The sequence below is a fragment of the Bacillus sp. z50 genome (assembly GCF_058313585.1).
On sequence record NZ_JBZFQL010000001.1, the window covers coordinates 115,344 to 173,014 of the forward strand.

Annotated in this window: 41 protein-coding genes (1 of these 41 only partly in view); 11 read left to right on the forward strand and 30 right to left on the reverse strand. The window is 36.6% G+C overall.

The window, feature by feature from the left end; genetic code table 11:
- The 5 genes from AC4G3N_RS00565 to AC4G3N_RS00585 form a co-directional block, all read right to left on the reverse strand.
- Positions 1-251, reverse strand: the start of a protein-coding gene (locus AC4G3N_RS00565) for a TerC family protein (protein ID WP_373925477.1). The gene continues 481 nt to the left of window position 1, outside the view; the window shows 251 of its 732 coding nt (coding positions 1-251); its start codon is at positions 249-251; the stop codon falls past the left edge of the window.
- Between the two features lie 128 nt (positions 252-379).
- The gene (locus AC4G3N_RS00570) at positions 380-958 is read right to left on the reverse strand and encodes a TerD family protein (RefSeq protein ID WP_066103766.1); all 579 of its coding nucleotides are present in this window, start codon (positions 956-958) and stop codon (positions 380-382) included.
- A 54-nt stretch (positions 959-1,012) separates the two neighbouring features.
- Positions 1,013-1,594 (reverse strand): TerD family protein, encoded by a 582-nt coding sequence (locus tag AC4G3N_RS00575; protein WP_066103765.1) that lies wholly within the window; start codon positions 1,592-1,594, stop codon positions 1,013-1,015.
- 33 nt (positions 1,595-1,627) lie between these two features.
- On the reverse strand, positions 1,628-2,212 hold the full coding sequence (locus AC4G3N_RS00580) for a TerD family protein (RefSeq protein WP_066103763.1): 585 nt from the start codon (positions 2,210-2,212) through the stop codon (positions 1,628-1,630).
- A gap of 598 nt (positions 2,213-2,810) precedes the next feature.
- On the reverse strand, positions 2,811-4,145 hold the full coding sequence (locus AC4G3N_RS00585; protein WP_139891922.1) for a multi antimicrobial extrusion protein MatE: 1,335 nt from the start codon (positions 4,143-4,145) through the stop codon (positions 2,811-2,813).
- Positions 4,146-4,395: 250 nt separating this feature from the next.
- Between AC4G3N_RS00585 and AC4G3N_RS00590 the strand changes: the two genes are divergently transcribed.
- Entirely contained in the window at positions 4,396-5,529 is a 1,134-nt protein-coding gene (locus AC4G3N_RS00590; protein ID WP_066103759.1) for a DUF2515 family protein, read from the forward strand.
- 106 nt (positions 5,530-5,635) lie between these two features.
- On the opposite strand, the gene AC4G3N_RS00595 is transcribed toward AC4G3N_RS00590, so the two are convergent.
- Positions 5,636-6,826, reverse strand: coding sequence for a mechanosensitive ion channel family protein (locus tag AC4G3N_RS00595; protein WP_254654698.1), 1,191 nt, complete (start codon positions 6,824-6,826; stop codon positions 5,636-5,638).
- Positions 6,827-7,036: 210 nt separating this feature from the next.
- Here AC4G3N_RS00595 and ilvD point away from each other — a divergent pair, with 210 nt between their 5' ends.
- The 3 genes from ilvD to AC4G3N_RS00610 all read left to right on the forward strand — a co-directional run bounded on the left by ilvD (position 7,037) and on the right by AC4G3N_RS00610 (position 11,248).
- Entirely contained in the window at positions 7,037-8,716 is a 1,680-nt protein-coding gene (gene ilvD, locus AC4G3N_RS00600; RefSeq protein WP_187393431.1) for a dihydroxy-acid dehydratase, read from the forward strand.
- A gap of 277 nt (positions 8,717-8,993) precedes the next feature.
- On the forward strand, positions 8,994-10,037 hold the full coding sequence (locus AC4G3N_RS00605) for an ArsR/SmtB family transcription factor (protein WP_491089538.1): 1,044 nt from the start codon (positions 8,994-8,996) through the stop codon (positions 10,035-10,037).
- Positions 10,034-11,248 carry an MFS transporter gene (locus tag AC4G3N_RS00610; RefSeq protein ID WP_491089539.1) on the forward strand — a complete coding sequence of 405 codons (1,215 nt, stop codon included), beginning with the start codon at positions 10,034-10,036 and terminating at the stop codon, positions 11,246-11,248. Before AC4G3N_RS00605 ends, AC4G3N_RS00610 begins: the two co-directional genes overlap by 4 nt.
- Positions 11,249-11,403: 155 nt before the next feature.
- On the opposite strand, the gene AC4G3N_RS00615 is transcribed toward AC4G3N_RS00610, so the two are convergent.
- Both AC4G3N_RS00615 and AC4G3N_RS00620 read right to left on the reverse strand, forming a co-directional pair.
- Complete coding sequence (locus AC4G3N_RS00615) at positions 11,404-12,192, reverse strand: class I SAM-dependent methyltransferase (protein ID WP_066103754.1); 789 nt, start codon at positions 12,190-12,192, stop codon at positions 11,404-11,406.
- Between the two features lie 172 nt (positions 12,193-12,364).
- Entirely contained in the window at positions 12,365-13,237 is an 873-nt protein-coding gene (locus tag AC4G3N_RS00620) for a glycoside hydrolase family 73 protein (RefSeq protein WP_491089540.1), read from the reverse strand.
- Between the two features lie 588 nt (positions 13,238-13,825).
- On the opposite strand from AC4G3N_RS00620, the gene AC4G3N_RS00625 reads away from it, so the two are divergent.
- Genes AC4G3N_RS00625 through AC4G3N_RS00640 form a run of 4 tightly spaced genes read left to right on the forward strand, consistent with a single transcriptional unit; the run spans position 13,826 to position 18,714 of the window.
- On the forward strand, positions 13,826-15,028 hold the full coding sequence (locus AC4G3N_RS00625) for an iron-containing alcohol dehydrogenase (protein ID WP_491089541.1): 1,203 nt from the start codon (positions 13,826-13,828) through the stop codon (positions 15,026-15,028).
- A gap of 11 nt (positions 15,029-15,039) precedes the next feature.
- Entirely contained in the window at positions 15,040-16,788 is a 1,749-nt protein-coding gene (locus AC4G3N_RS00630; protein ID WP_491089542.1) for a thiamine pyrophosphate-binding protein, read from the forward strand.
- Position 16,789: 1 nt separating this feature from the next.
- Positions 16,790-17,725 (forward strand): bile acid:sodium symporter family protein, encoded by a 936-nt coding sequence (locus tag AC4G3N_RS00635; RefSeq protein WP_491089543.1) that lies wholly within the window; start codon positions 16,790-16,792, stop codon positions 17,723-17,725.
- On the forward strand, positions 17,722-18,714 hold the full coding sequence (locus AC4G3N_RS00640) for an SDR family oxidoreductase (RefSeq protein ID WP_491089544.1): 993 nt from the start codon (positions 17,722-17,724) through the stop codon (positions 18,712-18,714). The genes AC4G3N_RS00635 and AC4G3N_RS00640 overlap by 4 nt, the downstream gene beginning before the upstream one ends.
- A 306-nt stretch (positions 18,715-19,020) precedes the next feature.
- Here AC4G3N_RS00640 and AC4G3N_RS00645 read toward each other — a convergent pair whose 3' ends face one another.
- The 3 genes from AC4G3N_RS00645 to AC4G3N_RS00655 all read right to left on the reverse strand — a co-directional run bounded on the left by AC4G3N_RS00645 (position 19,021) and on the right by AC4G3N_RS00655 (position 21,013).
- Positions 19,021-19,848, reverse strand: a complete 828-nt coding sequence (locus AC4G3N_RS00645) for a hypothetical protein (protein ID WP_490557970.1) — start codon at positions 19,846-19,848, stop codon at positions 19,021-19,023.
- Between the two features lie 184 nt (positions 19,849-20,032).
- Positions 20,033-20,317: a hypothetical protein gene (locus AC4G3N_RS00650; protein WP_139891914.1), complete on the reverse strand. Its 285-nt coding sequence runs from the start codon at positions 20,315-20,317 to the stop codon at positions 20,033-20,035.
- A 318-nt stretch (positions 20,318-20,635) separates the two neighbouring features.
- Positions 20,636-21,013 carry a PH domain-containing protein gene (locus tag AC4G3N_RS00655; protein WP_139891913.1) on the reverse strand — a complete coding sequence of 126 codons (378 nt, stop codon included), beginning with the start codon at positions 21,011-21,013 and terminating at the stop codon, positions 20,636-20,638.
- A 248-nt stretch (positions 21,014-21,261) separates the two neighbouring features.
- On the opposite strand from AC4G3N_RS00655, the gene AC4G3N_RS00660 reads away from it, so the two are divergent.
- Positions 21,262-21,561 (forward strand): TIGR04104 family putative zinc finger protein, encoded by a 300-nt coding sequence (locus AC4G3N_RS00660; protein WP_148629735.1) that lies wholly within the window; start codon positions 21,262-21,264, stop codon positions 21,559-21,561.
- A gap of 44 nt (positions 21,562-21,605) precedes the next feature.
- Here the strand turns inward: AC4G3N_RS00660 and AC4G3N_RS00665 are convergent, their stop codons facing one another.
- The 17 genes from AC4G3N_RS00665 to htpG all read right to left on the reverse strand — a co-directional run bounded on the left by AC4G3N_RS00665 (position 21,606) and on the right by htpG (position 55,502).
- Positions 21,606-26,069 carry a coiled-coil domain-containing protein gene (locus tag AC4G3N_RS00665; protein WP_140461479.1) on the reverse strand — a complete coding sequence of 1,488 codons (4,464 nt, stop codon included), beginning with the start codon at positions 26,067-26,069 and terminating at the stop codon, positions 21,606-21,608.
- Complete coding sequence (locus AC4G3N_RS00670; protein ID WP_139891910.1) at positions 26,047-26,793, reverse strand: DUF6063 family protein; 747 nt, start codon at positions 26,791-26,793, stop codon at positions 26,047-26,049. Before AC4G3N_RS00670 ends, AC4G3N_RS00665 begins: the two co-directional genes overlap by 23 nt.
- Positions 26,786-28,306, reverse strand: coding sequence for a hypothetical protein (locus tag AC4G3N_RS00675; RefSeq protein ID WP_262365964.1), 1,521 nt, complete (start codon positions 28,304-28,306; stop codon positions 26,786-26,788). Before AC4G3N_RS00675 ends, AC4G3N_RS00670 begins: the two co-directional genes overlap by 8 nt.
- Positions 28,297-29,370, reverse strand: a complete 1,074-nt coding sequence (locus AC4G3N_RS00680; RefSeq protein ID WP_140461481.1) for a Wadjet anti-phage system protein JetD domain-containing protein — start codon at positions 29,368-29,370, stop codon at positions 28,297-28,299. The genes AC4G3N_RS00675 and AC4G3N_RS00680 overlap by 10 nt, the downstream gene beginning before the upstream one ends.
- 710 nt (positions 29,371-30,080) lie before the next feature.
- Positions 30,081-32,360 (reverse strand): glycoside hydrolase family 3 N-terminal domain-containing protein, encoded by a 2,280-nt coding sequence (locus AC4G3N_RS00685; RefSeq protein WP_491089872.1) that lies wholly within the window; start codon positions 32,358-32,360, stop codon positions 30,081-30,083.
- 94 nt (positions 32,361-32,454) lie between these two features.
- The gene (locus tag AC4G3N_RS00690; protein WP_491089545.1) at positions 32,455-35,574 is read right to left on the reverse strand and encodes an alpha-mannosidase; all 3,120 of its coding nucleotides are present in this window, start codon (positions 35,572-35,574) and stop codon (positions 32,455-32,457) included.
- Between the two features lie 488 nt (positions 35,575-36,062).
- Positions 36,063-37,568, reverse strand: a complete 1,506-nt coding sequence (locus AC4G3N_RS00695; RefSeq protein WP_491089546.1) for a response regulator transcription factor — start codon at positions 37,566-37,568, stop codon at positions 36,063-36,065.
- Positions 37,561-39,351 carry a sensor histidine kinase gene (locus AC4G3N_RS00700; protein WP_140461483.1) on the reverse strand — a complete coding sequence of 597 codons (1,791 nt, stop codon included), beginning with the start codon at positions 39,349-39,351 and terminating at the stop codon, positions 37,561-37,563. The genes AC4G3N_RS00695 and AC4G3N_RS00700 overlap by 8 nt, the downstream gene beginning before the upstream one ends.
- Positions 39,352-39,485: 134 nt before the next feature.
- Positions 39,486-40,937, reverse strand: a complete 1,452-nt coding sequence (locus AC4G3N_RS00705; RefSeq protein ID WP_066103711.1) for an ABC transporter substrate-binding protein — start codon at positions 40,935-40,937, stop codon at positions 39,486-39,488.
- 20 nt (positions 40,938-40,957) lie between these two features.
- Positions 40,958-41,890 (reverse strand): carbohydrate ABC transporter permease, encoded by a 933-nt coding sequence (locus AC4G3N_RS00710; RefSeq protein ID WP_491089873.1) that lies wholly within the window; start codon positions 41,888-41,890, stop codon positions 40,958-40,960.
- 96 nt (positions 41,891-41,986) lie between these two features.
- Positions 41,987-42,916 (reverse strand): ABC transporter permease, encoded by a 930-nt coding sequence (locus AC4G3N_RS00715; protein ID WP_066103708.1) that lies wholly within the window; start codon positions 42,914-42,916, stop codon positions 41,987-41,989.
- A 452-nt stretch (positions 42,917-43,368) separates the two neighbouring features.
- The gene (locus AC4G3N_RS00720) at positions 43,369-46,476 is read right to left on the reverse strand and encodes an alpha-mannosidase (protein ID WP_491089547.1); all 3,108 of its coding nucleotides are present in this window, start codon (positions 46,474-46,476) and stop codon (positions 43,369-43,371) included.
- A gap of 17 nt (positions 46,477-46,493) precedes the next feature.
- Complete coding sequence (locus tag AC4G3N_RS00725; protein ID WP_491089548.1) at positions 46,494-48,374, reverse strand: beta-N-acetylhexosaminidase; 1,881 nt, start codon at positions 48,372-48,374, stop codon at positions 46,494-46,496.
- Positions 48,375-48,399: 25 nt separating this feature from the next.
- Positions 48,400-49,029 (reverse strand): YesL family protein, encoded by a 630-nt coding sequence (locus AC4G3N_RS00730; protein WP_491089549.1) that lies wholly within the window; start codon positions 49,027-49,029, stop codon positions 48,400-48,402.
- A 39-nt stretch (positions 49,030-49,068) separates the two neighbouring features.
- Positions 49,069-50,385, reverse strand: coding sequence for a glycoside hydrolase family 125 protein (locus AC4G3N_RS00735; protein WP_491089550.1), 1,317 nt, complete (start codon positions 50,383-50,385; stop codon positions 49,069-49,071).
- Positions 50,386-50,396: 11 nt separating this feature from the next.
- Complete coding sequence (locus AC4G3N_RS00740; RefSeq protein ID WP_491089551.1) at positions 50,397-53,096, reverse strand: alpha-mannosidase; 2,700 nt, start codon at positions 53,094-53,096, stop codon at positions 50,397-50,399.
- Positions 53,097-53,621: 525 nt separating this feature from the next.
- The gene (gene htpG / locus AC4G3N_RS00745; protein WP_491089552.1) at positions 53,622-55,502 is read right to left on the reverse strand and encodes a molecular chaperone HtpG; all 1,881 of its coding nucleotides are present in this window, start codon (positions 55,500-55,502) and stop codon (positions 53,622-53,624) included.
- Positions 55,503-55,757: 255 nt separating this feature from the next.
- On the opposite strand from htpG, the gene AC4G3N_RS00750 reads away from it, so the two are divergent.
- Positions 55,758-55,940, forward strand: coding sequence for a hypothetical protein (locus AC4G3N_RS00750; RefSeq protein WP_066103696.1), 183 nt, complete (start codon positions 55,758-55,760; stop codon positions 55,938-55,940).
- A 14-nt stretch (positions 55,941-55,954) separates the two neighbouring features.
- A complete protein-coding gene (locus tag AC4G3N_RS00755) occupies positions 55,955-56,203 on the forward strand; it encodes a spore coat protein (RefSeq protein WP_066103694.1) in 249 nt (82 codons plus the stop codon).
- 225 nt (positions 56,204-56,428) lie between these two features.
- Here AC4G3N_RS00755 and AC4G3N_RS00760 read toward each other — a convergent pair whose 3' ends face one another.
- Positions 56,429-56,527: an Arm DNA-binding domain-containing protein gene (locus tag AC4G3N_RS00760; protein ID WP_139891899.1), complete on the reverse strand. Its 99-nt coding sequence runs from the start codon at positions 56,525-56,527 to the stop codon at positions 56,429-56,431.
- A 415-nt stretch (positions 56,528-56,942) separates the two neighbouring features.
- On the reverse strand, positions 56,943-57,431 hold the full coding sequence (locus AC4G3N_RS00765) for a prolyl-tRNA synthetase associated domain-containing protein (RefSeq protein ID WP_491089553.1): 489 nt from the start codon (positions 57,429-57,431) through the stop codon (positions 56,943-56,945).
- Between the last annotated feature and the right edge of the window lie 240 nt (positions 57,432-57,671).

The window sequence follows — 57,671 nt, forward strand, 5'->3', positions numbered from 1 at the left end:
AAGTACGCAGCACCTAAAACTTTAATGAACCAAAATTTAACGAGGTATACGCCTATTCCAATAAATAAGAAACGGAAGAAGTAGGCACCGAACATCCCATACATAAGTGCTCTTTTTCGTTGTTTTTCAGGAAGATGCTTTACTAAAACAGCCAGAACAAGGGCATTATCAGCGGACAATAATCCTTCTATGATTACTAAGGACCCAATTAGTCCCCATGCTACAGGATCAGTTAATACTTCCGCCCACATGTCCAAGTCAAAAAATAAAGCATACGTACTTAAGATTTGTTCTAAAATTTCCAAAGTGTTAACCCTCCGTTGTATATCTTAAAAATAATAGGGGAAAGAAATAATTCCCCCTAACTAATCATTTATGCTTAAACGCTTAAGCCATATGCTTTAACCAATGAATGTAACCCGCCTTGATAACCGGAACCAACCGCATTGAATTTCCAATCAAGGTTATGTCTATAAACCTCACAAAATACGACAGCTGTTTCAATACTGAAATCTTCTCCAAGGTCATAACGTAAAACCTCAACGCCCGTATCTTCATTTACTAGACGTACAAAAGCGTTGGTAACTTGTCCAAAATTTTGACGGCGAACTTCCGCATCATGAATCGTTACTGTAATAGCAATTTTGTTCACATCATCGGGGATTTTAGAAAGATCGATTTTGATTTGTTCATCATCGCCTTCCCCTTCTCCCGTTCTGTTATCTCCGGTATGGGTAACGGAACCATCCGTACTTTGAAGATTATTATAAAAAATGAAATCGAAATCGTTACGGCATTTTCCGTGGGCATTTAAGATGAACGCAGAGGCATCCAAGTCAAAATCTTGACCTCCATCAAAGTTTTTTACATCCCATCCTAAACCGATAACAATTTTTTGCAATGTTGGATCGTTTTTAGTCAGGTCAATACGTTGACCTTTACTGAGTTGAATAGCCATGTGCAAAATCACACCTCTCAAATTCGTATATTACTATTTAATAAACGAATAGTATTATCCTATTTGTAATCCATAGTCATTGCAAAGAGCAGCTAAACCGCCTTGGTAACCGGAACCAATCGCACTAAATTTCCATTCTCCTTGATGGCGGTATAATTCGCCTACAACAACGGCAGTTTCAATGCTAAAATCTTCTCCCAAATCATATCTGATCAGTTCTTCATTCGTTTCTTCGTTCACAATTCGAATGAAAGCGTTTGAAACCATACCAAAGTTTTGACTTCTGGAATCAGCATCATGGATGGTTACAGCAAAAGCAACTTTTTGTATACTTTGTGGAATACTTTGGATTGAGATTTTAACCTGTTCATCATCGCCGTCACCTTCTCCAGTTAAGTTATCACCAGAGTGAGTTACGGAACCAGCACCACCTGTTGTATTATTATAGAAAACAAAATCTTCTCCGCCGGATACTTTTCCGCTTTCATTTAAAAGAAATACGGATGCATCAAGGTCAAAATCATGTCCGCCATCATATTTGTTTACGTCCCATCCTAAACCTACTATTACTTTTGTTAAACCAGGATTTGTTTTTGTAAGATCTACTTTTTGTCCTTTTGATAATGAAATTGCCATTTTATTTCCCTCCAGTATTTTAATTAATATTTATTATTGGTATTTGCTGCATATCTCCGATAGACTGCTATCTTTCGTTCCATCACCAATAGCAGCAAATTTCCATTCTGAATTGTGACGATAAATTTCACCTGTAATCAATGTTGTTAAGCCAGCATAATTATCCGACAAATTAAATCGAACTAATTCTTCGCCTGTATCGTGATTCACAACACGTATATAAGCATTCTCAATCATGCCAAAGTCTTGTTTTCTTTGAACACAGTTATAAATGTTTACGACAAAAACTAATTTGTTGTATGTATTTGGAACAGATTTCAAGTTGATTTTAATGGATTCATCATCACCATCGCCATCCCCAGTTAAGTTGTCTCCTGAATGAATAACAGAACTACAAGCACTTTTTTTATTCCCAAAATAAACAAGATCTTTATTACTCTGCAATTTATCTGCAGTCAGCATAATAACTGATGCATCACAGTCTACATCTGCACTTCTGCTAAAAAAGCCGCCTTTTTTCTTTACTGGATCCCAACCTAAACCAACCATAATCGTATTTAGATTTGCATTACCTTTTGTCAGGTCAATTCGTTGTCCTTTTTGTAAGCTTATAGCCATTAACGTTCTCTCCTTCTTTCGTTTTGGATTTTCTGTATAGTAGCCATGGGTGAAATAACGAATATTTACATAATTCAATAAATTTCGTTAGTTAATATTTACTAGTTTATGAAATTACTAACTAGTAAAGCGCTATATATTTACTATAATAACTAAAAATGCCTTACATTTACAACTTTTTATATTAATTCCCACGAGATACTTTATATTTGTCGAATTTTTAGACATTTCGCATTATTGTCTCTTCCAGTTATAACCTTTTATTCTTCTTTTCCCTGGATGCTTTTCATCACTTTAGACTCTTCATTTACAGGAAATAAAGATTACTAATTTAGTAAGTACTTAATATCGTCATACCGGTAGCAATATGTCGTCATTGAGGGGTCTAACTAGACAGGAATTACCCATTAACTGAAAAATACGCATTAGAGAAATTAGAACAGGAAGAAAAGTAATAAAAGTACTAATGATTTAGGGGAAATATGTATAACAGATAGGGTGGATACAAAGAATATTTACTCTCCTCACTCTTTCTCATGCTATGAGTCTTTTAGCTGCAAAAAAAAGAGATTATTCATCTGAATAACCTCCCTTTTACTTACATGGATTCCATTTGAGTAGCTTGCTTATCTATGTCCTTATTATATTTTTGCACCACCATAAAAACGAATACTAAGCCAACCAATTCCCCAAGAGAAGCAGCTATGGCACCCGCTCTTCCATTTAATGAAGGGAACAGGACAACAAATGTCACTAAAATAATTACAACCGTAATCAGATTATAAAGCTGTGGCTTTAACATCGCTCCTGTTTTCTTGTTTAGCATTAAAATGCCCCCTAAGTAATCCACCCAAGGAAAAACAAAGGTTTTTATAATAAAGAATTGCAGCACCTGCAATGTCTCTTTAGCCAATGTACCGGTTGTGCCAAAGATCGTATCCATAAACCAGAAGCCTGCAGGTGTATAGCATAATATAAGCAATAATGTTGTAGGAACTATACTAAAAATCACAATACACTGAAAGACCGCTTTTTTGTTTGTATCATAAAATTGAAGAACGACCTGATGGGTGTACATAAAAAAGCTGATGATCAAATTCGTTACACTGAAGGCAAGAGCAAAAGAAGCGATCCCGAGATTTACATTGTCAATGAAGCTTAAACAAGCATAAATGATAGGTGTTACAAGCGTTTGAAAAGATAAGTAAAAGACCAATGGCGTATAAAACTTTCCAATCTCTCTTTGGGTCAATGGCTGTTCATCATCTTCATCCAGGTTCTCTGTCTTTATTAAACGATGGCCTCTCCAGATACTGATTACACATTCGATTAACATACCGGTTAAGAAAATGATGGCTCCGGCTATACTTGACAGTAAATCCGCATAATGGATGAAATAAAATGCAATTGCAATCATACCAATCAAGCGAATAATCACACCATAGGTCACCCATTTTGTTTCAAGATGATTAATCATAATTCCCTGATATAACGTACGGATGCCTGATAGTAAAATCACAACAGCTAAAACCTTAAAGGTGTTCATTAAAGCTGACATATTCTCAGGTTCAGCATTAAATAAATAAGTGAATATCCATTCTCCAAGCGGTGAAAAAGCGACTAACATACAAATAAGCATTAAAGTAACGATGATTTTTATGAAAAAAGAGCAAATAGCCTGGAAGGTCGACTTCCCTTTTGCTAAGGCTGAGCTTGTTTGTCTGAATACTAAAGCCGGTCTTTCCATAATACTAAACAGTGAAAAAGCAATTGCATAGTTGGATATAATGACCTCCGCTGCTTCAGCCCGACTAAGTGTCCCGTTAATAATAACGTGAGATACCGAAGTCAAACTAGCTGACAGAGCCAATGGGATAAAGAATAGCAATATTTTTCCTAATGTATATTCCTCTGATGTCTTTGGTTGTTTCATGTCGTAACCTCACTTCTTTTCAATCAAACATTTTTTCACAAAACTACAGACTGAAATATCTAATATGTTCACTTTCATACGGAAACTGAACAAATTATTGACAAAGTAAAAGCTATTCATGCTGCTTATTAGATTACTCCTCCCAAGCGGCAATCGTCTATCTTAACGCTTTATGCATGTGTATAAACCGAATTTTCAAAGAATAAAATAGAGCACCTTTAATTATTTTTTATTAGAAGGAGATATATTTATGTCCTTTCCCTGGTTTAAAAAGAAAAAAACAGAACTATCCGGAACATTAACTGAAATGAAAAAGATGCTTGATCAAAAAAAGAAAGTAATATACAAAATGACGCATGAAGATGAAATGATTTTAAGAATGATACGTGAAAAAACAAGCTTAGCCAATCAGAATAATATTACCAGGACTAAAGCCTATCTTTCTTTTTATCAAAACCATCCAGAGATCCATTGGTCATTTCTTGCCCATATGGTTTCCAGAAATGCCGGATGGAATATGACTGACTTAAAGGGTACTTGTTTATCAAGATTGCTGGAGAAAAAGGAAGCTGAAACATTCTTTTTGTTTTTAGAACGGGGTAATTGGTTGATTTTTAATGATGCCTATCCTCAATTACTCATGTATGAAGAATCACTTAAATACGGTCGGAATCTCGCCTACTTATTGCCTCATTTATTTGTTTCAGCGTATATGCAAACTGTTTGGACTTACTTTTGGCAATATAAAGATTCAGCTCTTCTAACGGTGGCACTTATCATAAATGAACAAAACCATTTAGAAGAAACACTCATAAAAGAACCCAATATCCATAATCAGGTCCTTGTAAAACCTGAATTTTCTCTACAAGATCATTTATCAATGAATCAAATTTTATTTCCTTATTTGAAAAATAATACGAAGATCAGTTTTGCGGGTAAAACGATCCATCACTTTGAACAGCTCGATAGCCGGATTCAAATTGGAAAGGATTTGTATACGTGTTTATTTAATGATAGAAGTTTGAAGAAAATTGAACAATGGGCATTAAATACGCCGCATACAGGCTCAAGAAAGGATTATTGGCCGCATCTTTTTAATGATATAAATGAAGAATTTCCAGGAAAAAAGTATAAAGTTCGTTTAAGAGAATGCAGGCTGCTATCTGGATCTCCTCACTTTTATAGCCCTTCACTCTCATATGTATGGAAAGATGTATCGCACTCGCCACCTCAATATACAGAATGGTATAAGGATTCAACGATTGTAAAGGAAATGGTTCTGAGTATGAATCAAACTATTGAAAATGTAGAAGTTGATTATTGTAAAACACTGGAGAAATTAGAGATGGCTTGTGTGGCAAAGAATGTATTCCCTCTTTTTTAAATATGGTTAATATCTAAGGTTTTCTAGCACTGTTATAGCGAATACTCTTTATAAAAGAAATATACCACTATGAATCACTTAATTCACAGTGGTATATTAAAATGATTTAATTTGATCTTTCTTTTATTAATGAAAACTCAGGATCAACAGAAACTTTTTGCATAGGCACTGCCAAAGATATTCCCTCTTTTTCTAACAGCTGCATGATACTTAAATTGATTTGATGTTTAATTTGGACATGTTCTTCCCAGGCAGTAGTATTGGTAAAGAAATAAACTAGTATTTTTATATAATGATCTTTAAATTGATCGAAGGCTACGACAATGGTGTCCTGATGAACACCTTGATGTGAGCGCAGCAAATGTTTAATTTCCTCTATTAGATTATCAAGTTGATCTGTCTCCCTTTGGTAGGCGACGTCCAAATGAAAATCGATTTTTCGTTTTCCCATTCGACTCCAGTTCGTGATTGCATCGCTGGCCAGCGTAGCATTAGGTACAGTCACTAACGCCTGGCTGAATGTACGAACCTTTGTACTTCTAAAGTTTATATCCTCCACAGTTCCTTCAACATTAGATGTTAAAATCCAATCACCGATAGAAAAAGGTTTTTCTGTGACGATTACAATTCCGCCAATTAAATTACCAACAGCGTCTTTAGCTGCTAAGGCAAAAGCTAAACCACCCAAACCAAGACCGGCTACCAATCCATTTACGTCATAATCAAATTCTTGACCGATAATACTAATGCTGATGGCTACGATAATCACTCTCATGGCTCTGGATATAAAGGGAATGAGGATCAAATCGATTTTTTGATTCATTTTCTCATTAATATTTAATAAAATACCTTGTGAAGGTGAGGACAAATTAAATAATCCCCAGGTAATCAAAAAGATAATCATCGAACGCAATAATTTTAAGAAAAAAGGATTATGTTGATTGATGAATGGAAAGTACTTTACCCCTATGTACAGACCAATGATAATAAACAGCCAACTGATCGGTTTTTCAAAGCTTTTAAAAACTTGAATAAATAAATCATTTGGCTTATCCTCTCTCAATTTTAATATCAACTGAAAGACATACTTCGTAACTAGCTTCCTAAAAAGGATGAATAGCAAAACAATTCCTAATGCAATCCCAGTGTTAACCCATTTCTCATAGTCTCCTTCATATAAAGTGACCATTAACTTGTAATCTAACAAACGATCAAATCCTTTCTGTCTTGATTGAAGTTCTACTACCAAGTCAGAATTTTTATCCATATTATGAAACGTCATGTAAGTAATACGCATTATTTTACCCTGATTTTCAATAAAATGAAAATAATGTGTCTTCAAACGAAGAGAGTTTCAACAAGTATGAAAGTTACATCAGCAATTTACGATATTTATATAAAAAATATAATTCTTTTCCAATTATGATAGGATATTACTTCATTTAATGTTAAAATGTTGAATAATTCTAAATATACAGATAAATTTACCTAATTGGAGATGATTGTCATGACTGAAATGCGTAGTAATATGATAAAAAAAGGAATAGATCGCGCTCCACATAGAAGCTTACTGAGAGCGGCTGGTGTAAGTGAAGAGGATTTTGGAAAACCATTCATCGCGGTTTGCAATTCCTATATTGACATCGTTCCTGGTCATGTACATCTGCAGGAATTCGGAAAGATTGTAAAGGAAGCAATCCGTGAAGCGGGTGGGGTTCCGTTTGAATTCAATACTATTGGTGTCGATGATGGGATTGCTATGGGCCATATCGGCATGCGTTATTCTTTGCCGAGTCGTGAAATTATTGCGGATTCTATTGAAACAGTCGTATCAGCGCATTGGTTTGATGGAATGGTTTGTATTCCAAACTGTGACAAAATCACACCTGGTATGATGATGGCTGCTCTTCGTGTCAATATCCCAACTATTTTCGTCAGTGGCGGACCAATGAAAGCTGGTAAAGATAAAGATGGCAACTCCCTCTCCCTCACTTCCGTTTTTGAAGGTGTCGGTGCCTATCAATCCGGACAAATTGATGAAGAGCGACTGCAGGAGCTTGAACAGGTCGCCTGTCCAACATGCGGTTCATGTTCCGGAATGTTCACCGCGAACTCAATGAATTGCTTAGCGGAAGGCTTAGGTTTAGCTTTACCTGGTAACGGGACAATCCTTGCCGTTGCAGAGGAAAGAAAGGATTTTGTCAGACAATCAGCCAAACAGCTGATGCAGCTCATTAAAACAGACATTAAACCGCGTGATATCGTGACCATCGATACGATTGATAATGCATTTGCTCTTGACATGGCCATGGGTGGTTCAACGAATACAGTCCTTCATACTCTCGCATTGGCTCATGAAGCTGGATTCGAATACCCGATGGAGCGTATTAATGAGATTGCCAGCCGAGTCCCCCACTTGGCAAAAATAGCGCCGGCATCTGATTATCATATTGAGGATGTACATAATGCCGGTGGTGTCAGTGCTATTATTAATGAATTGCTGAAAAAGCCGGGTGCTTTAAACGGAGAATGTATAACTGTCTCTGGCCAAACATTGAGAGAAAACGTGCTGGGCTGTGAGATTTTAGATTATGATGTAATTCGTCCTTTAAGCAATCCACATTCTGAACGTGGCGGCTTGGCTGTACTGTTTGGCAATCTTGCACCAAATGGTTCAATTATTAAAGTTGGAGCGGTCGATCCCGAAGTTGGCGGCTATCACAGAGGCCCTGCTATTTGTTTCGATTCTCAGGAGAATGCTTTATCAGGTATTATTACCGGCAAAGTAAAAGAAGGAGATGTAGTCGTCATTCGTTATGAAGGCCCAAAAGGCGGTCCTGGTATGCCGGAAATGCTCGCTCCTACCTCGCAAATTGTCGGAAGAGGATTGGGCGCAAAAGTAGGCTTAATTACAGACGGACGTTTTTCTGGTGCCTCAAGAGGAATCAGCATTGGCCACATATCACCTGAAGCTGCTGAAGGCGGCCCTATTGCCTTTGTTGAAAATGGCGATATCATTGAACTCGATATGAATAAACGTACCATTCAACTGGAAATCTCAGACGAGGAATTTGAACTCCGCAGAGCGAATTGGAAAGGTTTTGAGCCAAAGGTCAAGACCGGCTATCTGGCACGCTATTCGAAACTCGTCACTTCCGCCAGTACAGGTGGAGTTATGAAAATCTAATGACTAAGGGATGTAAACAACTGTTTACATCCCTTTTTACATGTTGTTTATTCCGGTGAATGCTGAAACTGTATTGGTTCATGCAAGTTCACCAGTGGTAATCATATAACCGAATTGGTCATCAAGGTAGTCTATTTTCCTACTAGCGGCAACTCGAAATAACACATATTTAAATCGATTAATTAAGAGGAAAATAATTTTATTTTTCCAAATATATTGAATATATGATTCAACTAATTTAGAATCTGAATATAATCCAAAAAATGGAGGAGATTAAATGCAGGATCTTTATTCGTTTGAATCGATAGAATCGCTATCTATGCAAGTAGAATCTTCACCAGTTTGGGAAGTTATCCTTGGTATTGCTGGCTATACTCATGAAAAGATGCGGCATACTTTTGAGCAGGAAGCATTATGGTCCTCTTGGGAAAACAAGTTGCCAATATCTCTTTCTAAGGATTTAAAAGAAATCGAAGATACAAACCTTTGGTATGGACTGATAATGCTGCAAGCAAAATTTTCTTCATCTTCTATTCAGGAGTTTCTTGATGCTTTGGCTGATATTTCGCCAAATACTTTTTACGAAACCGTTCTTCCATATAAAAATCGAGTCTGTGAAGAAGCACGTAAAAATACAGCGATTAATTATAAGGAAAAGCATTTGTTTACTGAGTATAGTAAACATTTTTCAGAGCATGATTATTTGGGAGACTACGTTCTTAATCTTGGTAAATATCAATTCAAAGAAATATGTGTCCTCTATCAAACCATTATAGATGGATGGTATCAATGGGTAAGAAGCTTCGAGGAATGGAATAAATGGTTAAAAGCACTGGAATTTGAAGAAAAACAGCATCAATCATTGGAAGAAAAGAATCCCACCGAGATCATTGAGCAAATAAGCGGCCGAGCGAATTATATACCGGAACCTTCCGTATGGTCTGTAAAGATGGTCCCTCATGTTTCTTATCGGCCATGGATACTGGAAATTCGAACAGTAGATACCAAACTGATCTTCTATCCAGTTAAAGAAGACTATTTTAGGCAATCAGATGTACCTTCACAGGAATTAATTGCTGGCCATAAAGCGCTTGGGGATGAGCTCCGCTTAAAGCTGCTTCATCAATTGATTAAAGGTCCAAGGTCCCTGCAGGAATTAAGCGTCCAATTTTTAATTTCAAAGACAACTCTGCATCATCAGCTTTCCATTTTAAAATCGGCCAAATTTATTCGTGCGGATAAAGGAATCTATTCAATCAATGCCGCTCAGCTTAAAGATTTTTCAACTAAGCTATTTCATTATTTGGGTAATCCTTTATGAAAAATTATTCAAAATCGTTTAAAGCTCTTTGGATTGGAGAAATTGTTTCTGAATTAGGCGGAGCAGCTGGTGGAATTGTAAATGGATTACTACTGTATGAATTGACTGGTTCGAAAGAATGGATGGGTATACTTTGGCTGATTTATTTTATCCCTTCGTTAATTTTACAATGTATTAGCTCTCCATTTTTAAATTACATGGTTAAAGAAAGACTTTTGCGTAATATACAACTGATTCGCTCATTCGCTTATTTACTTCCTTTATTGGGTTTTATTCTGGTCTCAGAGAATGGCGCTATTATTGGTTTATTCATATTGCAATGCTTACTGGGTTTAATGCAGCCTATTTACGCAAGTCTCTCTTTCTCCCTTCTGCCGGAGCTTTGTGAAGAAAAGGAACTGGTAAATGCCAATGCATTATTGGACGGCACACTTCGTCTTATGAGCTTTCTCGCACCGGGAGCTGCCTCCTTATTTTTATTATTCATCCCCATTCACTTCATCTATGTCTTTTCTGCAATCATGTTCTTAATAAGCTTTCTATCTCTTAAACGGCTGCCAGAGAATCCCAAACAGGCCGTATCTCCATGGACAAAGCAATTTTGGTGGAAAGAGATGAAGGAAGGATACAAAATATTTTTTCAATATCCAGGTCTTTTCCGATTGACCCTCCTCTCTTCTACCGTTCAATTTGCCGTGGGAGCCACAATGGTTCTAAGTGTGCCTTTTATTAGAGGAAATTTGGACGGAGAATATTGGGAGTATGCGATCTTTTCTGCAGCCTTTCCTGTTGGTTATGTTATTGGCACATGGATATTAACGAGTCTTCCTAAGTCACCATTGTTTATGTACATCGGTTTAATGGGGGGAGGCTTATCTTTCATATTATTATTTTTCACACATTCTATTCCTTATGCATGGCTGTGTGAATTAAGTGGAGGTATATTATTCCCTCTGTTTAATGCACAAAGTGCCGCCATGTTCCAAAAAGGTGTAGCAAAAGAACGTTTAGCACAATTGAGCTCCGTTCGATTATTTTTCCTACGGCTCACTATGCCATTAGGAATTCTGTTTGCCTCCTCTCCATTTTGGGATTTAGGGGTAAGGCCGGTATTTCTAATAATCGGAACGATCATTTTTGTTCCCGGTTTGTTTTACTTTTTAATAACGCTCAAGAACACTGGGAGCACATCCTTTATACAAGTAAAGTAAAGGATTTAATGATAAATAAACCGAGGATTTTAGATTTAATTCTCGGTTTATTCATTGAATGATTGAGACATAAAACCATAAACACCAACCCTTTTTATGAACTCTATTGCCTCCTCCTTTATGGCTGGACATCAAAGAAATAACTTCCTTATTTATCAATTCTTTAAGCCTAACTTTACAGACAATGATACTGTTTCTTTATATTCTCCGGACTGACAAACATCTAGCAAGGCTTCTCTAAGCTCCTGTTCAAATTTTTCCACATTATTTTCAAGAAATCGTTTTGAACCGAAAGAGGTGGAATATAGGTTTCCAAGGATTGATTCAATGTTCCAAATGATGTCGTATGTAGGTGATTGGTGAATCTCTAAATTGAATTTTGAGTTAGTTAGTACTTCCTCATGACTTTTAATCGGATGGGTATAGGTAGTCTTTCCAGCTTTTCGATCAGTTCCATACCATTTCTCTATAATTTCATTCATTCTTACCTGCCATGTTGTAAGTGGTTGATTTGGATTATAGTTGTCTATAATAGCTACTCCTCCGCCATCCGTAATGATTGGAAAAAGTTCCTCTAAAATCGTTGGTCTGTCCATCCAATGAAAGGCTTTAGCGATAGTCACGAGGCTATATTGTTCATTATGTACATATTGATTTAGTGTTCCATTAAACCATTGAATTTGCCCTATTCTAATCTCTTGATGTAGACGTTTCGCTTCTTCAATCATTTCTGGTTCAGTATCAATCCCAACGATTTTTTTACACCAATCAGAAAATCTGATTGTGAGGTGTCCTGTTCCACATCCAAGATCTAGGAGGTTCTGCTCTCCATTTAAAGAGAATTTCTCTACTAGAAATCTAATTAGTTCAGAAGGATACATAGGCCTGTATTTTGAATAATACATAGCAGAACCCTTAAATAATTCATCTCCATACGTATTCAAATGATCACTCTCCAATCTTTAAATAATTTACTTAAGTCCCTTTTACAGTTACCATTTATTTCAACAAACCTCATTTGCAAAAGGTGGAAATTTATCTATGCAGTTAATCAAAAATCACCTATTAAGAATAAAAAACAAGCGTATGTGCAAAAATAGACACATACGCTTGTTTTTATAATTTATTTGAAGTGACATTGCTATCAATTAGTTGTAATTGATATTGCTTAATAATATCGGTCAGCATTTCACTATATATTTTTTCGCCTTTTTCATTCTCAGCCGTACTGTAGCCAGCATCCTCCAATGCTTGCGCCTGTTCCATATAGGTGTTAGCCTCAAAAAGGCCATGCTTTTCATAGCGTTGATTTTCTTTAAGAAATGCACCATGATCATCGATTGACTCATCAATCGAATTATAGGCTCTGAAATCACTTTTTGTTTTTTGATTATGAAATTCCTTTGTGTCCATGCTCGCAACAGCACCATCCCAGTTATGGCCTTTAATGCCAAATAGGTTATTATACTTCTGAGATAGCCCTGATTTACCCCATTCAGATTCCAGGATCGCCTGAGCAATTGTGATGGAAGGCAAAATACCATATTCCTTATAATTATCTACAGCGGCACTTTCTATTTCAGCAATAAATTCATATTGATTGCTTTTATTACCTTTTTTAAATGAATCTAAGTAGGTTATATAGGATTTCACCTGAGATTTCTGTTCATCTGTATAATTTAAAGTATCCATTACTTTTTCAATATTTTTAAGCTTATATTCGTTTCCTTCTTTTTCGATAAACAGATTAGTAGTTTGTTCGATATTATAAGGTTCTACAGTGTCTATATTATATTCAATAGCTGCAATAGCTGCGACGTTTTGCCAGTTGGCCTGGACTTTACCTTTACTTGCATTATCCACTATTGACTGGATTTCTTTCATTCGATCATTCGTAATAAAAGTCTTCTGCTCAGTCGGGAACATTTTCCAAAGAACAAATATCATAATCGCAATCATTGCGAAGAATACTAACTTTAAAGGTTTCATTTGATTTTCTCCTTTTGACAATTCGACATTTAACCGGAAGAAAGTCAGGATTAGCAGTAGATAACCACTATCAACGTTATCTAGTACGTTATCAAATTATATTGTATCAAATTGAGAAAAACATTAAATGAAAATTACTTCAATAATATGTAATGTTTGGTAATCTGTATATTGATAAGGAACAAAAGTGATTAGTAAAATAGGAAAAGAATCAAAGAAGGATTAATTTCCACCAAGGAAAATTTATAATAAAGCTATTGGTAGTAAAGTGGCAATGATATAACTTACTCCTTCGATTATGATATGAAGCAAGTTTTGTCTTTTAAACTTACTGACTAGTAATTCTTCCAGTAACAATTAACGTTTTTTTCTCTATTGAATTAAAGGAATATCAATGATATTTACTTGAAAAAAATATGACATAGTTTATTTCATCCTAAAATATTATCTTGTTATCAAAATCAAATAATTTAAATTTTCTGAATTAATATTGCTTTTGAAGTTTCAAGTCTTTATAATCTTCCTTAGATATAATAATAGAAACCTATCTGCACGCATTAATGTAAGCGTATACATTAAGCTGAAGGAGTGATCTTTATCGAATCTATTTTAAAACCTGCCATAATCTTGACAGGCGGGTTTAGTGGAATACAACTTATGGAGACAATTCGAAAGCTGCAAATCAAGAAAGCTTTTATCATGATTTCAGTAAAGCTTTACAAAGATGCGAAAACGCATCTCTTCTCAATGCTTGAAAAAGAAGGGATATCGATTCAGCTCTATATTTGCGACAAAGGTGAACCAACCTTCAGTCAGGTGAGAAAAACCACCCATATAGCTCTCTCAGAAAGCTGTGATGGTGTTGTGGCAATCGGTGGTGGCAGTGTGATTGATCTCGCTAAGGCCGTTTCCGTCTTTGCCATTAATTCAGAGCATACTTTACTTACCATCCAGCAAGAATCCATAATTGAACGTCTTCCCTTGATTGTCATACCAACCACGGCTGGTTCAGGATCAGAAGCAACAAAAGTTATGGTCATTACTGACGATGAAACTGGCATTAAACGTAATCCCTCTCATCCAAGTTTTGTACCGGATGCGGCCATATTAGATTCCTATTGGACCAAGAAATTACATCCGGTCATCTCCGCATATACAGGCTTAGACGCACTTACACATGCAATGGAAGCTTATGTTTCAACAAAAGCAACCGAATTAACAGACTTCTATGCTCTTCAAGCCTTCAAGAAAATCACCAACGCCCTTCCAAACGTTTACATAAAAACAAATAACCAACAAGCCTATGATGATATACTTATCGGCAGTTTATATGCTGGAATAGCATTCTCTAATTCATCAACTAATTTAGCACACGCCACAGGCAGAGCCTTAGGGATAAAATATAAAATTCCCCATGGTTTAAGTGTTGCACTCCTGCATCCATTTGTAATTGACTTCGGAATTGAAGATGCAGAAGACCGTTATGCAGAAATGGCCATTGCTATTGGACACAATCCCAATGAAAGCAAATCCGCCCTGGCAAGAAAAATACTTAAACTGATCTATCAATATAATGAGCAGTTTCAAATTTGGGAGACAGGCAGACCATACATATCAATGGATCAAATGTGTTCCTCACAGATAAAGGAATTAACGGCGCTCACTCTTTGCGGCAATGGTATTGACACAAACCGCAGGATTCCAACTCAAGAGGATATTGAAAAGATTTTCCATCAATTATTTCAAGTATTAAACCCTGATTTGATTCATCAATATAATCGTAATGATTAAGGAGGAATAGTATGGCTGAAATAAGTGGCGGCGAAGTTATTGCAAAAATGTTAAGCCTAGAGAATGTTGAAAAATTATTTGGCATCATTGATGGAACTTATTTTGGATTTTATTCAAACTTACAGAACCATGGTATCAAATTGATTTCTCCACGTCATGAGACGAGTGCAGCCCACATGGCTGGAGCCTATGCCAGATTGACTGGTAAGCTTGGAGTTTGCATGGCCAGCAATGGGCCGGGAGTAGCCAATATCCTCCCTGGATTGGTTGTCGAGCAGGCAGAAGGTAACCGGGTACTTGTCATTACCAGTGCTAGGCGGACCGGCATCATGTACCCAGACCGTGGAGGCACCTATCAATGCTTTGATCAGACAGCAGTGATTGGCCAGATTGCGAAATGGAGCGAAGCAGTTCCTTCATTCGATAGGATTCCAGAAATGCTCCGCACCGCTTTAAGAAAATGTTTCGAAGGACGCCCAGGAGTCGTTCATCTTGATATACCGGAAAATATTCTCAATACGAAAGTGAAATGTGACCTTTCATTTTGGAGGGCTAGCCAATACCGTGTAACCCAACCACCTGAACCAAATAAACAACAATTAGATGAAACGGTTGAACTGCTTATATCAGCCAAATTTCCTGTTATTCATGCTGGCAGCGGAGTCATTCATGCACACGCCTTCAATGAGCTTGAGAAGGTTGCGGAATTATTACAATCGATGATTACAACAAGTTGGGCCGGTCGAGGCTCTATTTCAGAGAATAACCGCCTTATGCTACCAATGGTTCATATTGAGGCTAATAACAAGGTTCGCAATGAAGCAGATGTGCTTTTAGTGTTAGGCTCAAGGATAGGAGAAACAGATTGGTGGGGAAAAGCACCTTACTGGAATCCTAACCAAAAGGTAATTCAAGTCGATTTAGATCCTTCTATTCTCGGCGCAAATAAGCCAACTGAGGTCAGCATTCTCTCAGATGTAAAAATCTTTTTAGAAAAATTATATCAACGACTTCTTCCCTTTAAGGATCAATTGAACTACCTCCAGCGCGAAGCATTGCTATCCAAATACCTTGAAGATAAGCAAAAGCACAGGGATAAGCTTAACGAACATCTAAATGATCATGCCACTCCGATGAACTCAGCTCATATTCCTGCTATATGCAGTGAGGTATTTCCAAAAGAATCACCACTTGTTATTGATGGCGGCAATACAGCCATTTGGACAAATTTCTATTATAAGGTTACAGAACCTGGAACAGTCATTTCGACATTTAAATTCGGGATGCTCGGGGCAGGTGTCGGTCAGGCGCTCGGCGCAGCTGCTGCTAAGCCAGATGTACCTGTATGTTGCATCATTGGTGATGGAGCAATGGGCTTTCATCCACAAGAGATTGAAACAGCAGTGCGGAATGGCTTGCATATTATATATATCGTTCTTTGCGACCGTCAATGGGGAATGGTAAAAATTAATCAGCATATAGCCATGAAGCCAATTAAGACCTTAATCAAGAAAACCCTCAGCCCTGAAGAAAGCATTAATACAGACCTGGGCAATATCAATTTTCAACAGTTAGCTGAAAGCATGGGTGCACATGGGGAATATGCAAATAATCCAAATGAATTCCGCGAGGCCCTTGAGCGTTCAATCCGAAGTGGGATTTGTTCGGTTATTCATGCTGATGTAGATCCAGTCAAGCATATGTGGGCACCAGGCTTAAAATATTTTAAAGAAATGCATGCTGAACCAAGGGGTAAATAGCATGAATATCGATGATATCCAATTAAATTTCAACGCAACTTCACTGACAATTATGAATATCTTAATCGGGTTTATCATGTTTGGGGTCGCTTTGGACTTAAAATTAGCAGATTTTAAAGAAAGTATTAAAAAGCCAAAACCCACACTCATTGGACTGTCTTGTCAATTTATCCTGCTTCCGGCCTTTACATATATACTCGTTCTTATCATAGAGCCAAGGCCTAGTATCGCTCTTGGGTTGTTTCTAGTTGCAGCTTGTCCGGGAGGCAATTTATCTAACTTCTTGACCTACTTAGCTAAAGGTAATACCCCATTATCCATCAGCATGTCGGCTATTTCAACCGTGCTAGCTATTTTTATGACTCCCTTTAACACCTTGCTTTGGGGATCTTTTTACGAACCGACAAATAGCCTGCTCAAGTCTTTTACCATCAACCCGCAAGACTTGTTGATTACAATCTTTTTAATGCTTGGGTTACCGCTCGCCATCGGTATGTATGTGAACCATAAATATCCAGAAAAAGCGCAACTGATCAATAAATGGGCTAAAAATGCATCTATAGTCTTCTTCTTAGGATTTGTCATCGTTTCCCTGGCAGCAAACTTTACTTATTTTATTGAATTTATTGGAATGGTTGCTCTCATTGTATTTATCCATAATCTACTTGCCATTACGATTGGCTACACCACCTCCTCACTGTTAAAACTCCCTATCGCCGATCGTCGAGCGATTTCTATCGAGGTAGGTATTCAAAACTCTGGTCTGGGTCTAGTTTTGATATTCAATTTCTTTGACGGACTAGGTGGTATGGCCATAGTAGCTGCCTGGTGGGCAATCTGGCATATTGTTTCTGGACTTACCCTTGCCATTTATTGGTCAAAGCGGCCACTTCATAAGGAAACTACCAAAGACACAGCCAGGAGCGTGAAAGTATGAATGTACTCATAACAGGCGCGGCAGGTTATTTAGGAAGCCTTCTTGTCCAACGACTATCTGTGGCAGAAAATATTCACATTATCGCTACTGATATTCAAGAAAAGCCTATATTTTATTCCGACACTACCATACATTATGTACAGCTCGATATCCGCTCAGAGGACTTTCATAAGGTGATGGCCACATATCGTATCGATACAGTCGTCCATCTAGCCTCGATCGTCACACCCGGCAAAAAGAGTAACCGTGAACTGGAGCATTCTGTCGATGTACTTGGTACAGAAAATATCCTAAAGGCTTGCGTTAAAAATGGTGTAAAACGCCTCATCGTCTCATCAAGTGGAGCAGCTTATGGCTATCATCCAGATAACCCAGCATGGATTACAGAGGATGTACCGATTCGAGGAAATAAGGAATTTGCTTATTCTTATCACAAAAGATTGGTTGAACAGCTTTTAGCAGACTATCGTCAAACTCACCCAGAACTAGAACAGATCATCTTCCGAATAGGTACCATCCTTGGCGAGACAGTGAACAATCAGATTACCGCTCTGTTTGAAAAGAAAGCCTTAATTGGCATCTCTCGATCTGATAGCCCATTCGTCTTTATTTGGGATCATGATGTCGCTTGCTGTCTCGAACGGGCCGTTACAGGTGATGTGACAGGAATCTTTAATGTTGCTGGTGATGGTAAGCTAACAATCGATGAACTTGCCTATATATTATACAAGCCAGTCATACGGATCCCTGCATTAGTCGTAAAATGGGCTCTTTATATCTTGAAACGACTATCCCTAACTCAATATGGAGAGGAACAGGTTAACTTCCTTCGCTATCGACCTGTTCTTGATAACACTAAACTGAAAACCATTTTTGGATATACTCCAACTTATACAACAAGAGAAGTATTTGAATACTACCTGAAGCACAATGCTAAAATGAAAAGTCAAAGTCATCAGTACCGAATTGATGAAAAATCCTTCAATTAACGTATTTATTTCATTATAATACGGTAACCTTGATTGATAATTTACAAATGGGAGCAGATGCTAAAAGTTCTAAGATAAGTCAAGATGATTACATCTTAGTGCTAAGTACTAAACTTAAAGCCAGGTTCGCAAATTGAAATTACTTGTAATTATCTCGACTAAAATGAATATAGGGAACAAGACGTGTATCAGTTCTTAAATAAGGGTGGCCATACGTTTGTTACAAGCCTTTTGGGTTCTATAACTAAAAGGCGTTTTTTTATTTAATAACAGTTTTCCTAAAAAAAATTTCTCTTCGTGTCCTACTTAAGTTTCAAACAAAGTCCCATTTAACGCTTGTATATATCGCTCAGCAGATTTTTGAACGGCTTGTTTGGCATCCTTCTGAATGATACGATGAAAAGCGTTGTAAATTCGGTCAAAGTTCATTTTGGCTACTTTATCGGCTATGTCCATTACTTTTTTAGCAGGCAAGGGAATCAGATTGGGATAACTATACATAAAACTAACCCATTTACGATCAGCCACCACCTGAATAATATCTCCTGTCAACAAAATTCCTTTATGATGATTTCCTTTATTCCATTCAAGGACAGCGCCACCTTTAAAATGGCCACCTAATCTGTGAAGGATTAATCCTTCAGACAACTTTAAAGATTCTCCTGACCAAAATACAATTTTTTCACTTTTTCTTAATACCCACTCCTGGTCGTCTTCGTGTATATAGATTGGGATATCAAAGGCTTCAGCCCATTCTATCTGACTGGAATAGTAATGAGGATGTGACAATGCAATTGCATGTAAGCCACCCATTTTTTTAATTTTATCGACGGTTAATTGGTCAATATAGGTAATACAGTCCCATAACAATGTAAAATTATCGCTTTGAACGATGTATGCTGTCTGACCGATACCAACATCTGGTTCTGTTTTCATACTGTACAAATCTTTTTCTTCATACTTTATTTCATTTTTAAATTGTTTTGAAGATACCATCTCTTCCATTGTTGTCCACTGCTGCCCATTACGATTAATATACTGTCTTTCCTCACTGCAAATTAAACATTTCACCGGTGGGTCATTTAAGCAGTCCGTTTGTGTCCCGCAAGTTGTACAAATGTAAAGTGTACTCATTTTTATATCACCATCCCTTTAAATTGGTTCAGTTGTTTATGTGTTAAGTATATTAATTACCAAGAATTTTTACGTCCTGACAAAGGATGATATGATCTACAACTTAAGTCGCAAGTACTCCTGTATTTGTTAGATAAATAAAAGAGACCAGTTTCTATTTAACTGGTCCCCGTTCATTTGTTTCTTATTTAATTAGTGTCTTCTGAGCCCTAAAAAACTCAGTAAATGCAGCATTGATTTCCTTCGTTACTCTGAACTTAGATTTGCATCCAGTACAGCTATAACGGAAACCGCCTTTTTTAACATCCAAAAAGCCTATGAACATAAATATCGGGATTAAATACCAACCCGGCATTGGAATGCAGCACGCAATTAAAATAGCCAAAAACATCATATCTGAGACTGTAATTAGTTTTTTCACTTGATTTCCTTGGCATTTTCCGCATTTAACAATTTGTTGATCATTCATTATAATTCCTCCCTTTCATAATAATGAAAGCGCTTTAATAATTAGAATTAGGCAAAAATATTTAGTTCAGTTTGGTAAAACGTATTCATATCGTTCACAATTTAGACACATATTATAATATTCGTCACAAATTTATAATGTCCTTCATTATTTACAATTTATACAAAAAAAGATTATTTATTAGTATGGTTTTTTATGATTATATGAAGCAAAAAGACTACGGATTGTATTTGTTATGATGGGATTAGGTAAGAGGAACAATAAAAAAGGGAGAGCGTTTTAAAACGCCCTCCCATTATTAATTGATTATTTTTTTATTTATCCACAAACATAATACGCAAGCAATTTTTGAACATCTTCAATGCTATTGCCTTTTTTGAATGTCTTAGTTATCGGCATGTCTGCTCCAGATAACCAAATTTTAAGCTCAGCATCCAAATCAAATGTTCCCGCTGTTTCTGTACTGAAATGAGTGATACTTTTGTAAGGAATGGAATGATACTCGATTTTTTTTCCCGTCATTCCTTGTATGTCTACAAGAATAAGTCTGTTGCCCGTAAAAACAATCATATCCCTGATTAACTTGTAAGCTTGTTGAACTTCTTCACCTGGAAACAATACTTCTTTTAAAGATTTGGATACTTCATCCTTACTTACTGTTGAAGAATTACCCATTAACCCATCCAAAATTCCCATCTATGTATCCTCCTTTATATTTCTGAATACTTAAATTATACCTTACAAATGATTTTATATAAAATGGAATTAAATACTATAATATATTTGTACAAGTGTTCGACAAAAAAGATACAGGTTCTGTATTTATATGAAAGATATGAATTTACAAATAGGATGCTTGGTGGATGTAGTTCCATCTTTATTTCCATACCCCACTCCATTTTTTTATTAGAGATTTAAGGATATTCATTAAAGGAGGAATTACAGTGCCAACTTGTCAAAACTGCGGCAGCAAATGGTCATGGAATGATTCATTTAAAAAATTAGCATCATTCCGCAAAAATATGAAATGTAATGATTGTGGAGCTAATCAATACCAAAGCATGTATTCAAGAAAAATCACATCTATTGTAGTATTATTTCCGCTGATAACAATTCCTATTACGGTACTGTTTAATTTATCTTTAACTTTTGTCATAATCATCGAATTAGTGTTGATGCTTGTTGTTTTATTATCAATGCCTCTTTATTTACAATTGACTGATAAAGAAGAGCCGTTATGGTAAAAAAGGAGACTGCTTAGAATTTCAGCAGTCTCCTTGTCTTCTATTTAACTTTCTAAAACTTCCTCTTCCTGATAAATTCGATAGGCAGGTACCACTGTATCTGTCACAATCTCTTTACCATTTTCACGGACAAAATCAAGTTTATAATAAGAGTCAAAGCGCTGGCTGATCTCTGTTTTCACCAATTCAGGCGGTGTAACAACGATTAATTGGAATTTCAGTTTTTCTGCCACCGCAAAAATTGGATCAAGGACGTGCGCTGATGCCGCCTGACCAAATGGATTATCACATACTAATGATACCCAGCTGTTATCTGCTTCACTCTTAACCGATAGGAGCATCATCATCATGACCATCCGCGCAGATAATTTTTGGCCGCCGCTTCCGTCTGACTTCGTCTTAGAACCTTGGTTAATGGTTTTCCAGGTTGAGTAATGTTCCTTCTGAGGTCGTCCATACATGAACGCGTTATCTGTACGCATATTATAAACAAGCAGCTCAGGGAAACGATTGCGAAGAGAAACAAATAGTATTTGTTCATCACTGATTAATTGTTTGATTTCAACCTCTAGCGCTTTATTATGGTCATCAATTGTCTCGAATTGCTTCGTGATTTTATCAATTGCCATAACGAAATGCTGCTTTAAAAGTGGCTCCACCTCTTCCGCATTTTTAGGCAATAGATCTTCCTTCAATTGGACCAGCGGGAATGTCCCACGCTCATTTTTGATTTTCATTTTCGCAATCATGGAACGTATAGCATCGGACATACTCATAACCTTCATACTCGCACGACTTGCCCAGAAATCCTGCGCCTTTTCAGCTCGTTCTTTATCACGGTCCAATTGCTCCAAACCGCTTCTTGAAAATCGTTTCATATTCGAAATAATGGTTTCAATATGAGCGTAATGGCGCGTATCCATGTGATCTAATGAGGTCAAAACTTCATTTTTAAAACGAATCTCCCAATCTTTATCCTCAATCGTCAGCTTTAGCTTACGAAGCGATTGTTCAAGCTTGGCATGTTTAACCTGTTTTTCTTCAAGGAAGTTTTGGTGAGCTTCACACCAGGCTAATATACACGATTTTCCTTGATTTTTGATTCTCTCCACGACCTCATCTGTATAAGGTACTGGATTTTCCTTGAGGATTACGGATAATGTTAATTGGTCTCCCTCATATCCATTAATACGTTCGTTTGTCTCTTTCAACTTCTTCTCAGTCTGATCCAATTGTTTTTTGGTTAATTTAGTTCGGTCTTTAATTTCTACCTCTTTAACATCCAGATCCTGATCTTCCCATTTTTCCGGCTCTTGTTCATGCTTGCTTAGCTTTTTCTGTGCTTTTTTCGCTTGTTCATTTGCCAGATTAAGAGAGGTTTCCGCAACGGTTACTTCCTTATCCTGCTTACGCTCCTCTTTATCTGCTTCTTTCGCTTCTTTTTGAGCAGTTTGCTGCAAACCCTCTAATATACTGATAGGTTCATCAGGTACAGGTCTTTCTCTCCAATCTTCATGTTGCTTTGCTAGCTTCTTCTCCAATTTAGACTTCTGAGACATTTCGGCTTCTTTCTGAGCTTTTAATGTAAGTAATTCCTGTGCCTGTTCTTCCTTGGAGCGCTGCAAGAGTTTTAATTCATTCAATTGCCCCATGATCTTATCTAATATATGCAGGGATAAGCTTGGTACTTCATCGTTACCCTCCATTTTTTCCGCAGGTGGAAATGAAGCGGAATGAACAAATTGCACGATTTCCTTAATACTCTGGTCGATTGCCAATTTCCATTCCAAATAGGTTTGATTCCATTGAGCACTTCTATCGTTCAGCTCATCTAAATCCTTGGCAATCTCAGCCTGTTGTGCAATAAGAGTAGCTTTATGCACTTCTTTAGCTTCAAGTAATTGTTTATGTTCTTCATATTTTTCTTTTTCCAGAATAAATGCTTCCAATGCATCTACATGTTTTCCACATTCCTCGATTCTCACTACCTTTTGATTGAGTTGTTCACGTAATTGAGCATGTAATTCTTTTTCTTTATCGAGGATTTGAACAGTTCGTTTTAATTCCGTATCAGCCTTGGATATTTCCTTTTCTTCCTGTTCAATGAATTTGGCAATATCTACACATAGATCTGTATCCGTCATTCTGTTTAATTCGTTATATAAACGGCGAAGAGATCGCTCTGATTTTCCAAGCTCGTCTAAAACATCTTTTTTCTCTTCGATTTTCTTGGAAATTGCTATCTTCCATTTCATAAATTCATTACGGTTTGTGATTAGTTCATGTTCCTCACCGTGCAAAACAACAAAAGAAGATACCGGAGTACCATTCATCTCTTCTCTCAAATATACAGGTACCGGGCTTTTAAATAGCCTTCCCTGTAAAAGATGATGATTGATCTTTTCCCATTGATTCCGGCTTACGACTAACCCAAACGGTAAAAGAGGATAGGACTCCAGATGATGAAGACGTTCATCTTCATCCAATGATTGCAGGTACTGTGTCCCATAGAATACATCTATTCCTGTTTTTTCATCAATCCACTCTTTAAACTCTTTTAGATCCTGATTAGCAATCCAAAAATTCTCATCGTTTAAATAATGGTCTAGCTGACTCTCCCACAGTTCTTTTTTAACCTGTTCACTCTCTTCCTGATTCTGCGTTAATTGACCTTCAATTCCGGCAGCGTATTTGGATAATAGAGCATGGGTCAAGGATGGTGAGACATCATCCAAAACTAATTTCATCCGTTCTAAAATAGAGGATTCTTTTAAATCCTGCTTTTGGTATGCCTCTTTCCAATTATCTCGTTTGGAGTTCAGATGTTTCAGTGACTCACGTAATGTTCCTAAGGAACCAGACAGTTCATTTTGAAACTCCTGTGTTTGTTGATCCTTATCCTGCAGTTGTTTTAACTCTTCCTGAAGCTGAATTAGATTTTGTTTAAAATGACTGATTAATCCAGATAAATCATATGTGATGCGGTCACCAAATTGGGTGGACATATCCTTTGATTTCACTTCAAAAGATTGTAGCTCATCCTGAATGGAAAGAATTTCCGCACTTAATTTAGCAATTTCAATCGTCTTTTGTTTATCATGACTACTTGATTCTTTAATCCGTTTAGTCAGATACTTTTTATAAGCATGGTACTGGTTATTGGATTGGGCAATATCTAGATTGGCCTTTTCCCATTCCGCTGTAACCTCGGCTTTAATTTCTTCCATTCGTTGATTCACTTGTTCTAATCCACTGTTTTGTTCAAGTTTACTCATTTGGTCAGTCAGATTAAGAATCGTATTTTCAAATTCACTCCATTCCTTTAATAACAAGGAGAAAGTGAATTCGTCCCTTATTGCTTGTTTTTCAGCGACAACTTCCTTCAACTGTTCGTGTTTCTCTTTGTTTTTCTGAAGCTGCTCTTCCCATTTACGTACATCCTGATGGGCCTTGGCATACTCCAAATTATCTTTTTCAAAGCGTAGGACAGACAGTTGCTTTGTTAATTGTTCAATCTCTGTTTCTAGTGAGATCAATTCTTCTTTTTCTTGTTTAATGACATGCTCCAAAGCACCGAGGAGCTGCTGGCCTTCCTTCGTACTTGCTTGTACAATTTCTTCATGCTCTACACCAATTCTGACATGATCTTCAAAAGGAACTATATCCTCTAAAAATTCCTTGTGGGCTTGTTCTCTTTTAAGTAAAACCGGCAAATCCTTTGCGATACTGGCCTGGCTTTTAAAGATTTCGATTAGGTCATTCTTTTGAGCTTCAGCTTTATTTAATACCTGGCTGACCGTCGGGATAATTCTCTTTTGAAAAAGGGAATGATCATCCTCCGCCCCTTCGAAATATTTACCAACTCCGCCTTCATCCCTATTAATCTCTTTCATAATGTCCCAATCTTTTCGATTAATGCCATATGTATCAAGAATGCGGTAATGTTTTTTTATGTCTCGATAAACATCGAATCCATTCCATTTAAAATAATCCTTCAGTTCTTCCGGATCAGCAACTTGCCCATTCTCGTATAGAGGAATATGCTCTAATGCTACATCCTCTTTACGATCAAATTCTCTGGCATAAAAAGTGATATTAGGAACAATCTTGGCTTCTCGCTCATCTGAACCCGTTTCCTCATTGAGATCCTCATCCAGCAGTTTCTTTTGCTCAGCAGAGAACATACCACCAGTCACTAAATGGCGCCCGTCAGAACCATCCAGTTCCCATTCGATTAATATGTGGAAAGTATACGGTGCAAATTGTTCCTTTTTATTAAAGAAAAATTGTTGGTAAAAACGATTATTTTGTTTGCCCCATGCTGTACCCGGTTTGAGTACCTGAAAGATGGATTGCAGGAAAACCCCTTTTCCACCACCATTCATCATCGCGATTAATCCGTTTGTTGATGTTTGTTCATTGTGAAAATCAAAGGTTGTGTCCTTATATTGCTTTTGCATCCCGTCATATTTCAGTCCGACGATTCTAATGCGATGGATTTTCGGCATGCTCCTGTTCCTCCGTTCTCATAAGTTCCTTCATTTGTTCATAACGGTCATAATCATGGTAAAGGAATTCAATCCGTTCAAATAACTCCATTTTAGGAACAGCTTTTGGTATATCATCTTTGTCCAAAATCACAATCAGCCCTTCAGTTTCGAGCAGTCTCATAGCGCTCGTAATCAGTCCGATACGCGTGCGCCTGTTCCCTTTCTTTGTACCGAAATCATCCGTTTCTATGACCATATGGACCCATGTAGTCACGATATCCGGCATATCAATGGCTTGTTCCTCGCCAAAGGATGGGTCCTCCTTTAACATTCGATTCCAGTTTGTAATCAGTTCATTAACCTGGCGTTCCAATGCATAATAGGTTATCCCTTCACGCTTTGTCCGAATTCTGGCTGCCTGATTCTTATCCACCATAGCCAAAAAAGCCATTAGGATGACACTCATTAAATTAAAATACTTCTTATTTTCTATTTGTTTATGCTTATCCTTCATATGGGTAAAATTAGTCGCAAAGACTGACCCTGCCGGCTGTACAACTAAATGGATACGTTTAGGCGATTCTATAATATAGGTTCCGGATTCATCTGCTAGTAATAGGACAGTTTGTCTGACTTCCGGCTCATAGTAGGTTTGAAAATGCTCGCTCGTTTCATCAATTACTTTTTCTTTTAATAAAGTAAAGTACACATGCGAAGCTTTTTTTATAATCTCATTATTCATTTATTCTTAGTTCCTCCCGGACACAAATTTTAAATGGTGTCATTTTGGTCCCATACCAATAGATTGGATCTGATCGATGATCAAACTCCGTATAAATATGACGGCCTTCCAATGATAAAAATTGTGGATATTCATTCATTAATCGATGAAGGAGGATTTCACGTTCATCCGTCAATGTTTCCAATTTCCTTGTCGGAGACATGATTTGGAGAGGTTTTTTATCAAACAACATCCATAAATCAATCGTTTCACTTTCTTCAAACCATTGATCCTGTACTTCCATAGGCATATCTGCTAAATCCGCTAATGAAAATTCTCCATATTGCTGTAAATACTCAAATACATATTTCCATGCTTTAATAACAGAGGACCAATCTGTTACTCGCTTGATTAATTCTTCTTCTTCATCCTCATCTTGATTCGTATCTTCTATTTGGAGAGTATGCGCCGATTCCTGTTCCATCCAAATCCAGTCCAATGGGAGAATAAATTCATTTTTGGGTGAAAACAACGGTCCAATAATTTGATCAATCAAATCGAAATCCTTAATTCCCTCTTTCATTAACCAGTTTTCATAAATATGCTCCCGGAATGAAACAAGGCTGTTTTCCCAAAATAGAGAAGGATTTTCTGCTTTTAATTTCATCTCATATGAAATATTTTGAATAACCAGCTTTGCAAACCGGTCATGAAGCTGTCTGGTATGTTCAATTTTTTCATGGAGAAGAATTAATTCTTTTTGAACCAATCCATTTTCTTCCGTACGTTTCGCTTTTTCAATCATAGACGAGATGGTACGGAAATGATTTTTCTCCTCCTCAAATTGTTCTTCAATCTCCCACCTGTTTTCCTCTCTCTGGTGTTCTTGCTCCAGGAGAAGAATTTTCGGGTTGTTCATCATCTCTTTCTGAAAGGAATATTCCTTTGTCATTAAACGATTCACTCTCGAAATGAGGTGATCTAAATTCCGTGTCGCTTTTTTGAAGTTACCATTTTTAATCAGCTGCATACTGTATAGCTGTTCAATCGTAATGGAGAACTCTTCCGCCATTTCCCGACTCATAAAAATCATTTCTTGTGCAACATCAGTTAATTTATAAACGATGGATCCACCCATCTCCAGGTTTGTATACAGTTCATCCATCATCACATAACGAAAGGTTTGAGTATCCCATACCTGTCTCGTTTCATCAAAATATAAGGATTCAAATGGCTTGCTGTATTCTTCCTTCCCCTGAAATAAGAGACCATTCGTAATTCTTTCTATTTGCTTTTCATCAGCCGTCAGCTTCATTTGTTTAATGCTGTCCTCAACCATATGTAAAATGTCGGTTTTTCTACGGCCATCATCATCATTTAATTCACGATAGAACATGGTCAGTAGAACTTGCATTAATATAGTCTGTATATAGGGCTTGAGTTCACCGATTTCCATTCCTTTTCCCAATTCGAACAAAGGATTCAATCGTTTCATCCTTTGAGAAAAGCCTTCCCACGATTCGTTCACATCCATCTCCTCCACGTTTCAATCGTTAAAACCTCTTGCGGAATTCGGTTTTTGGTAGCCCATAATTCATTTAAGCTGTTTTGCTCCTCTTCCGTGAACCAGGAAAAGAATCGTTCCCTGTGTATTTCATTACGTACCTGTCCTGTCTCCGAATTTGCCTGATCCATGCAGTCAAGCATTTTGCGGTAGATTTTTAAAGCAGGCTGAATGGTGCATTCTTGATATTTATCTATCAATCTCATACAAATGCTGTAGCCCTCTGCATCTAAGTCACCTACATAATAAAATAAATAGGAGGAATCCTTCGGGAAAAGTTTAAAGAAGAAGGAGAAGCTCCTTTCTATCTTTTTACCTTCACCATAAATAATCAGTTCCGGTTCGTAATCTAATATTTCTTCTTCCAGCAATTGAACGCAAGTATGGAAGAATGATAGATTTTCTACTATTAATACTCGTTTAATATCCGCTATCTGAACACCCGGCTTTAACCAAAATACAAACGGTTCTCCAAACTTCATACTTTTTAATTCTTCCATCGAAACGCCAATTCTTTGTAGAAATCCCTTTCCCTCAGGGAATAGATCAGAGTCAGTCAGAAATTTTTCATGCCCGAAAAGCTCAAGGCTCCGCTCTTCCAGCGAAACAATTTGTCTATCCTGACTTGATTTTAGAAACGAATAAAGATTTTTCACCCTGAACCATTCATCTTCCGTTTGCCATTCCGGATGGTTTTCATAATAAGAAAAATCAAATCGATCATTCAGCTTAAGCATCTCAAGACGATCCCATTTAGTGATTTCTTTTTTGATATTAACCCAATAAAATAATGGCAAGGCTGGATGCCGGCCATTTGTTTGTTTATTTAGTATCGGTATAAGAATATTTTCTTCAACGAGTCTTTCGATAACATCGTGAAACAATGTATACCCATCCATATCAAAATAGTCTTCTATATGTATTCTTAATTGGCTTTCCAAGACATTTACATTTAATTTTTTCTTTTGCTGAGGATGCTGTATATCCTCTATAAATTGTCTAACTCTAACTTCAACCTTATTAATAACTGCCACCTTCTTCTTGCTTCAACTTACTTATAGGATTATATCAAAAAATAACCTATTTTCTCTTGGAGAATTTTGTCGATACGTATTATTATACACAAGATTTTCTGCTTTTCGGCTTATAAATAGGAAAAAAAGATGGCTAACATGATAGTAATAAAGTATTTTTAGTCATTGCTGTTACATTTCAAAAAACAAAGAGGATGAGACATAACTTATAAACGATCCTGAAAAGACGAACGAAATCTAATTTATCGACTTTGTTACTTATTAAAGAGTTAAGTTGGAAGAAAAATTCGTTCCATTGCGCGCTTACTCCACTCGCTTTCCGCGGGGAGGAAGCTGAGCCTGCGGGGTCTCAGCCTTTCCTCTACTTCCCGCAGGAGTCGGTGGCTTCTGCTCCATTCCACTAAGTTTAATAATGATATACAGAAGTAACCAATCTATTGAAAAAAAATAAAAATCCAAACTATTAGGCGAAATATCTATTAAAATATCACCTAATAGTTCGGATTTATCATTGACTGAAATACTTATGTCCCAGCCTCTTTGTTTACGATCATTTCTATCTACTTGTAATAAAAATAGGTATTTCTTTATTCAAAAAGAATAACTAATAAACACATTACCAAAATAGGTGCTAACCTCTTTAAAATCGTTTTAATAGAAAAGGCTTCCTCTTAATCTCTAAATAAACTGCCCAAAAAATTTAAAAATCATCAGCCGATTTTAAGTGATACTTTTAGGGATTCAACAGGATTGCCAACTTCTAAATCAAAATTTCCCGGCTCTATGGTATACTGCCTTTGATTTCCGTAAATTTGCAATTCTTCTTTTCCAATATCAAAATTTACTTCTTTTGTTTCCATAGCTTTTATCCAAACCTTTTTAAATCCTTTTAATTCCCGTACTCTTCTTGTAATGCTGGATTCTTTTCCCTTTAAATATAACTGAATAACATCATATCCATCACTGCCACCACTATTGGTAACATCTACTGAAAGATTAAATATTTGTCCAGCTGAAAGTTTATCTACTGAAATAGCCTGTTCCGAGCATTGTAGATTTTCATAAGTAAAGGTCGTATAAGATAGCCCAAATCCAAATGGGAATAGACTGCTGCCTGCCATATCAAAATAGTCCTTTTTGTAATTCCCATCCTTGTGATTATAAAATACAGGAATTTGCATAGAAGATCTTGGGATGGAAACAGGTAATCTACCGCTTGGATTAACGTGTCCAAACAATATTTCTGCAATTGCCTGTCCACCCATTTGTCCTGGGTACCATGCGCTTAAAATCGCTGGGGCGTTTCCAGCAATCCAAGGGATCGCATGTGGGCGGCCCTGTATCAAAATCGTAATGGTTGGCGTACCTGTCTTCATGATTCGCTGCAACAATTGCAATTGATGACCGCCTAACTCTAAACTAGCTAAGTCTACATTTTCGCCGCAATCCATTTCCTCTTCTCCTGTTATATTAACGACTGCTCCATTTAAATCGAACTGTGCCTTAAAGTCTCTTGCGCTCGACCCACCTAGTACCACAATAGCTACATCCGAGCTTTCAGCAAGACTGACGGCTTTCTCGATTCCTTCCGCAGACCGTGAACGAATGCCACATCCTTTTTCATATACAACTTCTGTCTCCCCTGCAAGCTTTTCGATTCCCTTAAGAACTGTAATAACATTATCTTCTTGTTGGAACGGAGTGTAATCACCCAATTGATTGTAGATTGAATTGGCATTGGGCCCAATTACCGCTAATTTTTTTAAGTTGTTCTTTAGCGGGAGAATTCCCTCATTTTTTAATAAAACAATCGACTGCCTTGCTGATTCTAAATTAATTTCCTCTTTTTGTGCAGTAATTCCAGCCCACTTGGTTTCAACATATGGATTTTCGAATAATCCCATTTTAAATTTCAGTGTCAGAACTCTTCTAACGGCTTTATTAAGTTGTTCTTCACTAACAAGACCATCTTCAATAACCTTTTCTAAGGTGGTATATACATTATCCCAAAGGCTTATATCTATTCCGCTTTCAAGAGCCAGCGCAGCCGCCTTTTCTCTGCTTTGTGTCAAGTTGATTAAATCGTCTAGAGCGCAGCCATCTGCCATAACAGCACCGTTAAAGCCAAATTCCTCTCGTAGGATTTCATTGAGTAGATAGCCATTTGCATGGCATGGAATCCCATCGATTTCATTATATGCGGCCATACAAGCAAGTGCCCCGGAGTGTATAGCCGCAATCATTGGAGGCAGATGGATCTCCCTTAATTCTCGTTCACCTATAGACGCAGGTGCAGCATTATAGCCACCTGTTCCATTGCCCTGAGCTGCAAAGTGTTTTAATACCGCCACAAGTTTTCCAGCTTGAATAGTTTCACCATTATCTCCCTGCATCCCTTTAACCACTGCTTCTGTTAACCTTGAAGCTAAGTACGGATCTTCACTGAAGCATTCTTCTGAACGTCCCCATCTGGGATCCCGCAAAATATCGAGTGTTGATACAAGCGCCATATGAGCCCCTTTTGCCCGAACTTCCTCCGCTACAGCCGCCATTAAATCTTCGTGTAGATCCGGATTCCATGTCGCTCCTACACCTAAATTAACAGGAGTAATCATACTGTCGAGCCCTTGATGACCATGTGAGCACTCCTCTGCCAGCAGAACCGGAATACCTAGCCGTGTGTTTTCTTTAATATATTGCTGTATCATATTCGCAACTTCAGCACTTTCACTTTTGGGAATTCCATTTTCATAATGAATGCCTGACCATGGATCGGATCGAAACAAACCGTAAATAACTCCGATTCCATCCCCAAATCGCACGTGGTCTATAAACTTTTCTGTTAATTCGTACCCTGTTTCTGTTTTTCGGTAGGCTTCCCAACCATACATCTTTTGGTTTACCTGACCTACCTTTTCCTTAAGTGTCATTTTTGAAAGTAATGATTCTACCCATATTGATATCATTTCTGTTTCTTTTGCTGAATCCATCGCATTATCCACCCTTTACCACCTCCTCTTCCCTCATTGCTTTGATTTATATATGCTATACTGCTTAAGATATTTTGCAGACGATTCGAGATGATTAGAATGAGACTAAAATCGTTTTTACTTCAAACGGCTTAAGATAGGAGGATAATTTATTTTTTTGAAATTGAACAGCGTCTTGTTTTTCCTCCAATAGGTTCGTTTCATCAGCAGAAAAAACCGACTTTCCAAATGTTACTTGTACTTCTTCCCTGCCGCCGCTTGATTCGTACATTCTTAAAATGATCCCCTTACCATCTTCAGAGGGTTTCAATGTATCGAGAACAGCATGTTTGCTCTTCATATCGATAAAAGAATGTGAGTTTGGAAGATTCCCACTATGAGAGGAGGCGTTTACACAAACGATAGGGTGATTCAATTCATAACCTCTCTTAACTACTTCCGCTTCTCTCCAATCCCCTTCATGTGGAAGCAGCGAGTAGGTAAATTCGTGATTACCTAAGTCAGCTGTTGGATCTGGCCATTTAGAAGCTCGAAGTAAAGATAGACGAAGGGTATTATGTTTTACGTCATATCCATACTTGCAGTCATTGAGCAGGCTGACACCATACCCCGCTTCAGAAAGATCCGCAAAACGATGACCGCACACTTCAAACTGTGCTCTCTCCCAACTTGTATTCGTGTGATTTGCTCTCTCCACTGATCCAAATGGAATTTCATATGTGGCTTTTTGACAAAGGATATCAACAGGAAAGGCTACTTTTAATAATTTGTGTTGCTCCTGCCAGTTCACTTTTGTATGAAAATCAATTCGACTACTATGATGGTAAAGAATCATTTCTTGTTCAATAATGGAATTTGACAACTGCCATTTAAAACGAATGGAATCCTGTGTCTCGCCTTTTTGAATATCTTTACCTAGCAAAACTATTGAATCAGCAGGCTGGTCATTAAATTTTGGATCAATATCCCAGGCATCCCACACGATTGGCCGGTCATGAAACAACTGAAATTGGTTGGCTAGTGCACAAGGTGCTAAAACCTCACGTTGTGCCTTTTTGTCATACAAGCGGAGCATTTCCCCTTTTTCATTCCATTCCACTAAATAATATTCAGTTTCCCATCGGCTACCTACTTCCTCATTCACTTTTATACTTGGATTATCATAATCCTTTAACCAGATAGTCTTGTAGCCAAGTTGAGGAATGTCAGATACATAAATAGATAATTCCAGTTGGCCATTTTTCAGCTGGCGGATGTCTGACGGCAAAAAGTCACCATCCTTATTAAGCGCTTTCTTACCTGCCAATTCAAATCCCCCGATAATTCTTACCGTTTCTGACCTCGCCCATGACAAACTGTTAAATAGAAGGAATGGGGTTCCTTCACCCAGCGTATTTATTTGCTTTTCTAATACTACAAGAGCATTATTTTTAACATGCTCACCGGCAGTAAAAATTTCCTTGTAATCAGCTTCTGACTTTTCATACACCTCAGGAATTGATGAACCCGGAATAATATCGTGAAATTGGTTAAGAAGAAGTGATTTCCACCCTTTTTCCAATGACGGAGCAGTACCAACGTTTGCAAAGTAAGCTGCCATAGTACTCCAAAATTCTGCTTCTCGAAAAAGAACCTCAGCCTTACGATTCCATTTCTTATTCCGGGCATGTGTTGTGTATGTCCCTCGGTGAAGCTCTAAATACATATCTCCAACCCATGTCGGCAAATTGGGATCTTCTTGTTGAATACCATCAAAGAATTCGTGTGCTGTACTATTCACCACTGCTGGAAGTCCGGGAAGGGAGGTAGAGCGGTTTATATAATCAATCATTTCTTGTGTAACACCTCCACCTCCATCCCCGTGACCATAGAGAAGCATTTGTTTTGGATATAGTTGCTTTTGTTTATAGCTCCTCCAGTGATTATCAATTTCTTTTGGATGGGTATATTCATTCAAACCATGATTTAAATAGGAAAGAATTCTTGTTCCATCAATTCCCTCCCAATGAAATAAATCATATGGGAATGGATTAGTATCATTCCAGTTCATTTTGGTTGTCATAAAGTACTCTAATCCTGCTTTCTTTAACAATTGAGGTAGAGAGGCGCAATATCCAAATGTATCTGGAAGCCACTCAATTCTTGGCTGTTGACCGAATTCATCTTTATAGAACTTCATTCCATATAAGAGTTGACGCACCAATGATTCGCCAGAAGGTATATTTAAATCAGGCTCTACCCACATACCACCGACAATTTCCCAGCGGCCATCGGAGATATGCTTTTTAACCCTCTGATAGATGTCAGGATAATATTCTTTTACAAATGCGTATGCTTGAGGTTGACTTTGAGCATAGGTAAAGTTCGGATTCTCATCTAGTAAAGTACTCATCGTCGAAAAAGTACGACTGCACTTTCGGACAGCCTCCTTCATCGGCCATAACCAAGCTAAATCAATATGGGATTGACCGACCATTAACATCTGTCCCGGTATGCTACCAGGTAAATATGCCAGATGTTTAATTAGCTTTTCTTCTATTTCTTTTATCCGTAAACTTTCACGTAAAGATTCAGGTTTTTCAAAAAGAACTTGATACTGAACTTCATTTAGAGCTTCGAAGATTTTTCCTCTTATTAAATCATCTTCAGGGAGCAATTTTGCAGTCTCAAAGTAACATGTAACAGTTGTTAAAAGACTTTTTATTGCTGGATTCGGCAATTCCAAGCACCCATTTATCAGATAAAGAGAAGGCGGGTCATATTCCGCAGGTTCATTTTGATGATTTAATTCATCTACTGCCTGAGGAACAGGATTAAATAATTCTATTTTGATATTAATTTTTTCTTTTCCCCTTGCTTTATCATTAAATGGCACATAATTTCTGTTTCGATCAATCCCTTGATAGGGCAAGCCATCGATCGAAACCAAACCCTCATGATGAGTTGGTCGTCCCTTTGCCCCAACTAGAAAATTTAATCCAAATTGTTGCTTTCTCCATTTTTCTGGTATGTATACATCTTTTTCAAGAAACATAGTTGTACCTGAATTGATTAACCAATCACCATTATTAACTAAAGGAGAACTTTCAGATTCTAATACATACTTAATAGGTTCCTCATATATCGCACGTTTCGTACGCCAATCGGAAATGGGTATAGCTTCTAGAAGTTGGTGATCTGCTAGATAACGAATGAATCGTTCTATTCTTTCCATTACATATCCCTCCAGGTACCTATTGAACAAATTAATAGACAAATTGTATGGCAGATGATAGGTCAGTATCATACTTTTCCATCAGGCACCAACAACTCAAATTACAAAAATCAGGCATTCTAAAAAACCTAGTGCTTTATCTTTTATCAGAAACTCTTCTAAATAAATTCTCCTTACCGTGTATCCAGATTTATCCTGTCGATGAATCAGGCTATGAGAGTTCATGGACATTTATTCAAACAATTATCTTAATCTTCATCTTTCTAAATAGGATGTACTGGTATAAATATGTAATCATTTTCATAATTTTAGCAATAATAAATGTCCCTTCCTATTGGGGAAAATATAGATTCATTGGATAAAATAAAGAATACTCAAATAGAAGATGCAATAAAAAAACGTATCAATTTGATACGTTTTTACTGGTAAATTCATGTGATATGAAAGTGGCCTAGCGATTTATCTTCAATTCCCTTCCACCAGATTATTCAAATCTTTCTCCATTCACTAGGTGTTGTCCCTATATTTTTCTTAAATTGTTTATAAAAGTAGGTTGTATCAGAATATCCTACTTTTTTGCCGATTTCCCCAGCGCGATAATGAGTTGTTTTTAATAATTCCTTAGCTTTTTCTAATCGATATCGATTCAGGTATTCAGAAAACACCAAGCCAACTTCTTTTTGGAATAATTGGCCTAAATAAATGGCGTTTATATGAAACTGCTGTCCAAGTGTTTTTAATGACAGACCTTCATGATAATGTGAATGAATATACTGAAGCACATTTTGCACAATCGGACTTCGACTATGAGTATGTTGATGAATGGCTTGGAGTAAATCATGACAGTACTCTTTTAGGATGGTTGTCATATGACTGATTTCAGTACTATAGACAATCCTTTCAACAGCTGCAGTATATTGAGAAAAATCATCGTGCTGTATGGAATAGTGGATATAGCAGATTAAATCAAATGTATATTTTTTCACTACTTGAGGAGAGATTAAATTTGACTGCTGTGTCAAATTTTCAAAGAAATGATCAATCTCCAATAAGAATACGTCTTCCCCATTCATTAGTTTTTTCACGATATTTTCTTTAATTTCTTTTTGTCTCTTTATTTCTTCCTGCCGATCCATTGCATTTTTATTGGAAATAAGAACATTGGGTTCGAAATTTAACTGCAGTAAACTATTTTCCCTTGCATTCGCAAAACTGTCCTCAAATCCATCAAGCGTATTGACTACCTTTCCCATAGATAAATAAAATAGTCCGGTCCCTAACTGTTCTTTATGTAAATGTTCGACTAGATTTTGATTTTGTCTCAATATATCCTCTTCATCATAACCTCCATAGATGATTACGATTTCCTGGAAAGGGCTAAAGAGACAAAGTGCTGAATAATTTTCCTCAATAAAGCTACGAACTTTGTTTAGTATCTCTCCATCTTGGTAATTCTCAATATTTAATATAGAAACATTATAAAGCTTTTCATTAAACTCAATACTGTATAATAACAACCTTTCATAAAAATCGTGCTGATCTATTTCACCAGTTAAATAGTTCCATAACGTATTATCCAACAGAGTTGTCTCATCATGCTGCTGCCTGGTGTTTACGATCGAATTTAACTTTCGGCCTGTATTTTGGATAGTTGTTAATAATTCTTCTTCATCTACTGGTTTTAGCAAATAATTCTCAATGCCTAACAATAATCCTTGTTTTATATACTCAAACTCTTGATAACCTGTTAAAACAATACTCTTAATCTCAGGCTTTATTTTATTCACTTCCTCAACTAAATCCAAGCCAGACATTTCGCCCATTAAAATGTCCGTGATAAGAATGTCAATTGGATGATTAATTAAATAAGCAAGAGCATCCTCCCCGCTTTCGGCAGTATAGGCAATTTCAAATCCATAATCCTCCCAATCTATTATGGCCTTTAGTCCTTTTGTGATAATCGGTTCATCATCTGCTAATAGTATCTTATACATGTTTGATCTCCTGCACAGGAATAGACAACTTAACCGTTGTACCTTGATCTTTGATGCTGGTCAAGGAAATTCCAAACTGGTCCCCATATTTAAGCTTTAGACGTTGATGAATATTTCTTAATCCGATTGATTTCACACCATCACCTTCTTCATGATTAATATGTTGAACAATGATGTCTAGTTTATCTTCAGACATTCCTTTGCCATTATCTTTCACGATGATATCTATTTTTTCACCTACTTGGTGGGCAAGGATTAATAATTCATTATTAAATTGATTTTTTTTGAAACCATGAGCAAAATAATTTTCAATTATTGGCTGTAATATTAATTTTTGTACCATTGTTTGTTCCACTTCATTTGGAATGTTGATATCCACACTTAATTTATCTGGATATTTAAATTGCATCAATTTCAAGTATTGATTAACATATCTGATTTCAGTGTAAAGCGGTACGGTATCTTTAGATTCCAAAGTATAACGAAAAAGCTTAGATAAATGAAAAATCATTTTACTGGATGTTTTAGAACCCTCTACAACTGCAACCATTCGGATGGCCTCAAGTGTGTTAAATAGAAAATGCGGATCTATTTGTGCCTGAAGGGCTTTTAATTCGGCTTGCTGCTGCTTCATATTCAACAGGTAGGATTGTTCAATATACTTATTTAGCTCTGTTAACATCGAATTGATATTGATAGATATCTTCGATAATTCATCTTCTTGCTTTGATATCGGAATTCGTGCATTCAAATCACCATTTTCTACCTTACGAACTATCTTTACGATGTTTTGAATTCGACGGGAATAATTCCTGGTAAAAGAAAAAGTTATTAAAATAGCAGCTAAAATAAGAAAGCAAATAACAACCCACATAGTCCCTCTAATGATCGTCAGCTTTTGCCATCCTTTATCGGGAATAACACTTATGTAAGTAAATTCCCCCATATTAGCAATCGTGTTTATGTGATAGTTTTCTTGCTTCCACTCTATTTTCGTCTCATTTGTTTCTCGTTTCACTTCCCTAATCATATCAATCGGGATACCTTTATTAACCGAATAAGCAATTTCTCCATTTCTATCAATAAGAAAGAAAGATACTGGTGCTCCTTCTTGCTTTCTTAACATTTTGTCTAACCATTCTGTTGAGTAGTAAAATGATATTTCACCAATTTTTTTCAGTGTTACTGGGTTATTCAGTATGATTCTTTTTGTTATTGTGTTTCTTAACTTTCGTTCTTTTAGCAAACCATCCCTGTTTAAGTTAGGTATTCCCTGAGAAAGAGAAGGATCTGCATTTGTACCAAGGTCAATTACGCTTTTATTCCAGCGGACATTATTATTGATTAATAAATATTCAATAGATTGATTCTCATATGAACGTAAACTAATGGCATTTAAATCACTATCCTGACTAAAATAACCATTAAAATAGATATCAATATTATTAGGAGTAAAAGATTTACTTTTCGAAAATCTATCTAAATGGTACTCCAAGTATTTTCCATAACCATTGTTGAGAGCGAAAGTTATATCATTGATCATTTCTCCATTTATATAAAGATCTCTTATAGCTCTATTAATATCTGCATCCTTGGATGAAAAATAATCTTCTACTCTTTCTAATGTCCGTGTATTAATATTAACTTCCTTTTGAATAATAATATCGGAATAATAATTTGAAACCGTAACAAATAAAATGATAACGGTTACAACAATAGTGATAGAGGATATCAAAAACAGTCTATTAAATACATTTTGCGTAAAGCGTTCTTTAAATTTCATATTAGAATCCTTTAGTATACAAATTGTATATATGTTAATTATAACATCGAATAGCAATATTTAGGTTATTAGGTTAAAAAGGAGTATGGTAAATAAAATCAAGCTGGAATGCACCAGCTTGATTTTTATGTTTATTATTGTTTGCTTTTCCATTCATCATATTGCTTTTGAATTTCTTTTAATACTTTATCGATTCCAGCCTCTTTCAATTTTTTATTGAATTTAGGCAGATATTCTTCCGGATCCACTGAACCTGTTCCAAGCGCCGGATAAAACTCCTTCGAAATATTCGTTATCGAAGCAAGCTCTGAGCGAACTGGATCACTATTAAAATTGAAACCAAGGGTTGGTGATTTAACGGCAGAAGCATTAAATTCTTCGAATTTCTCCCATTTATCCTTAGGATCTTCTTTGTATAGGTCTAGGATGAAATGGTTTCCTAAAGAATAGGATGGCATATTATAGCTGTCGATACGTGCAGGAAGATCTTCTATTGTTCCATCTTCGTTTTTCTTATAGTGGGTGCCCTCAATTCCTTTATCTACGAGGTTACGAAGATAGGAATCTGTATTAAGCAAATTTAGGAATTCCATTGCTTTTTTAGGATTTTTAGATGTAGCCGAAATGGCCTGAATTGAACCAGAAACAGAGTCATTTACAATGGTTGGCGGTTCAGCAGGTGCAGACACAACCTCGTATTTAGCTGAACGGGACCAAAGTAAATCAGCATATGGCTGTGATCCACCCATACGTACAAACCAATTTTCCACATCCATTGGCCATGTGTCTTTACTTGTAGCAGCATCTTCTTTTAGATAGCCAGCTTTATAATATTTATGCATCGTTTTAAACATATTCATAGCTTCATCTGTATCAAATGGATTAATCACTTGATCTGTTTCCCCTTCAAATGGGAATGCAAAGGGCATTTCACCATTAAAGACATAGTCATAGCGTAAAAATGCTTTAAATGTAGCCATTGGTGTAACACCAGATTCTTTTTCCTTAATAGTTTTCAGCATTGGCTCTAAATCTTCTAAAGAACCCACTTTAGAAATATCGAAGTTGTATTGGTCTACAAGTCGTTTATTAAACGTATAAACCGTTTGTCTTGCTACCTCTTTATTAGCAGGAATACCGTAAATTTTACCATCAATCTTGATACCTTCTAAAAACTGAGGATCAATAACCTCTTTCATCTCTTTTCCTTCATTATTCAACATATCATCAAGAGCCATAAATGCACCCTTTTGGGAATTTTGAACATAATCGGTTCCGTTTGTAAAAATGATGTCAAATTGTTCACCTGAATTGATCATAACTTGCGATTTTTGAGCCCAATCACCCCAATCAATTTGAGTCATTTTCACAGTGGCATTTATTTTCTCCTTTAGGTACTTATTTACCTCATCGAATACTTTATCCGTATCCTTTTGAGGTGTTCCGATGGTGTACCATTTAATTTCGTATGGGTCTCCATCTTTTCCGCCGTTTTCCTCATTTGAGCTTTCTTTGCTGGTGCATGCAGATAGGATTGTTCCAATCGATAGAACTAGTGCTAATAGAATCACAAATTTTTTCTTCATACCTCTCTCCTCTTTCTATATTATTCTTTAACGCCGCCAATAGTTAGTCCGCTGATGAAGTACTTTTGGAAGAACGGGTATGAAACTGCTATTGGTAACGTGGCGATAACAACCATTGCCATTTTAGCTGACTCTTGTGGAATCGTATCAAATAAACTTTGTTGTATTGAGCCAACATCTAAATTTTGCCTCATAAATTCAAGGTTTGCTTCTATTTTCATTAGTAATGCTTGTAACGGCACTAAATTCGGATTATCTATATACAACAAAGCCGTAAACCAGTCATTCCAATAACCTAATGTGCTAAACAATGCAATTGTGGCAATACCCGGTAATGACAGTGGAAAGATGATTTGGAAAAAAATCCTCCATTCACTAGCTCCATCAATTCGCGCTGATTCTAATATTGATTCGGAAACTGATTTCAGGAAAAATGTCCTCATTATGATGATATAGAAAGCATTCAATGCAAGCGGTAAAATTAATGCCCAAATTGTATTTTTCAATCCTAAAAATTGAGTAACAATTATATAAGTCGGTACTAGACCGCCGCTGAAAAGCATTGTGAAAAAGGCTAGGAAAGTAAAGAATTTCCGATATTTAAATTGCGGTCTTGAAATAGCGTAAGCATAAAAGGTAATCATTAACACACTTATAATGGTCCCGAGGATAGTAACAAGAATGGTAACGCCATAAGAACGGAATAATCGTTCCTTCATACTCCATAAATAAAGATATGCATCAGTACTCCACTCTTTTGGAAATAGCTGAAATCCATTTCTTACAATACTTTCTTCGCTTGTAAAAGAAATTATGATGACATAGATAAATGGAAATACACACATGAATGCTAATATTGCCAGAAACACACTGATAATTATGTTTACGACAGGGGAGATTTGCTGGGGGTCTCGATACTTTTTCCTTTTCTTATCCCCTTTTAGCTCTCCCATCGATTGTGAAACGACAACCGGTGCTGGATCTTGCTCTAGTTTAGCCATAAAGTTAGCCGCTTGAGCGACTCTCCCTCCTTTCCGAAGAAAAAAACTTTAAAACAATGCACTTTCCTCATCAATTTTTCTGACTATGTAATTCGTAATCATGACAAGGGTAAAACCTACAACGGACTGATAAAGACCGGCTGCTGTACTCATACCGATATCCCCAAGATTCATAAGACCTCGGTATACGAATGTATCAATAACATTTGTAACCGAATACAATGCTCCGGAATCTCTTGGTACCTGATAGAACAATCCGAAGTCCGAGTTAAAGATCTTTCCGATATTCATAATGGTTAAAATAATCATTAATGGCTTAAGCATTGGTAAAGTAACATGTTTTATTTGCTTCCATTTTGAAGCACCATCAATCATTGCTGCCTCGTAATATGTTCGGTCAATTCCAACTATAGATGCTAAATATACGATACTGCCGTAACCTATACCTTTCCACAAGCTCATAAATACTAGAATAAATGGCCAATATTTTGACTCGCTATACCATGAAATGGGATCAATATTGAACCAACTGAGTACATGATTCATTAGGCCATGATCAGTACTTAAGAAAGTAAAAACAAAATAGCTGCCAATAACCCAGGAAATAAAATGTGGGAAAAGGATAGAAGTTTGATAAATTTTTGATTGCTTTTTATTCACTAGCTCATTAAGCAAAATGGCTATTCCCACAGCAGCAATAAGCCCAACAACAATAAAGATAATATTATATAAGAGAGTATTTCTTGTTATAATCCATGCATCATTTGTACTGAACAAATATTTAAAGTTATCCCAACCTACCCATTCACTATTGATAACGCTTGCAAAAAAACCGTCTGGATGGATTCGAAATTTCTTAAAAGCTAATACTTGTCCAAACATAGGTAAATAGGAGAATACCAATAACCAAATGGTTCCAGGCAGGACCATTAGAAGCCAGACTCGATTTTTATATAGATCACGTGCAAATCTTTTCAAGTGTTTTTACCTCCCTTCAAACTATGTAAGCACTTTCATAACTATATTTTATAGGGAATAGAGCTTAATTTATAGTTGACTAATTTAGGATTAACTGGAAAAAACTTAGAAACAAAATATTTTTAGTACTTTTTATATAACCACAAAGAATAACAAAATCGATTAAAAGATAAATCACTAAAAGACATAAAACAATATCTTCCAGTAATTTTTAAGGCTTAACCTACAACTAGGTTAACGAGGCATAATTTTAAGATAGTAATTTTCATGCTATTTTACTTTTTTTTATTTACTAAACAACTTTTACGTAATTTAATAAATTTTTAAACAATGTAAGTTTACCTAAAACTTGAAGTTATTGATGTAGTTGCTTAAGCCAAATAGTAAAAGCGAATTGGCTTTATAAATACAAAAATGAACGGAAAGAATGATCAAACCGTTCATTTTTCTGATTATGTTATTCTGATTGTTTTTATTTCATAAGGCCAAATTTCCATCTTAATCGGTGCAGATGATTCTGTACCGATAGGTTCTTCCATTAAATTCGTCTCAATCCATGATGAGTTATCTGTGTGGAAATTCAATGATACCGTACCCCTGCGCCCCTCATATTCATGAATCCGAACGATAATCCCTTTTCCATCGTGAGCAGGCTTAATAGCATCTATCCAAATATGGTCCGAATCAGTTTCTAAGAAAGATTCCTCTCTCGTCCATTTTCCTTCTGTAGATAAAACCGGTGCATTTAAATCCCAAGCTTTTTCCACTGTTTTCGCTATTCTCCAATCTCCTATATGCGGATAAAGAGAATAAGTAAAGGAATGTTGCCCCTGATCAGCTTGAGGATCTGGATGAATTGCCGATTTTAATAAAGTTAAACGCATCACGTTCTCCTTGATGTCATACCCGTATTTTGAATCATTTAGCAAACTGACTCCAAAATCTGGTTCTGATAGGTCGGCCCACTGATGACCGACAGTTTCAAACCTTGCCATATCCCAACTGGTATTCCAATGCGTAGGACGCTTTACATTACCATATTGAATATCATAAGTAGCTTCTGTAGACCGAATATCAACAGAGAACGATGCTTTGAGCAACTTCCTTTTTTCATGCCAATCAACATCAGTTATAAAATCAATCCGTCGATCATTATGATAAAATCTGATTCGTTGAGTAATGGACGAATGATGATACTTCCAAGTAACAAGAAGGCTAAAGAAAAGCTCACCATTTTCCTCCACTTTAAATGTACTAATATCACGAATTTCTTCCATTTTTTCTTGATAGAATAGATCAATATCCCAAGCATCGTGTGCAAGAGGCTTATCTTCAAAGATTTGCAACACATTTCCATTTTGACCATCTGCTAAAATATTACGATTTGTTTCTTTATCGTAAATTTTGATCATCTGACCATACTCATTCCATTCAACTTGGTAGAATGCCGTTTCTAATTTTCTATTATGATAAATAAAATTAGAAGCTGCTGGAATTATTTCATCCGGCTCAAAATTTAAGACAGCTACACCAAAAGAAGGTAGGTTTTTCACTTCAATTAACCACCCATTCTCACTCTTTTGATGGTTTAACTCATGTCCTTCTCTATCTGTCCAAACCCCAGCGTTAAATTGTGCGAATTGAGACACGAATACATTCCTTTTATCCTTACAATGAGTAGCATTAAATAAAATCGCAGACTGTCCCTTCTCTTCAACGTTCTTACTAATAATGTTTGCTTCCACTTGTTGAACAATCTGTAGTGCTTCAGCGTATTCTTCCATCGCATCTTCATATACTTCATGTATCGAGGAGCCAGGGATGATATCATGAAATTGATTTCTTAATATAATCTTCCAACCATCCTTAAGTCGGTCAAATCCTAGCCATTCTCCCTTGTCAGATAACCAAGAGGATAGGAATTCTGCCCTTCGGTATAAGAGCTCCAGTTGACGGTTCATCTTTTTCATAAATGCTTGGCTAGTATAGGTTCCACGGTGATATTCAAGATATAGTTCGCCGTCCCATTTATGGATATAACCATCGGACTTTTCTACATTTTCGTGCAGTTTTTCAAAAAATTCTCCTGCCCCGGATGTTTTCACATTCGGCATTCCCGGCAGCTGATCGAATCTGCGGCGCATTTCAAGCATATGGCGATTAACGCCACCCCCACCGTCACCGTACCCGTATGATAGTAGAAGGTCCTTGGATAAATCCTTATCGCGGTAAGCATCCCAAATCCCTTTTACTGTTTTCGCTGTAATGTAGCCGTTATATGTATAGAACCACGAGTCCTGCTCGTTCCAAGGTTCAGGTGTAGTGATAAAATGAGTTAATATCTCTGACCCATCAATCCCCTTCCAATAAAATGTATCATGCGGCATACGGTTATACTGATTCCAACTAATCTTAGTGGTCATCATCGTTTTGATTCCAGATTTTTTTAATATCTGCGGCAACGCCCAGCTATACCCAAACACATCCGGTAACCAGAGAAAGTCACAATCGATGCCGAACTCTTCCTTAAAAAAATTCTTCCCAAAAAGAATTTGACGGACAAGGGACTCACCACTGGGGATATTACAGTCAGCTTCCAGCCACATCGCTCCTCCTGCTTCCCAATGACCTTCTGCAATTCTCTCTTTTATTTGCTCGTATATTTCAGGATAGTCAGCTTTAATATAATCATAGAGCTGCGGTTGTGTTTGCAAGAAGTGATATTCTGGAAACCGATTCATTAGATTTAGTACCGTTGAAAAGGATCGGGCTGCTTTCTCCCTCGTATTCCGTAACCGCCAAAGCCAGGCAACGTCGATATGTGTATGGCCGACTGCATGTATCGTAATATCTGAATTTTTATCCACTGATCTAAGAGTTTCTTTTATATTGGTCTCCGCTTTATAACATGATTCATAGAATTCAAGGCTTCCTGGTTCAGTCCAATTAATTCGGAATAAAGCGTCCTGAATCATTTTCTTTAAAAACGAATAATGAGAATCTGCTTCCATGCTTTCTTTTAATACCTCATAAGCAGCTAAAAGGGTATAGTATAAATCATCAATATGAGTATCCAGCCAGCCAATCTTCGCGATTTGGAGTTTAAATTCATTTTCAACAGGAGGGCCTCCGCCTTCAAAGCCGGACCATAATCGAAAATCTAATCGTATGGATCCTTGCGACGTTTCTTGGTCGAATAGAACTTCTTCATGATTGGAATCTACTCCTTGTACGGGCTTTCCATTAATAAATAATAAGGACTCAAAACCAGAGTTATTTCCTCCGCCTGTCTTACCAAAAGAAAATAGTCCGACAATTTGTTTATCATTATATGGGAGGTGGCTATCGATATTAGCATGTATCCACATGTAATTATCTCGTCCCTTCCAATAGTCGCCTAACTTCATTTGATGATGTTCATCGTATTTCAATGGTGGAAAGGCACCAATCCTACCATTGTCACTACAGGTGTTAAATTGAGGAATATCATAGCAGTCACGGTAACGATACTCCCCTAGTTCATGAATACGTGCTTCAAACTTTCTTTCGGTTAAAAACATGTTTTCACTCCTATGTTTTAGATTGAAAAATTACCAGCAGTGACAATTCGATGATATATATTCCCACCTACTAATCCATCTACAATCTCCCAAGGTCCATCGTGAAGCAGTCGTTTTTCATCTAATTCATTAATTTGATCAATTCTTCCATCAAGCCACTCATTGAGACGATATTTTATGGTGTCAATTCTTGTAATAACACCCCCATAGCGGATATCAATAACTTCCCAACCGAATGGTTTATAGGCTGTAAACCAAATATCACGATGTTTTTGACGGAGCAGGTCCACGTTAGTTTGAATCCAATCGAGTTTAGGCAAGAATGAACGGATCTGTTCAACATCCTTTTTGTCATAAAGCTCCTTTAACTGAAGGCCTATTTCTGCCTTCACACTCAACACTCTAGCCAGCTGCCCATAAAAGTCGAATAAATGCTCCCAATCAGGATTATGAAGTTTAGCCTTTTCAATCTCAGAAGCTAGTTTATTATAATGTTCGCCAAGCCCTAAATCTCGAACATTTTCATCATAGAGACCGATTAAAATATCTTGATATAATAATATCTTCGAAGTCATGGATGTGTTCATATTATTCTCCATGACTCCTGGCGTTTCATCCAAGTGTTTCAAAATCATAAAATCCTCAAAGTGTCCTTGACAGCAAAATGCAAAGCGGTCGCCGACTTGTTCATTCGTTACTACTTGGTGATAGGTATGTTCAGCAAATAATTGAAGAATCGGATATGCTGTTGAGAAAGGTGTCTCTGCCCCGTTATCACCCCAGAGTGTAACAAAGACTTCTTTAACTCCTTCTTTTTTACAAGCTGCCATAGCTGCTTCAGTAGTAGCAATTGCTTTTCCATAATTCGGAGCAATTCCATTCCATGTCCATGCACCGCCAGCGAAAATTGGTAGGCGACCTAGATCTTTATGATGTTGGATATATTCTTCATATACCTCCTGCTCTTTACGATAATAATTCCAATAGACAAGGTCTACATCCGGAATTCCAGCTAAAATTTCTTCGCTAATATGACCTTTTTCATCATGGTATTTACTATCCTTGGAGAATAGAGGGAAATACATATCACTCCATATCATTGGTTTATAGCCATATTTTTCGGTAATTGCCACAACCTTTTGTATGTGGCGGTTCATAATTTCGATATGATTCACATAACCATGGTTTTCTAAATACCTCCCAAGCCCTAACTGGAAAGTTTCATCCATTCCAATATGAATACGTTTCGTATTGAAAGCTTCTGAAACAGCTTTGATACAGTTCTCCAAAAATTCATAAGTCTTCGGCTCATCCACCAATAGGATATCATCGGTATCTCTAAATTCAGATGCATAGTTCCACTTCAGCGCTTCCCGTAAATGCCCTAATGTTTGGATACATGGAATCATTTCAATTCCAAGTTTATTGGCATAATTATCACATGATTTTAGCTCTTCAATTGTGTATCGTCCTCGCATATAACCAAAATAAGGATGCTCCTTAACTTCATAAGTGTCCTCTGTGTAAAGCATCAATGTGTTAAGTCCCATAATTGCCATTTTTTGCAGCAGCTTTTCCAATTCAGTAACAGTTGGGACAGCATTCCTTGAGGCATCAAGCATTACACCACTCATTTCAAAATTCGGGTCTTCTGATATATCAAATTCATGGTTTTTCTGATAATTCTCAATCCACAAACCTAAAGCACGAAAAAAATGTACTGGCTGGTCATAGCTGATTTCTCCGCTACCGTTTTGATTAGCAATCCTAAGCTGTCCACTTTCATTTTTCACCTGAATGGGATGCCCTTCCGTGGAAAGCTCTATATTTAGATGCTTAGACAGAATCTCTATACCATTTTGTACTGAATTTACCTCTCCCTTAATATGCAATTTCAAAATAAACTCCTCCTTAAAGATTGTTTTAGTAACCTTTATTGCTACTTACTTGACTGTCTAAAGCTGTAAATCGGCTAAGACAGATTCTCATCATCCAAAAGGCAGGCGCTACTGCAGACACAAATAGAATAAGACCTGGATACTCATTAATCATATAGCCAATCAGGATAAGGCCAATCAAAATGAGTATAGTAGAAGGCATGCTGGTCGCCGCAAACAGAAATGACTGTTTAATGTATCCCCTATTTGGTAGTTCATAATGAGCATAGATTGCAAAAAAGTAGCCAATCGCCAGTAATAACACGCATACAAGAATATATAAGAAGATAGAAAGAAAACTAGCCAAAAACCCTGTCATTACTTGGTCAACTATTCGAATATCAATAAATAGGAAAAGTCCGATGCCATAGAAAATCAAGCCATTTACATTACTTCTTCTCCATTCTTGAAAATAAATCTGCTTAAATGTTTTTAAAACAGGTACATCCGTTTCGTTTCTAATCCATTTTCTTAATATCGTAAATAAAGCCACAGACGCAGGGAAAAATCCGAATATGCCTAATCCAAGGATAGTAAACGCAAACCAACACCAATTGACTAAAATTACTCTCCAAATCCACTCACAAACACCAATGATCCATGGCACTTTTTTCATTGCTTCATCCCCTCAAATGAAAATTCTTCCCCAAGATACTTATTGATTTTTAATCAACTGATGATAAAGCGGGCTTCCTTTTACCGCTTTCCCCGTTAAACTTAATACAAATTCACTAAACATTGTGTTAGCCCAAGCAAACCAATCTCTTGTAAATTCTTCTGGGCAATCGGCGTTAAAGCCCTCATGCATATACGCCGTTCCGCCATCAGTTGTTTTAAAATAGTCTAAAATCATTTGTTTTTCGGCTTCAACCGTTGTCGTCATTCCTTGAATTGCAAGTGCAATATGCCAGATATAATGATCAGGTGTATGTGGACTTCCGATTCCATTTGCAAATTTCCCTTCATAATAATATGGATTATCCCTACTTAATATAAATTGGCGTGTATTCGCATATACTTGATCTTCATATGGCATGTATCCTAAATAAGGAGCAGCCAGCAGGCTTGGAACATTCGCATCATCCATTAAATTGACCCTGCCCTCACCATCCGTTTCATATACATACATGTCACCGTTAATTGGGTGAGAGAACTTGGCAAAAGTTTCGATTCCTTGTTTTATTTCATTGCGAAGATTCAGACATTCTTTGCTTAATATTGGTAGGTTCAATACTTGATTGCTGATTTCAGCTGCATATTCAAGTACTACCACTGCAAACATATTAGAGGGCACTAAATACCCGTAAGTACAAGCGTCATCACTTGGACGGAAGGCACTCCATGTCATTCCGGTCGGTACAACATGTCCTCCTTTTCCATGACGTATTAATGTGTCGGACTGACGAACTTCTGCACGTTCAAACCGGTATGGTGAATGATTTTCATGATCCTGCTCCGTTCTCCATACATGAAGAATTGTTTTCATAACATCCTGGAACGATTCTTGTAAAAACGCAGTACGTCCTGTAGACTTCCAAAATAGGTAAGCCAGTTGGATTGGATAGCACAAAGAATCAATTTCATATTTTCGTTCCCAAATATGTGGGGTCATCGTTGTTATGTCGGTTTGATAACCTTTGCCGTTGGCACTTTCATTAAAAGCATTAGCATACGGATCATGAAGTATAAAAGAAAACTGTTGGCGAATTACTCCTTCGATTAAATCCGCTAATTCTTCATCTTCTTCTGCTGCCAGTAAATAGGGCCTTACTTGTGCAGCTGAATCGCGGAGCCACATTGCCGGAATATCACCGGTAATTACGAAGGTTTTGCCATCTTCCTGTTTTTTTAAAGTCGTTGTAAACGTATTAACAAAACATTGCTCAAACATTCTTTGTAATTTTGCGTCTTCCGGAAAAAAGTCATTTACATGTTTGATAAGTCTCTGCATTGATTTAGGAATAGTTATCATCAATTCACACCCTATCCTTTTCTTTTAAATCCAAGTGTAATGATTTCTGCATTTCCTGCTTCATATTGATTTTCTGTCAAAGTTGTTGAATCTTCCAAGATATTACTCTTGTACGATTGATAATCTTTGATAGATGCTTTTAGTATCGCATTCTTTTCACCAGGATTAAACCAGCGAATCATGATATCATCACGATCTTCCGCTACTTTCATAGAGGACCATGCTAGTCCCTTGTCTTCAGATTGTACAAATTGATGTATTGGTGGCCTTGAACCTTTATGTATAGTTGGTTGAACAATAACAAGAGGTACTTTAAATTGGTAAGCATCAACAAAAGCTTGTGATTTAATCACATCTTTTTCATGTGACAGTACTTGCCACTCTGCTGTCTGGATTCCTAAGCATTGTGCTTCAGGTGTCGAAAAATATCCCCAGTCTCCGAGCTCAGCTACCGAACGGAGAACAGTAATTGCGATCGTACCGTCTTCTGGCAGGATTTCATATTCTTGAAGACCATGGGTTGCCACGGTTAAGCCCATTTGCTCATCTGCTATACTGCTAAATCGCTGCTGATGGTGACAAAAGCTAGGATTATCCCATTCTTTTTCTGGTTTATTGGGACGAGTAACAATTTCAAATATACTATCTGCTTTGTGAGTTTCTGTCTTTAAACCAGTTGGGAAAAGCACACGGAGACGATGGTCTGTTGCTTGATTATCAATGGTCAGCGTAAAAACCGGACCTTTCATTCCTTTTGCCAGTGTGACAACAGTTCGTAAAGTAATTGTTGTCATTTCATCAGATCTACCTGCCTCCCGTTCTTTATGCCAAACTAATTGGTTCCTTTCTAAGGCTAATCGCTCATCCGCACATGCTGGAATTGATAACGTATGAGTATACTGGAGTACAGTTTTGAGTTTACTTTGTTCCAACCATGAAAATTCGGCTGCTATCCCCTTTGTATTGATGGAGGCATGCCCCTCTGTTTCCTTAAACATATATTCGTTTCCAATATCACCAGTGTCTTCATATATACCAAGATGATGAAATACTTCTTCCGTTAGTTTATTCATTAAATCAAAACTTCCATCTCCATGAAAATGTAAATGAACATACTCATTTTCCATTTCAAATCTATCATTCTCAGTTTCTCTTGTTTCAGCTAGATGTGCTGGAACCTTTTCTGGTAAAAGGTAGAACGTTTTATAGCCAAATGAAGGAATTCCTTCAGCGAAGAATGATAGCTTAGCCCGTTTAGCAAAAAACGGCTGTCGAAATTGATCGTCTGGTAAATCATATCCAAATTCAATAACAGGTTTTTCAAGGTAATAATCTATTGCCTTTCCTTGATTATCTACGAGTTTATAATAAGGTAATTCTCTTTCCTTAAGATAATTTGGTATTTCTTTAAAATCCATTTGAGAAAAAAATATTTTATCCAGATCGATTTCTTTTATGACTACTTCATTTTTCTCCCAACCGGTTGTATTAATTACAAGGAGTGGGATCCCGCCATCCGGTGTTTCAGATGTATCAATTCTTTCAGCAATCTCAGCAGCAAGTTCCTTAACAAATACATCTCCCATCTGCGAAACTGTTTCAAAACGTGTGACCATTTCACGATGGACTTCATCTACACTGCAGCCACAAATGCTATCATGTGGGTGATTCTTCATCAGTGTTTTCCACATAAAACGGATATATTCTCTCGGGTAATCCCCTCCGGCCAAAAGGTTAATAGCTGCAAGTGGTTCCACGACTTTTTCCAGCAATATTTGACACCTCGTATTCCATTGCTTTAAATAAATACGGCTTGATGCCGTGTTGACAAGGGTAGACCAGCCATCTGTTCGCTGGTTGCGAAGCTCACCTTCAATGATTTGCAGGTTATTGGGAAGTGAGACTTTTAATGCTTGTATATATTCAGCAAAGCTGGAGTGTTTAAATGTATAATCTGGATATAGAGCACCGGCTGTTTCAATTGCTTGCGGTATTGTTTTTTGCAATGGCTGATGGTCGCAGCCGTTCATGAATAATAATTGATTAGTCGAGGCATATTTCTCTGCATCCTGGATTTTTTTATCCCAAAATACCTTTGCTTCTTCCTCATCAACTGGAATTTCATTCCCATTCGAATACCAATTCGCAAAAAGAATACCTAAAACACTAGAACCGTCTGGCGATTTCCAAACAATCTCGGAATAAGGGGATTCAAAGTTTGGTGTATCCGATACTGTATTATTAAAGCCAGTAGGCTTAACACCACGCCCAAATGCTGCTGTATCAATGCCCGCCTGTTTCAGAATTTGAGGTGCCTGTCCATAAATCCCAAATGTATCCGGAAAATAACCAATTTTTGAAGCATGGCCATAGACTTCCGTATCATACAAACCAATCTGTAAGTTCCTGATATTAGCTTCAGAACTGGTTAAGAAAGCATCCTGCAACACGTACCAAGGACCAATATAAAGTTTTTTATCTTCAATCAATTGTTTTACGATTTCAAAATTTTCAGGGTGGACTGCAAAATAGTCCTCTAAAAGGATTGTCTGGCCGTCAAGATGAAACGATTTAAATGTATTACCATCCTTCTTAAATTGCTCAATGATACTATTCATGAGTTTGATAAAGTAAAAACGATGTTTTTCAAAAGGTAAATACCACTCTCTGTCCCAGTGAGAATGAGAAATTATATGGGCAGTCTTATTCATAAAGACTTTTCCTCCTTTGGTGATTTACACTCAACAAGAAAGCGCTGTCATTTTTTTGTAAATAGATTCCTTCAATATCTACAATAAAAAAACCAAGTTCTTCTAGCAATAGAATAGAGGAAAGTCATAAAGTTATTACAGTAGATATTAAATTAGTCCAGTGAATTTGTTATGTAGTTTAACTTTATCTTTTAGATACAATTTCTTTGGATTATTAAAATGCATTATTCATACCTTCCTGTATAAAGAAAATTACAATTATGAAAATGATGGAAATCACCCAAAATGCAAAGGCCTAATCTTCTATAATGAATGGTACAGAGAATATTTATACGATGGTTATCTTAACTGCTGTATACGCTCCTTCCTCTACTTGTCCTTCTGTATCATCACATCTACAATGTGCTTATACGAACAAAAATTTATTCTAATATCCTATATATAATAGAGCTGGAAAAGATGCTATATATATAAAAGCATCAGTCTACCCATCTCCTAGGGTAGACTGATGCTTTAAGGTTATGATTAAACCATTACTTTACAAATATTATTTGTAAACTCAACTGGGTCATTGATTGGCAGTCCTTCTATTAATAAGGCCTGGTTATACAATAGCTCAGTATATAAATCCAGCTTGGATTTATCCTGTTCATAAGCTGCTTTTAAAGATTGGAAGACTTCATGATTTGTGTTGATTTCCAATACTTTATCTGCCTTCACATTTTGATTATCAGGCATAGCATTCAAGATTTTTTCCATTTCAATCGTGATTTCTCCATCAGCGGATAAACAAACAGGGTGTGTTTTTAAACGTTTGGAAGCCCGGACATCCTTCACTTTGTTTGTAAGTAATTCCTTCATATAATTGAATATCTCAGTATTTTCTTCTTCTTGTTCATCTGTTTGCTTGTCTGAAGAATTGCGATCAATACCAAGATCTCCGCTGGAGACAGATTTAAATTCTTTCTCTTTATAGTTCATGATCATTTTAACGGCGAACTCATCAATATCTTCAGTGAAGTACAGGATTTCATACCCTTCATCTAGAACAAGCTCTGTTTGAGGAAGCTTTTCTATTCTTTCATAGGAATCACCGGTTGCATAATAAATGTATTTTTGATCCTCTGGCATTCTCGACACATACTCATCAAGAGTCACCAATTTCTTCTCTTTGGAAGAGTAGAACATTAGCAGATCCTGTAAAGCTTCTTTTTTTGCTCCAAAATCACTATACACGCCAAATTTAATTTGACGGCCGAAGGATTTGTAGAATGAATCGTATTTCTCACGGTTATTTTTTAATAATGATTGAAGCTCACTCTTAATTTTTTTCGAAATATTTTTTGCAATAAGCTTTAATTGTCGGTCATGCTGCAGCATTTCCCTTGAAATATTCAGTGATAGATCCTCTGAATCGACCATCCCTTTCACAAAGCTGAAATGGTCAGGAAGTAAATCAGCACATTTCTCCATGATCAGAACACCGTTTGAATACAGCTCCAGCCCTTTTTCAAACTCCTTGGAGTAATAATCGAAAGGAATATTCTCAGGGATGTAAAGAATTGCATTATAACGGATTGTTCCGTCTACATTGATATGCAAGTGTTTAAGCGGCTTATCAAAGCCGTAATGCTTTTCATGATAGAAGCTTTCATAATCTTCATCCGTTAATTCACTTTTATTCTTTTTCCAAATCGGAACCATACTATTGATGGTTTGTTCCTCAATAATATTTTCATATTCATCTTTGCTGCCCTCAATTAGGTGCTTCTCTACGGTATCCATTTTGATTGGATAGCGAATGAAATCGGAATATTTCTTGATAATGGATTTTAATTTATATTCATCTAAATATTGATCGAAATCTTCTTCCTCTGAATTTTCTTTAATCGTAAGAATGATTTCAGTACCGATTGTTTCCTTTTCGCATGGAACAATCGTATATCCTTCCGTACCTTCTGATTCCCATTTATACGCGGTATCAGAATCAAGCGCTTTACTGATTACTGTCACTTTATCAGCTACCATAAACGCTGCATAAAAACCAACGCCGAATTGTCCGATAATATCATGGCCATCTTTTGATTCATTTTCACTTTTAAAAGCTAAAGATCCACTTCTAGCTATCGTACCAAGGTTATTTTCAAGTTCTTCTTTGGTCATCCCAATACCAGTATCCAAGATGGATAAGGTTCTATTTTCTTTGTCTGCACTTACTTTTATGTAATAACTTTCTTTATTAAATGTTAAGGACTCATCTGTTAATGCCTTGTAGTAAAGTTTATCAATCGCATCACTGGCATTTGAAATAAGTTCACGCAAAAACACCTCGCGCTGAGAATAAATTGAGTTAATCATCATTTCCAATAATCGTTTGGATTCTGCTTTAAATTGCTGTTTTTCCATTTTCGTCTTTTCCCCTCCATCGTGTTCTGTAAAGAAAGAATATCCGGCAATTAGCACTCATGAATATCGAGTGCTAATTGCTATCTATTTTTAATTATTCACAATTTTAATATGGTGTCAATATTTGTAGGATAACTTGTTCGTGTAAAAGTAAAGTGAAGTGATTCACTGATAAGATCAACAACCTTTTAGAAATGCATATTTTATGTGGTTTTAGCAGATAGTAGGAGTGTATTTTTATTGAGGAGTGATAATATGCCAAACTTAAATGAATTAGAACTTCAGAACCTGCGTCATATGATCGGCTCGCATGGCACCCTAGCCACTAAGCTTGATTATTATGCACAGCAATGTACAGACCCAGAAATCATACAACAGCTACAAAAAGATGCTCAAGACGCAAGAAATCATAAAGAAGACCTAATGAAATTTTTATAAAAGGAGGATTTGTCATGCAGGAAAAAGAAATGATTAATGATTATTTATCAGGATTAAACAGTAGTCTTACAGGTTATGCGTCTATTATTGCACAGACAGAAAATCAGGAATTAAGACAAAAGGTTCAAGATATGAGAAATCAAGATGAACAAAGACAATATCAAGTCTATTTACTGGCTAAGCAAAGAGGCTATTATAAACCAGCACAGCCTGCAACCGAAGATGAAATCATGACCGTCAAGAATGAATTATCGCAGGGATAACAGACAGGTCTTTATTTAACCCTCTTCTTGACAGGGTGGGGGTCGCTGGTTCGAACCCAGTCGGGATCACACTTTACAAGAAGGCTTAAACCTAATGGTATCAAGGGTTTGAGCCTTTTTTCTATTTTTAGTAAAATTAATATTCCATAAACCGATTCGCCTCCTAATAAGAATCTTTGCATGAATATGCCTAAGATTATGAAGTGGCATGGAACCTTCGCCTTTTTAATTAAGCGCTTCACGTTTTGTTTTAAAACCAATTCGATAAATCTGTTTCCTCTTGCCAGTAAGTGTGTCAGCACCGGCATCTATCCAAACGACCATACTTTACCAACTTTTTAACTGTCAATAAAAAAACCTCCATTTTTGTTGATGGAGGTAGGGTTGATATTAGTATGGATTTATGAAATAGAAGCATAGTTTGTACTGTGAAAGTTATCTTTCTCTATAGCTTCATATGCAGGATTGAGGGTTGTCCATTCCCTTCCTAACCGCTTCCATATATTCCTCCGCCTAAATATTATTGTATCGGCGTATGGACTGTACTGTCCAAGTTCAAACTAAATCGATATCTTCTAATTGATCCAACTTCACTATCACTACCGTCTAAACCGCATGATTACATTTTTGACTTCAACCTACTAGTCCAAATTTATGTTAATTTTTTATTTAGTGCTTTTGCATTTAAAACACACTCGATTATTTAAGTTTAATCATTCACTAAATTTGGTTGGTTTTATTAAAGTTCAACTATCGTGTACTCATACCCGATTGTAGTTATAAATTTATACATATCTTCTGTAGACATAAATAGAGTTTTAGTGTTGTCATTAGGGTGGAACGTTATTAATCTTTCTGAGAGCATCTCTTTATCTAAATAGACTTTTATGTCGTGTTCATCATTGTTTAGCAATCCAAAAATAGAAACAAAACCAGGAGATAACCCCATTTTTTTCATTAACCGTTCGGAAGAACCAAAGCTTATCCGTTTTTCATTGAGAATAGTAGCAAGATGATCCATATCAAGACGCTTTGCTCCATCCATTATAACTAAATAAAACGCATTCTTTTTTTTGTTGGTAAGAAAGAGCGTTTTAGTGCGCACCCCTTCTTTCCCATCAATATATTTGTCTGCTTCAGCTGTTGTCCAAGCAGGAGGGTGTTCAACTACTTCAAATGGAATATTCATTTTAGTTAAGGTATTATATACAATTTGATATTGTTCCATAAAGAATAGGCCTCCATCATTACAGTTCTGAATATTGTTATTATATTTAAATATTTTATCATAAAAATCCCGAAGTATTTGCCTTCGATAAATCAATCTTGAAAAATCTTATTAATCATTTTAAATAATGATCACTAAGCTAACCAATAGACCATAACAAAAGAAACTGCGATCTGATGTGAACCCAAGAAGTTAGATTGGACTCTAACTGGGGTTTCAGTACAGATCGCAGTTCCTTTA

Bases quoted from the DNA above. Each gene is read 5' to 3' on its own strand.
- AC4G3N_RS00700 (WP_140461483.1), bottom strand. From the start codon at position 39,351: ATGAAATTTAAAGAACGCTTTACGCAAAATGTATTTAATAGACTGTTT.
- AC4G3N_RS00585 (WP_139891922.1), bottom strand. From the start codon at position 4,145: ATGAAACAACCAAAGACATCAGAGGAATATACATTAGGAAAAATATTG.
- AC4G3N_RS00605 (WP_491089538.1), top strand. From the start codon at position 8,994: ATGCAGGATCTTTATTCGTTTGAATCGATAGAATCGCTATCTATGCAA.
- AC4G3N_RS00635 (WP_491089543.1), top strand. From the start codon at position 16,790: ATGAATATCGATGATATCCAATTAAATTTCAACGCAACTTCACTGACA.
- AC4G3N_RS00705 (WP_066103711.1), bottom strand. From the start codon at position 40,937: ATGAAGAAAAAATTTGTGATTCTATTAGCACTAGTTCTATCGATTGGA.
- AC4G3N_RS00740 (WP_491089551.1), bottom strand. From the start codon at position 53,096: ATGAATAAGACTGCCCATATAATTTCTCATTCTCACTGGGACAGAGAG.
- AC4G3N_RS00640 (WP_491089544.1), top strand. From the start codon at position 17,722: ATGAATGTACTCATAACAGGCGCGGCAGGTTATTTAGGAAGCCTTCTT.
- AC4G3N_RS00620 (WP_491089540.1), bottom strand. From the start codon at position 13,237: ATGAAACCTTTAAAGTTAGTATTCTTCGCAATGATTGCGATTATGATA.
- AC4G3N_RS00720 (WP_491089547.1), bottom strand. From the start codon at position 46,476: ATGTTTTTAACCGAAAGAAAGTTTGAAGCACGTATTCATGAACTAGGG.
- AC4G3N_RS00655 (WP_139891913.1), bottom strand. From the start codon at position 21,013: ATGGGAATTTTGGATGGGTTAATGGGTAATTCTTCAACAGTAAGTAAG.
- AC4G3N_RS00685 (WP_491089872.1), bottom strand. From the start codon at position 32,360: ATGGATTCAGCAAAAGAAACAGAAATGATATCAATATGGGTAGAATCA.
- AC4G3N_RS00710 (WP_491089873.1), bottom strand. From the start codon at position 41,890: ATGGGAGAGCTAAAAGGGGATAAGAAAAGGAAAAAGTATCGAGACCCC.
- AC4G3N_RS00595 (WP_254654698.1), bottom strand. From the start codon at position 6,826: ATGCGTATTACTTACATGACGTTTCATAATATGGATAAAAATTCTGAC.
- AC4G3N_RS00670 (WP_139891910.1), bottom strand. From the start codon at position 26,793: ATGAATAATGAGATTATAAAAAAAGCTTCGCATGTGTACTTTACTTTA.
- AC4G3N_RS00590 (WP_066103759.1), top strand. From the start codon at position 4,396: ATGTCCTTTCCCTGGTTTAAAAAGAAAAAAACAGAACTATCCGGAACA.
- AC4G3N_RS00665 (WP_140461479.1), bottom strand. From the start codon at position 26,069: ATGCCGAAAATCCATCGCATTAGAATCGTCGGACTGAAATATGACGGG.
- AC4G3N_RS00750 (WP_066103696.1), top strand. From the start codon at position 55,758: ATGCCAAACTTAAATGAATTAGAACTTCAGAACCTGCGTCATATGATC.
- AC4G3N_RS00695 (WP_491089546.1), bottom strand. From the start codon at position 37,568: ATGTATAAGATACTATTAGCAGATGATGAACCGATTATCACAAAAGGA.
- AC4G3N_RS00645 (WP_490557970.1), bottom strand. From the start codon at position 19,848: ATGAGTACACTTTACATTTGTACAACTTGCGGGACACAAACGGACTGC.
- AC4G3N_RS00690 (WP_491089545.1), bottom strand. From the start codon at position 35,574: ATGGAAAGAATAGAACGATTCATTCGTTATCTAGCAGATCACCAACTT.
- htpG (WP_491089552.1), bottom strand. From the start codon at position 55,502: ATGGAAAAACAGCAATTTAAAGCAGAATCCAAACGATTATTGGAAATG.
- AC4G3N_RS00630 (WP_491089542.1), top strand. From the start codon at position 15,040: ATGGCTGAAATAAGTGGCGGCGAAGTTATTGCAAAAATGTTAAGCCTA.
- AC4G3N_RS00570 (WP_066103766.1), bottom strand. From the start codon at position 958: ATGGCTATTCAACTCAGTAAAGGTCAACGTATTGACCTGACTAAAAAC.
- AC4G3N_RS00730 (WP_491089549.1), bottom strand. From the start codon at position 49,029: ATGAAAAAAGTGCCATGGATCATTGGTGTTTGTGAGTGGATTTGGAGA.
- AC4G3N_RS00650 (WP_139891914.1), bottom strand. From the start codon at position 20,317: ATGAATGATCAACAAATTGTTAAATGCGGAAAATGCCAAGGAAATCAA.
- AC4G3N_RS00755 (WP_066103694.1), top strand. From the start codon at position 55,955: ATGCAGGAAAAAGAAATGATTAATGATTATTTATCAGGATTAAACAGT.
- AC4G3N_RS00735 (WP_491089550.1), bottom strand. From the start codon at position 50,385: ATGATAACTATTCCTAAATCAATGCAGAGACTTATCAAACATGTAAAT.
- AC4G3N_RS00575 (WP_066103765.1), bottom strand. From the start codon at position 1,594: ATGGCAATTTCATTATCAAAAGGACAAAAAGTAGATCTTACAAAAACA.
- AC4G3N_RS00765 (WP_491089553.1), bottom strand. From the start codon at position 57,431: ATGGAACAATATCAAATTGTATATAATACCTTAACTAAAATGAATATT.
- AC4G3N_RS00610 (WP_491089539.1), top strand. From the start codon at position 10,034: ATGAAAAATTATTCAAAATCGTTTAAAGCTCTTTGGATTGGAGAAATT.
- ilvD (WP_187393431.1), top strand. From the start codon at position 7,037: ATGACTGAAATGCGTAGTAATATGATAAAAAAAGGAATAGATCGCGCT.
- AC4G3N_RS00760 (WP_139891899.1), bottom strand. From the start codon at position 56,527: ATGGTCGTTTGGATAGATGCCGGTGCTGACACACTTACTGGCAAGAGG.
- AC4G3N_RS00580 (WP_066103763.1), bottom strand. From the start codon at position 2,212: ATGGCTATAAGCTTACAAAAAGGACAACGAATTGACCTGACAAAAGGT.
- AC4G3N_RS00675 (WP_262365964.1), bottom strand. From the start codon at position 28,306: ATGGATGTGAACGAATCGTGGGAAGGCTTTTCTCAAAGGATGAAACGA.